Origin of the sequence: Rhizobium sp. RAF36, from assembly GCF_052114105.1 — a bacterium.
GTDB lineage: Bacteria > Pseudomonadota > Alphaproteobacteria > Rhizobiales > Rhizobiaceae > Rhizobium.
On record NZ_JBFREC010000002.1, the window covers coordinates 1,002,872 to 1,056,453 of the forward strand.

Sequence of the window (53,582 nt, forward strand, 5' to 3'; positions counted from 1 at the left end):
TCGGCAAGGAGCCGCAGAAGAGTTTCTCCGGCAAGATGATGTTCCGCGTCGATCCGGATGTGCACGCCCGCGCCGCAAGGGCGGCCGAATTGGCAGGAAAGAGCCTGAACCAGTGGGCGGAAGAAGTGCTGGCGAGCGCAGCGGATAAGTCTGCGGCGTAATTTTGTTATTGCACGTCAAGACGTGTCTCAACTTCCCTTGTTCTCGTGACGGGCACAGGAATTAGCGCAGTGAGATAGCACGAAGCCTACATCCCCAGCTGCCCCTCGATCGCCGCCTTGTCGATCACCGACCAGACTTCACGCACCTTTCCATCCTCGAACCGATAGAACACGTTCTCCGCAAAGGTGAGGCGCCGGCCGTTGACCGGCAATCCCATGAATATCCCAAAGGGCGTGCAATCGAAGGCAAGGCGGGCGGCGATGTAAGGCGGATCGGCGGCGAGCAGTTCGATGGTAAAGCGAAGGTCGGGGATTTCGCGATAGTCGTTCTCCAGCATGGCGCGATAGCCGGCCACGCCGAACGGCCGGCCATTGTGTTGGGCATCTGGATGGACGAAGGCGTCGAGCTTCGGCCAATCCTGTGCATTCAGGCAGTCGATGTATTGGCGGTAAATCTCTTCCAGCTTGTCTTTTGTCACAGCGGTACCATTCCTTGTCTGTCGCCAACCCTCTCCGATCGAGTTAATCCGAAAGGAGTATAGCGGTTCCATATCTTTCCCATGCGTGGTGCTGCCCGGAAGAGGTTGCAGATGAATATACAGTCGCGCCATGGTTATATTTAAGTTTAAAAAGTATTATTCCATCCAGCGAGAACAAATAAATGCCGTATTGCAGCACAATTGTTTTCGTGCTGCCCGATGCTTGCCGCCTTGGCGAGATCTCATCCGTGACTGACTGAAGAACGCTCTGGTCTTCTGTAAGAAAAGGATAGTTGAATGCACGGCATATCTGTCTCCCGGAATAATGATCTTGAAGCCGTCGCCCGCAAAGGCGGCAAGCTGCGCCGTATGGCGGTGCGCATCCCGACCTATCTTGCCGATGTCAGGGAGAACCCGGCCTGGCTGCCGATGTTCCTGCTGGCGCGCACCATTCCGGGCCGCCGCGCCCATTGGCTGACGGCAAGGCGCGTCAATGACGGGGAACAGGCGTTGCCGTCGATGTTTGAGGGAGCCGCAGTGGAAACTGTCGTTGCCAGCCTCAGGGGCGAGGGGCTGTTTTCGGGGCTCGTGCTGCCGGAGGGCATTCACCGGCAGATCGCGCGCTTTGCTGCGGAGACGCCGTGCTTCGGCAATTTCGATCGCCGCATGGAATTCCTGGCGCCTGAGCACCGCGATGCCGAGAAACGCTTCGGCCGCCCGCTGCTCAGCGGTCACCATTTCGAGCGGGCTCTCGATTGCGATGCCGTGCTTGCTGTCCAGCGCGATCCGCTGCTGTCTGCGGTCGCGAGGCAATATCTCGGCGCCCAGGCGCAGCTCATCACCACCCGCATCTGGTGGAGCTTCCCGACCGAAGCCAGCGAAGCCGATCGCAGCCTCGCCTCGCTCGACAAATATCACTTTGATCTCGACGACTGGCGGATGCTGAAGTTCTTCTTCTATCTCGTCGATGTCGACGAGGGCACCGGCCCGCATGTCTATGTCAGGGGCAGCCACAGAAGGCGTAGCGTCAGGCATCAGCTGACCCTGCTGGTCGGTCATCCTGCCGATGAAATCCTGGATTACTATGGCAGCGATAGCGCCGTGACGCTGACCGGCAAGGCCGGGCAGGGCTTCGTCGAGGATCCCTTCGGCTTCCACATGGGCACGGTGCCTGTCACCGCGCCCCGGCTGATGATGGAGGTCGGCTTTGGCGTCTCCAAGCCATCCCGGCGCCGCTTCCACGGCGAGCCGGTGATCCGCTGAAACGCCTGAAGGCGCTCAGGCGAGTGCCTGCATATAGCGCATGCCGGTCACCGGGCGCGCTGTGAAATCCATGTACTGGTAGAAGCGATGGGCCTGGATATTGCCGGTCGCGGCGCTGACCGAAAGGTAGTCGCAGCCGGCGCCCTTTGCCGTCTCGCGGGCGCGGTTGACGAGGTGCTGGCCGATACCGTGGCCGCGATGGCCGTCGCGCACGAAGAGATGGTGCAGATCCATGCCGCGCTTGCCTTCCTGGGCGCGGTAGAGCGGGCAGAGGATCGCGTAGCCGATCAGGCCTTCATCGGTTTCCGCCACCAGCGCGGTGATCCACGGCACGGTGCCGAACAGGTCACGCTCCAGCTGTTCCATCGTCGATGCCGAGGCATCGCCATGGTGGATGGCAAGCAGGTTGATCATGTCGTTGAGTTCGGGCAGATCGCGCGGCTTGGCCGTGCGGATGGTCACCACCGGCGGGCGGATCAGCGAAATTTCACTGTCTTCGATTTCAATCATGGCCTTCGCGTCCTTGTGTGTTTCTGCCGTCAGGACGCTGCTGATACAACAAAGCCGCCTGACGGCGGCTTGTTGACAATATGATCTGTCGGGCCGCCCTCTAGAGGTACAGCCAAAAGTACGAGCGGTTGATGTGCGCGTTCTGGATCATGGAATGATAGATTCTCCAGAACGGAAACTTTGTCAATGGCACTTCGGGCAGCCTTTGGAGGTATGCCTGCAATTAGCAGAAGGCATAGATCAGCCCGGCGATTGCCGCGATGCAGATCACCGTCAGCGCCCCGCGCTCGATCCGCCCGCTCATCGCGGCCACCATGCGGCAAGCGATGAAAGGCTGAAGATCAAGACGACAAGCGCCATGATCGCGCACCATCCAAGGATCCGGCGGACGGCCGGTGGAGTGCGCAGCAGATAGGTTTTCAATCCGGCCGGAGGCCGCGCCATGGTCTCAGCGGACGTCACATCCGGCCGTTCGTTTTCCGTATTCGCCATATGGACGACCTCGCGATGCCGCTCAATGTCAGCCGTTGCATCCCCATGAAAGTGCGCCCGAGTGGATGCTACACCAGCAACCCTGTTCTGGCTTTTGCATTTGACATGTCGGCGAAGATAACCGCGCACCAGACGCTTCGCGAATTGCAGGAGCGCGCGTGGGGATGGCCAAGGCAAGTTTGACAAAAGCTATGGATGCAAAGGTCCTCGCAACGATCCCGCGACGGATTCTCTCACCAAGTGGCCCTGATGAAAAACGAGAAGATTTTTGTTACCCGACCCAGCTTGCCGCCACTGGAAGAATTCATTCCATCGCTGGAGAAGATATGGGACAGCAAGATCCTGACGAATGGCGGGCCTTTCCACCAGGAGCTTGAAGAGCGCCTCGCGGAGCATCTTGGTGTCGGGTATGTGAGTCTGTTTGCCAATGGCACGATGGCCTTGCTGACCGCGCTTCAGGCATTGCGCATCACCGGCGAGGTGATCACCACTCCGTATTCGTTCGTCGCCACCTCGCACTCGCTTCTGTGGAACGGCATCCAGCCTGTCTTCGTCGATATCGACCCTGTCACGCTCAACATCGATCCGGCACGCATCGAAGGCGCCATCACCCAGCACACGACGGCGATCATGCCGGTTCATTGCTACGGCCATCCCTGCGATGTCGATGCGATCCAGCGCATCGCCGACAACTACAATCTCAAGGTCATCTATGATGCCGCCCATGCGTTCGGCGTCAAAGACCATCGCGGCAGCGTCCTGAACTATGGCGACCTTTCTGTCGTCAGCTTCCACGCGACCAAGGTCTTCAACACGTTCGAGGGCGGCGCCATCGTCTCTCCCGACGCCAAGACCAAGGCACGGATCGACAATCTGAAGAATTTCGGCCATGTCGGCGAAGTGACGGTCGTCGCACCCGGCACGAACGGAAAGATGAGCGAATTCAATGCAGCGCTCGGCGTTCTGCAGCTGAAATATGTCGATGTCGCAATCGAGGCCCGTTCCCGGATCGATGCCGCCTATCGCGAGCAGCTTGCAGGCATCAAGGGCATCCATTGCCTTGGCGCATCAACGGAAACGGTCGCCAACTATTCCTATTTCCCGGTCCTCATCCGTCCGGATTTCCCGATGTCGCGCGATGATGTCTACGACCGGCTCAAGGACCTCGGCATTCATGCGCGCCGCTATTTCTACCCGCTGATTTCAAGCTATCCGATGTATCGCAGCCTGCCATCCGCCGGCACCGGCAATCTTCCGGTTGCGACGGAAGCTGCGTCCCAGGTGCTTTGCCTGCCGATCTACCCGGATCTGGAAATGGCGACGGTGGAGAAGATCACCGATTTCCTGCGCTCGGCATAACCGCCCTTGCTTGATTAGCCTCTGTCCAGCATCGCCTTCTCATGGTCGAGAAAGGTGCGGCTGCGTGGCTTCAGGGGGCGGGCCGGATTGCCGGCATAGATCATGAATGGGTCGAGGCTCTTGTTGACGAGTGTCATCGCGCCGGCAGCAGCGCCTTCGCCGATCGTCACGCCGGGAAGAACGACTGCGCCGGTGCCGATGATCGCATGGCGGCCGATCGTCACCCCTTTGGAAATGACGTTGGTGAAATCGGCAGGAACCGTCGGGTTGGTCAGCCATTCGCCGCTATAGTCGTCGCTTCGAGCATATATCGAAACGCGTGCCGACAATCCACTGAAGCTCTGCATGGTGATCCGCGCGTCACCCTTGCCGCCATGCAGAGTGCAGTGGCTGGCGATGTGGATATAGTCCTGCAGCACGATCTCGCCGCTGAGAATGGTGAAGTCGTCGATCCGTACGTGATCCCCGAGGCTGATCGCCGGGGCGCCGTAGATGCGGGCAAACCTGCTGACCTTGCAGTTCTTGCCGAACGCTTTCAGGCCCAGCGCATGCAGCTCTTCATGTGACAAAAAGCTATCGGTCATCGCAAATATCCCCATCCCGATCGTCAGATCCAAATTGGCGTCATGTCTAACCGATTCGACGCGCGGCTGCGGCATACCCGTGGGATTTCACATTTTTGCATGACATTCGAATCGGCTAGTGTCGAAGCTGTAGGCCATGCAGCGCCGGGTTTTTGCGGTTCGCATGCAGGTTCAAAGTGAAATTCATCATGGCTGCCGAAATCCGGTTTCGGCCTTAATTTGAGAGCGAAGTCATTCATGAAATTTGTTGCGCTTATCGGACTGATAGACGAGGCCGACTGCATCGGCACTTGCATCGACTATCACCTTGCGATCGGCTTCGACCATATTGTCGTCACCGATATCGGATCGACGGACGGCAGTATCGAGATCGTCAAGGATCGCATCGCGGCCACCTCGCGCGTCTCCCTGTTGCACGCGGGCCTCGATCTCCGCAGCACCAACTGGCCCGGACGGATGCTGGAATTTGCCGTTACCGAGCTCAAGCCCGACTATGTGGCGCATATCGATCCCGATGAATTCTGGATTCCCTATGGTGGAACGCTGGCGTCGCTGCGCGATCCCGGCCAGGCCGATGTGATGAGTGTACGGCGTTACAATGCCGTCCAGAATGTCGACGAGGTCGTCAACGGCCGCCAGCTCGATCCGGCGCGGTTCCGCGAGCAGATCGTCTATGTCGAACGCGCGCCTGTCGATGCCAACAGCCCGATCGGCACGCCGATCTATTCCGGCGCTATCGGTCCCAAGGTCATGCACCGGGGTGTCGGCGCGCAGCTTTCACTCGGCCATCACTCCGTTGCCAGCCCGCAGCTGAAGACGCAGGTTGTTCCGGAAGATCTTCTGATCCTTCATTTTCCGATCTCGAGCTATGCCAAGTTCGAGCAGAAATACCGGAATGCGGCCGCGACGCTTGCGGCAAATCCGCAAATGCACCCGACCGCCGCCTGGCATTGGCGCCGCCTGGCCAAGGCGATCGAGCAAGGCACGCTCGACGAAGAATATCGCCACCAGCTCTTCAACACGGAGCAGATCGAACGCCTTTCGACTTTGGGCCGGGTCGGTCCTCTGGAAGGCGTGTTCGCCCGTCGCGCATAGCTGACGCTCTGCACTGGCGGCGGCCTGTCATCCGGGCCGCCACCTGTGATCATCACAGGTCAGGCAATGCACAACGCCCGCCCGCACAGCCGTCCTCTGCGTCTGCAGGCAACGTCGCCGTGACCGGAATGGGTGCCGCCAGCGCCATGGCGATCCGGGCGCCGACAGCCATGTCGTCTTCGACGCCGAAGGCGTGATGCAGGATGGTGCCGTCGCGGCTGATGAGCACGGAGGAGGGCGTGCCGCGCAATCCGTAGCGGCGCATCGTCACCGGAATGTCCGATTGGCCATCCGCCAGGTCGACGCCGATCGGCGAGGTCAGGCGGTACTCGTGGATGAAGGCCTTCAGCGTCACCGGGGTCATCGCCTCGTGATGCTCGAAGGCCGTGTGCAGGCCGATAACCTGCAGGTCGGTATGGCTGAAGAGCCGTTCGATCCGGCGCACCTGTGGCAGGCTTTCGGCAACGCAGCCCGGGCAGAGCAGCTGGAAGCTGTGGAGATAGATAACCCGTCCGCGCAAGCCCTCGAGGGTGAGCGGCGTTTCGGTGTTGAACCATTGGCTGACGGCGAGTTCTGGCGCCTTGATGGCGGTTTCGTTCGGCATTGCATTGATCCTTTCGTGAGCCGGCCGGCCCCGGCGCGGTTGCAAACGGCGCATGCAGGGGAGTAAGGCTGGGCGGCTTTCTCTTTTCCATTTGCCTGGAGAGAGGAACATGCCGGTCCGCCGATGGCAGTTGGCGGACCGGCGCCCCCGTTTATTTGGCGGGCATCACCTTGCCGGGAAGGCTGAGATTGCCCGAGGCGACCTTGAAGACATTGTCGACGCAGAGCAGCGGCGAATGCAGGTTGCCGTTGATCTTCAGTCCGGCCGTGACGCCGTCATAGGAGGCGCCCTTGATGCCGCCGATCAGCGGCAGCGGGATGGTGACGTCGACGGTATCGCCCTTGAGCGCAGTCGGGTAGTCCGGGCTGTCGATCAGAAGCGGCACGCCGGGCCAGGTGGCCGGCAGCTTCGGCTTGCTGCCTTCAGCAATGTCGCTGACCTTCAGCCCGCCGGCGCAGGCCTTGTCCTCGTTCAGCACCACCCAATGCGGATGCCAGACCGAGCGGTTCTGCTTGCCATAGGCGGCATCGTCGAAATCCGGATGGAAGGTGACGGCGAGCGCCACGATGCCCTTGTCCTTGTCGAAGCCGATATCGCCGCTGTTCAGCGATGTCGGCCAGACATAGGCATAGACGCCGGATCCTTCGAACTTGCCCGTTGCGGCGGGCTTTTCGCTGCCTGCCTCGCCGCGCACCCGGGTCGAGAACACGGCGCTATCGTTGGTGGTGGTGATCCGCGTCTCGATGATGTCGAACGCGGCCTTCACCTTGCCGTCGAGTTTTGCATCGACTGAGTGGGCGGTGGCGAAATTCGGCGCAAGCGCCAGCGCTCCGGCGATCAGCGCGCCGGTCAGTATAGGCCTGAACATGGTCGTTTCCTTTTCTGTTCCTGTTTGCCTGGAGAGGTCTGCCTATCCCTTTTGAAAGGCGTCCCAGGTGGCAGCCCGGGTTGCCGGATCGGCAGTTTCATGTTCGCGGCAATCGACGCGGAAATCGCGCTGACCGAAGGCCGCATTCACGAAGTCGCAATGATGCGGCTTGGCCGCGTCATCGTGCTGGTAGGGCCGGAAATAGCGGCAGGTGGCGCACATGCGCTGCACCGGTATCGCCTCGGCCTCCTGGAGATGCCGGATCATCTTGACGATCGACATCAGCAAATCTTCCTGTTCCTCAGCGGGCAGGGCGCGTGCCGCCGCCGTGGCCGATCCTTCGGCCGCACTCGCCTCGGCCAAGATCGCGCGTCCCGCGGCTGTCACCGCCACGGCGGCCGCGCGCTTGTCTCCGGCCGCTGCCGCCTTTTCGGCATAGCCCTTGCGCTCCAGCGCCGCGATCGAATCCGTCGCCGTCGGCTGCGAGACGCCGAGATGGACGGCGATCTCCTTGACCCGCACCGGCTGGTCGCGCCCGGCGAGGTAATCGAGGATCGCCAGCTGCGTCGGCTTCAGGCCGGTGGCTTCGGCGCGCGTCCAGTCGTCGCTGCGCATCGCCACGGCCAGGCGCGCAAGGCCTTCGCTGATGCGATGTGAGATCGGGGTCGGGTCCAGAGGCGTTTCCATGACGCTTATATATAGGAGTCCTATATAAATTCAAGATGCGCCTGCGTCAGCTTGGCTCTTTCGTGAAAGCTCACGTTATGATAGGGTACTCCCCTATATTAAATCGAGAATAGAGATGTCCCACACCCAGCACCAGAAAAAGAAGTTGATCGCCCGGATCAGCCGCCTGAAGGGCCAGCTCGATGCCGTCGAGCGGGCATTGGAGGCCGAGCGGCCCTGCGGCGATATCCTGCAGCTGCTGGCCTCGATCCGCGGCGCGCTGAACGGGCTGACCGGCGAGGTGCTGGACGATCACCTGCACGAACACGTCCTGCACGCCTCCGATGAAAAGGCGCGGGCGGAAGCTGTCGAAGAGATTTCGGAAGTGCTGCGGACCTATATCCGCTAGAGACCTGAGGACTGTGCAATGACTGCGAACACGCTTGAACATGATCACGTCTTTCTGGGCGCCGATCACGACCGCAACGAACGCCGAATCTGGCTGGTGATCGCGCTCACGGCCGTCATGATGGCCGTCGAGATCGGGGCGGGGACCTATTACGGCTCCATGGCGCTGGTCGCCGATGGCTGGCACATGTCCACCCATGCGAGCGCACTGCTGATCTCGGCCTGCGCCTATCTCTATGCCCGCAGGCAGGCCCATAATCCGCGCTTCACCTTCGGCACCGGCAAGCTCGGCGATCTCGCCGGTTTCGCCAGCGCCATCATCCTCGCCATCATTGCCCTGCTGATGGCCTGGGAAAGTTTTCTGCGTATCACCCATCCGGTGCCGATCAGCTTCTCGCAGGCGATCGGCGTTGCCGTTGCCGGTCTCGGCGTCAATCTCGTCAGCGCCTGGCTGCTGAGAGGCGAGGGGCATCATCATGGCGACGCGCACGACCACGGCCATCATCACGGCGATCACGCCCACCACGGTAACCACGGCGCCGACAACAACATGCGCGCCGCCTATATCCACGTCATCGCCGATGCGCTGACCTCGGTGCTTGCCATTGCCGCACTCGCGCTTGGCAGTGTCTATGGCTGGCTGTGGCTCGATCCGTTGATGGGCATCATCGGCGGCGTGATCATCGCGCAATGGTCCTTCGGCCTGATGAAATCCTCCGGCCGCGTGCTGCTCGATGCGATGGAGGAGAACGAGGATCTGCCCGGCGGCATTCGCCAGCTGATCGAAACCGGCGGCGACCGCATCACCGACCTGCATGTCTGGCAGGTCGGCCCCGGCCACCATGCGGCGATCGTCGCCCTCGTCAGCCCCGATCCGCAGTCGCCGGAAACCTACAAGGCGAAGCTTCAGGCGCTCGGCGAATTGTCGCATGTGACCGTCGAGGTCAGCCGAGCAAGGGTTGCCGCCTGATAACTTTATCGAGGCGGCGGGATCGCGCCACAATCGCTCCTTAATTCTGTCCTCCGGTGATTCTGCCGGAGGATTTCATGCCCATTACCCTGTCCCGCCGGAGCCTGCTCGTCAGCTCTGCGCTTCTCTATCCCTCGCTCATGCTGGCGCCGCCCGCGCTTGCCGATGACGATGATGTCGATCAGCAGCTGGCGGCATTGGAAAAGCGCACCGGCGGCCGTCTCGGCGTCTCGGTCATGGACACCGGCACCAATGTCAGCTTCTCCAATCGCGAGACGGAACGCTTCCCGCTGCTCAGCACCTTCAAGGTTCTGGCCGCGGGCATGGTGCTCGCCCGGGTTGACGGCGGCGACGAAAACCTGGAGCGCCGCGTCACCTACGATCAGGAAAAGATCGTCACCTATTCGCCCGAGACGGAAAAGCATGTCGGCGCCGAAGGCATGACGGTCGGCGAGCTCTGCAAGGCGGCGATCACGCTCAGCGACAACACCGCTGGCAACCTGCTGCTCGACAGTCTCGGCGGTCCCGAGGCGCTCACCAAATGGCTGCGCTCGATCGGCGACACGTCGAGCCGTCTGGACCGCATCGAGACCGAGCTCAACGAAGCGAAGAAGGATGATCCGCGCGACACGACGACGCCGGATGCGATGCTCGATACGCTGGGCAACCTGGCGCTTGGCACGGTTCTGTCGGAGCCCTCGCGCCAACAGCTGATCGACTGGATGACCGCCAATACCACCGGTGCTGCCCGCCTGCGCGCCGGCCTGCCGGAAGAGTGGAAAGTGGGCGACAAGACCGGCACAGGCAGCAACGGCTCCGCCGCCGATATTGCCATCATCTGGCCCGAGGAAAGCGCCTCGCCAATCCTCGTCGCTGTCTATGTCGCCGAGGCGAACGCTCCGGTCTCCGAACTCAACGATGTCTTTGCCGAGGTGGCCAAGCTCGCCGCCGGCATGCTGCAGTAGTAAAATAATCAAATCCCATCAAAGAGATCGGGTGAAGACGTGAATCGCCGCCCGATCTCTTTGAATCAGAATCTGAAGTCTGAAAGCGGCGCTTACTTGGTCTCGGAACCGCTCTCGGAGGCGCCCTGCGGCACGTCGGCCACCGCCGTCTTGCCATCGTCGTCGATGCCCGTCAGCTGCTGCTTGATCGCATCGGCGATCTGCTTTTCGATCGCCGCCCGCGCATCCGGATCCATCCCCTTGAGGCTGTCCTCGCTGAGGCCCATCTGGTCGAGAATGCTCTTGCGGATCTTCTCCGCCGGCGTCATGTCGGCGTAATCGTGAAATTCCTTAAGCAGCGCATCGTGTTTCTGCTTGGCCTCGATATCGGCCTGGCTCTCTTCCTTGATCGTCGTATCCGGCGCGCTTTGCATCGACCACATGACGCTGGAGATCGACGGCGCCGTATAACTCGGCGCCATCCCGCCACCGGTCTCCCGCCCGCTGCTTTCCACCTGCAGCGGCGCACCCTGCTGCTGCTGCTTGGCGCGCTGGTCGCTGGAAAGATTATAGGGATTGAAAAGGCTTAGAACACTGCCACCGATTTCCATGAAAAGGACTCCCTTGAATATTGCGGGAACCATCGATGCCGAAGCCTGCGCGAAGCTGGATCTGCTTATTTAAGGTTGTGCTGAAGGAGTAGGGATGCTGAAGAATATGTAACGAGGGGCACCAAAGAGTGCCCCCTCGTTCCGTCTGTTACGGCAACGTATACCCAATCACATAATCCCCGGGCTTTGTTCCCACCGAGCCATGCCCGCCGGCAACCATCACCACATACTGCTTGTTGTCAGACGTGGTGTAGGTCATCGGCGTTGCCTGGCCACCGGCGGGCAGGCGAGCCTGCCAGAGCTGCGCGCCGCTGGTGACGTCATAGGCGCGCAGATAGTTATCGACAGCGGCACCGAGGAACGCCACGCCGCCTTTCGTCATCATCGGCCCGCCGATACCGGGAACGCCGAGCTTGAAGGGCAGTGGCAGCGGCGTCATGTCGTGGACGGTGCCGTTCTTGTGCATGTAGGCGATCTTGCCGGTGCGCAGGTCGACGCCGGCGACATAGCCCCATGGCGGCGCTTGGCAGGGAATGCCGAGCGGTCCCAGGAACGGACCCATGAACACGCCGTAGGGCGCGCCGTCGTTGCGGTTCAGGCCCTGCTCGCTGCCCTTTTCGTCCTGCCCCTTCGGCGGGATGTCGGCAGCTGGGACGAGCCTGGAGGTGAAGGCCAGATAGGTCGGCATGCCGAACAGGATCTGCCGTTCCGGATCGACCGCGACCGAGCCCCAGTTGAACGTGCCGAAATTGCCGGGATAGACGATCGTGCCTTGCAGCGACGGTGGCGTGTAGCGGCCCTCGTATTTGTAGCGGTGGAACTCGATGCGGCAGGCGAGCTGATCGAACAGCGAGACGCCCCACATGTTCTTTTCCTGCAGCGGATCGGGCGAGAAGGTCAGGTCCGAGATCGGCTGCGTCGGCGCCGTCTTGTCCTCCGGGATCGCGCCGCCCGGTGCCGGAATCTCCTTGAAGGGGATGATCGCCTCGCCGGTGCGCCGGTCGAGCACGTAGAGATCGCCCTGCTTGGTCGGCGCCACCAGCGCCGGCACGACGGAGCCATCGGGCTTCGTCATGTCGAACAGCACCGGCTGGGCCGGGACGTCCATGTCCCAGAGGTCGTGATGGACGAACTGCTGCACCCATTTCAGCTGCCCGCTATTGATGTCGAGCGCCACCACCGAGGAGGAGAATTTCTCGACATTGGCACTTCTGCCCATACCGAGCTGGTCGGGCACCTGGTTGCCGAGCGGGATGTAGACCATGCCGAGGCCCTCATCGACCGAGAGCACCGACCAGCTGTTCGGCGAATTCGTCGTATAGGTCTGCCCCTCGGGCAGCGGCGTGGTGACGTCAGGATTGCCGGAATCCCAGTTCCAGAGCAGGGCGCCGGTATTGATGTCGAAGGCGCGGATGACGCCCGACTGTTCCTGCGTCGAGTAATTGTCGTTGACCGCCCCGCCGATGATCAGCTTGCTGCCGACCGCAACCGGCGGCGATGTCGAGTAGTAATAGCCGGCCGGATTGTACTTCATGCCGGTTTCCAGATGCAGCGTGCCCTTGTCGGCAAAGCTCTCGCAGACCTTGCCGTCGGCGGCATCGAGCGCGATCAGCCGGGCATCGGAGGTCGGCAGGTAGACGCGGTCGACGCAGGGCTGACCGGCAGCGACGGCCGTGTCGTGGTAATAGGTGACGCCGCGGCAGGTCTGGTGCTGGCGGTCGGGGTTCATGCCGGAATTGGCGTCGAACTTCCATTTCTCCTTGCCGGTCTTGGCATCGAGCGCGATCGCCCAGTTATGGGGCGTGCAGAGATAGAGCGTGTCGCCCACTTTCAGCGGCGTCACCTGATAGGTGGTCTCGCCGACATCGTCAGGCCGCTTCACGTCGCCGGTCTGGTAGCGCCAGACCTCCTTCAGGTCCTTGACGTTGGTGGCATTGATCTGGTCGAGCGGCGAATAGCGCTGGCCGAAGGGCGTGCGCCCATATTGATGCCACTCGCCATCAGGCACATCGCCGCCGAAGGGCGGAGCGGCTGCCACGACATCTTTCGGCAGGTCGCCCGAGAGATCGTGCGGATCGGTGGTCATCGAGTAACCGGCGACCAGGATAGCGATGATGACGGGCACGCCGAGCGGCCAGGGATTGGTGCTGTAGATGGCGCCGGTCGGGCTCTTGAAGCCGAGCGGACGGCGGATCCAGGGCGTCAGCAGCCAGAGACCGAGCAGAATGATCAGCCCGCCGCGCGGCCCGAGCTGCCACCAGTCGAAGCCGACCTCCCAGACCGCCCAGATCAGCGCCGCAACGACGAGCGCCGCATAGACCCAGAGGGCGACGGCCTTGCGCATCAGGAGCAGCACGGCGGTGATAATGAACATCAACCCGGCGAACAGATAGAAGATGCTGCCGCCGAGGATGACGAGCCAGAGCCCGCCGCCGCCGAGCGCGAGGCCAATGAGAAGAAAGAGGATGGAGGTTATGGCAATCGCCATGAAATAGTCTCCCGCTGAAAGCCGCGTCCGGGGGGGCGGAGCGCGGGCAGGTTCCCGAGGGGGCTCGGGTCGAATGAGAAAGCGCTTGCGGCCCGCTCCCAGGGGCGCCGCCACAAGCATTCTCAAGCACATAGAGCGAGGCGCCTGCCTTTCAACCGCCACAATTGCCGCAGTCTGCGCAGGGCAGCCATGCGCTGAGCGGGCTTCACCCCGCGACAATGTCGCATTGCGATTTCCAGCAAGCGCCGCTATCAGAACCGGGCCTGAGGGCAGGGGTCACATGAAATATCTTGGCAGCAGATTCGAGCAGTGGGCGGTGCGCATTCTATGCGCCATCGCGCTCGTGTCCGTCGGCTTTGCCCATCAGGTGCCCGCCGCCGCGCCTTCCGGCCCTGCCGACTATTCCGCCTATGCGCTGCCAGATGGGACGCTGCCGACGCTCTGCGTCACGGTTACCGATGAGACCGGCAAGAGCCAACATGGCGCCGATCACAATCACGGCTGCGACGCCTGCCGCATCAGCGCCACGGCGATGCTGTCGTCTCCGGCCGATCTGTCGGGTGCGCCGCTCGGCTATGCCGTTGCCGAAGCCACGCCGCTGCGCGCCGCCGTCTTCCACCGCGATCCGTTCCCGCCGAATACCGGGCCGAGAGCCCCGCCCGCAGATCCAGCGACTGCCTGAACCCGCGCCCGGTCACCCAGCCAGGCGTGCTTCGCTTTCGGCTGCGCCACTGACGCCAGCCTTGGATCTGGAACTGTCTCATGTCTTCAATCACCTCCACTGAGCCGGTGGAGAGCGCCGCATCAGGCGTCTCGCTCTATCGCGCCATCTGGCGCTGGCACTTCTTCGCCGGCCTGCTCGCCGTTCCCTTCATGCTCAATCTGGCGATCACCGGTTCGCTCTATCTGTTCAAGGACGAGATCAACGATACGGTCTTCGCCTATCGCTATGACGTGACGCCCGCGGGCCAGCCGCTTTCGCCGCAGGCGCTGAGCGATATTGCGGCCGCCTCCGTGCCCGGTTCGGTAGCAACCACTTATCGCGATCCGGCCACGCCCGAGCGTTCGGCCATCGTCACCGTCGCAGCAGACGATCAGTCGACACTGGTCTTCGTCAATCCCTATGACGGTAAGGTGCTGGACAAGGTCGGCACGACGGAAGAGTTCAACACCGTCGTCAAGCACATCCATAGCCTGGCCTATTTCGGCGGCGCCGCCAACCGGCTGGTCGAGATCGCCGGCGGCTTTGCCATGGTGCTCGTGCTGACCGGCATCTATCTCTGGTGGCCGCGCCGCCAGACGGGCGGGGTGGTCAGCGTCCGCGGCACGCCTTCGCGCCGGGTCTTCTGGCGCGACCTGCATGCGGTGACCGGCGCCTTCGCCGGGCTGTTGATCTTCTTTCTGGCGGCAACGGGCATGCCCTGGTCGGGCTATTGGGGCGCCAACGTCCAGTCCTTCCTCGGCAGCCACGGCATGGGCTATCCGGCCCAGCTCTGGGACGACGTCCCGAAATCGGCGAAAGTGACCGAGGATATCCTGCCGAAGGTCGGCTGGACGGTCGAGAAGGCGCCGGTGCCGCTGTCGGATATCGCTGCCGCCCAGTCAAAGCCGCCGATCGGTCTCGACCGCGCCGTCGAGATCGCCAGGGCCGCAGGCATGACGCCGGGCTTCGACATGGCGATCCCCTCGACCGAGGCAGGCGTCTATACCGCCGCGATCTTCCCCGACGATCTCTCCCGCGAGCGCACCCTCCATATCGACCAATATTCCGGCAAGCCGCTGGTCGATATCAGCTATGGCGCCTATCCCTTCCTCGGCAAGGCGATCGAATGGGGCATCAACGTCCATCAGGGGCAGGAGTGGGGCCGGTTCAACCAGTTTCTGATGCTCGCCACGTGTATCGCGATCATCCTCTCCTGCGTCACCGCCGTCATCATGTGGTGGAAGCGCCGCCCTGCCGGCCGCGTCGGCGTGCCGCCGCTGCCGCCGCAGCGCTCGGTCTATATCGGCCTTTGGGTCATCGCCGTGATCTTCGGCATCGCCTTCCCGCTGACCGGCCTCGCGATCCTTTCCATGATCGCCTTCGACCAGCTTGTCATCCGCTTCGTGCCGCCGCTCCGGCGCGCCTTTTCGTGAGGGAGATCATCATGAAGCCAGTCTTGATCCTGATCACCGCCGCTCTCTCCCTGTCCGCGCCGATGGCGTCTCACGCTGCGACGATGCAGATGCCCGACGGCACGACGATGGACATGCCGATGGATCAACCGCCATCCGGCGATCCGCAGCAGCTGATCTCCGATGTGCTCAGAACCATGTTCGAAACCCCCGACAAACCGCTCGCCATCGGCCCGGTTGCCGTCCATGGCACCTGGGCGATCGCCGGCTGGCAACAGGACGGCCGCGGCGGCCGCATCCTGCTGCAGAATGGCGAGCATGGCTGGCGTCCACTGCTGTGCAGCGGCGATGCGATTAAGGAGGCGGATGCGCTTGCGAAGGCCGGTGTTCCCGCCGATGTGGCAACGGCACTGGCGGCGGCTGTCAAGGATGCTGAGGCACATGCAGATCTGAAGACCCTGCAGGCCTTCGCCAGTTTCGAGGGCACGGTGACACTCGGTGCGGCCTCTGTGTCAGCCGCACATTCAGGTCACGAAGGTCACGGCAAGTAGCGTCGAAGGGTGCTCGACTTCCCTTCTCCCCTTGGGGAGAAGGTGCCCGAAGGGCGGATGAGGGGGCTCCAAGCCGCAGCCTTACCGGAAGACTACGTCCCGCAAAACGTCTGCAGCACCCGCTCTTCCAGCTTCGGCGGCGCCATATAGGCCGCAAATGCCGGCTGATCCTCATACGGCTTGGCCAGCACCTGAACCAGCGCCTCGAACAGCGAGAAATCCCCGTCATCCATCGCGGCATTGATCGCCTGCTCGATCCGGTGATTGCGCGGAATGAAGGCCGGGTTGACCGCAAGCATCGCAGCGCTGCGCTCCTCCGCCGTCTGCGGATCGCGTCTGAGCCGTTCGCGCCAGCTGACGAGCCAGCCCATCGCCTCACCGATGCCGTCGAATGTCGAGAGAAACTCGCCCTCGGCATCCTCGTCACCGGCAAGGTTCGAAAGCCGCCGGAAGGCCAGCGTGAAATCCGCCTGCCCGGCCTGCATCGCCGAAAGCAGAGCCTGGACCAGCGTCAGATCGCCGTCCTCCTCGGAAGCAAGCCCGATCTTCTTCCTCATACCATCAAGCCAATGCGCCTGGAACCGCGCGCCATAACCCTTGATCACGGTATTGGCGAGATTCACCGCCTTGTCCTGATCCTCGTCGAAAAGCGGGATCAACGTCTCGCCGAGCCGCGCCAGGTTCCACTGGCCGATGCCCGGCTGGTTGGCATAGGCATAGCGGCCCTGCTGGTCGATCGAGGAGAATACCGTGCCGGGATCATAGGCATCCATGAAGGCGCAGGGGCCGAAATCGATCGTCTCGCCCGAAACCGTCATGTTGTCGGTATTCATCACCCCATGAATGAAGGCGACATGCAGCCAGCGGGCAATCAGCGCCGCCTGCCGCTCGGCAATCGCTTCGAACAGCGCCAGATAGCGATTGTCCGCCCCGGTCACGTCGGGATAGTGCCGCTCGATCACATGGTCGGAAAGCGCCCTGACGCCATCGGTATCGCCGCGGGCGGCGAAGAACTGGAAGGTGCCGACGCGGATATGGCTCGCCGCCACGCGCGTAAACACGGCACCCGGCAGCACCCGCTCGCGATAGACGGGTTCCCCGGTCGAAACCGCCGCAAGCGCCCGCGTCGCCGGAATGCCGAGCGCATACATTGCCTCGCTGACGATATATTCGCGCAGCACCGGGCCGATCGCCGCCCGTCCATCGCCGCGGCGCGAAAACGGCGTCTGCCCCGCGCCCTTCAGCTGGATGTCGCGGCGCTTGCCGTCGCGGTCTACCACCTCGCCGAGCAGGATCGCCCGCCCATCGCCGAGCTGCGGGTTGAACTGGCCGAACTGATGCCCGGAATAGGCCATCGCCAGGGGATCGGCGCCATCAGGCACCAGATTGCCCGAAAAGATCGCCGCCCCATCCCGCCTCAAGACTTCGACATCAAGCCCGAGTTCCGCCGCCAGGGGCTCGTTGAGCTTGATCAGCCAGGGCTCGGCGGCCTGCGACGGCATCTGGCGCGCAAAGAAATGCGAAGGCAGCCGGGCATAGCTGTTGTCGAACGGAAACGCGGCGCCATCAGGCGCGGTCTTTGAAGGTGCGGAGCTCATGCTCAATAGGTAGGGCCGGGCCGGGGGAGGCGCAAGCTGCTTCTATTGTTGACGCTAGGCCGGAGTATATGTGAGCCGGACCACATCGCCCGCAATCCGCTCGTGGGCCACAAGCCTCAGCGGCGGCCGCGCCCCGGTAAAGAACGGCCGCCCATGCCCGAGCACGACCGGATGCACGTAGAGCCGGTATTCATCGATCAGCCCGCTTGCCGCAAGATTACCCGCCAGCACCGGCCCGGCGATCGTCATCTCCCCCTCACGCTCCGCCTTCAGCCCGGCAATGGTGGCCTCAACATTGCCGCTGACCAAAGTGGCATTCGGCCCGACCTCCGTCAGCGACCGCGACACCACCCATTTCGGCAAGCGCCGCCACGCCGCCGCAAACGCCCGGTGCGCATCGTCCCAGCCTTCCTGATCCTCGTCCCAGTAGCGCATCAGCCCATACATCGTCCGCCCATAGACGGTGGCGCTCAGCCCATCGGTCCTCTCCACCCAATGCTGAAACAACGGCTCCGGCGCCATCCGATCATGATCGACATAGCCATCCAGCGACTGGTTCATTTCAAAGACAAGCTTCGCCATGCTGAAAACCTCCACCTTGGGTGGAGTGTAGCGGGAAAGGGTGGCGGGTGGAATGCTGGGGGGACGAGACCTGTGAAACAGCTTGAGATCACGAATTGCTTTGGCCTATGACGCTGCTGCCATAACGATCTGTACGAAAGCTATCAATAAGCCTGCGATGCCCGTTATTCCCGCCAGCGTTGGAGAGCGCAAAAGACGCATGATCTCCGGCCACAAAGGGTCTGGAGTTTCAATTAGGAGTTCGGCTGACTCGATCAACGCCATTGCGTTTGCTGTGCGTGCGTTTGAGAGCCGCGCTGTTTCGATAACCGTCCTTATTTCTGATAAAATTCGGCGAAGTTCAGATCGCTGATGTTCAGAAAGTTCGAACCGCCCTGTCCAGGCGGCACTGTCTATACTAACGGGAATATCCCCGCTTTCGACAGCGTCATAACCCTTTGCTGTGATCTGAAACAGCCTGCCACCCGACATCTGATATGCTTGGCGAGTGATAATAAGGCCTGCAGATTCTAAATCGTCCGTTAAAGCCAGCATGTATTGGTTTGCATACTCAAGCCCTGTATTCTTTTTTATTGTAACGATAGTGCAATACCTCGTGTCCCCGCCGGCTAACCGCCGATAGAGATACTCGATGATTTCACGCTGATCGCTTTGGGCACTCATGCCGCTCTCCTGAAATGGCTGCAAGCATTGGTAGCACTTCTTCAGGTTGGCGGAATCGGTGATCTGCTTATCAGGCGTGAATGTCCACATCGTTTAGCGCTCGGAAATCCGCCCTCCCAAGTAGCCATTCGGTTACTTCATGCCAGCATTGTCTAAAATGCATGCCTTTGCCACATTTGCGGGCGTATACACGGTGTTATCTCCCTTGTGGCATCATGCCATTTCACATCTGCGGCCCTGTCGTCCTTTCATGGCTTCGCCGCGCCATCGCGAGTGATCCCTGCTGATGCCGGATCAGATATTCCACCCCGTTCGCGCCGAGCGGGCTGCCCCGAATTTTCGCACGATCGCGCTGATCGTCGCGAGCGCCATGCTGATGGAAAACGTCGATGCCACGGTGCTGGCAACGGCGCTGCCGACCATGGCGCGCGATTTCGGGGTCGATGCGCCGTCGATGAGTATCGCGCTCACCTCCTATCTGCTCAGTCTGGCGATCTTCATTCCGGCCAGCGGCCGCATGGCCGATCGTTTCGGCTCGCGCACCGTCTTCCGCTCGGCGATCGCCGTCTTCGTTGCCGGGTCGATCGCCTGCGCGCTGGCGCCGAACCTCTTCCTGCTGGTCGTTGCCCGCCTTATTCAGGGCGCCGGCGGCGCCATGATGATGCCGGTCGGCCGTCTGGTGCTGATGCGTAGCGTCGCCCGCAAGGACATGGTCAATGCCATGTCGTGGCTGTTGATCCCGGCGCTGATCGGCCCGATCGTCGGTCCGCCGCTCGGCGGTTTCATCGTTACCTATCTCGACTGGCGCTGGATCTTCTACATCAACGTGCCGATCGGCATCGTCGGCTTCATCCTCGTGTCGATCTTCATCGACGAGGTGAAGGGCAAGGCGATCGGCCCCTTCGATACGATCGGCTTCCTGCTATCAGGGATCTCGCTCGGCTCGCTGCTCTTCGGTTTCGAAATGTCGAGCCGCGAGGGCGAGGCGTCGATGGCGGTATTCCTGATTGCCGTCGGCCTGCTGTTCGGCATCGGCTATCTGCGCCATGCCCGCAAGCATCCGTCGCCGATCATGGATTTCTCGTTGATGAAGGTGCCGACCTTCGGCACCTCCGTCATCGCCGGTTCGCTGACGCGCATCACGCAAGGGGCGCAGCCCTTCCTGCTGCCGCTGCTCTTCCAGGTCGGTTTCGGCATGTCGGCGGCCACAGCCGGGCAGATCGTCATCGCCACCGCGATCGGTTCGATGGCGATGAAGCCGCTGTCGGGCCCGGTCTTCCGCCGCCTCGGCTTCCGCAACAGCCTGATCATCAACGGCCTGCTCGGCACTTTGGGCTACGGCCTCTGTGCCGCCTTCAGCCCGGCCTGGCCCGTCGGCGTCATGTTCGCGGTGCTGACGCTCAGCGCCTTCTTCCTGTCGTTCCAGTTCATGGCCTACAATACGATCGCCTATGACGAGATCAGCCATGAGCGCATGAGCTCGGCCACCAGCTTCTACACCACCTTCCAGCAGCTGATGCTGTCGCTCGGCATCTGCATCGGCGCGCTGGCGCTGCATGCCTCGATGACCACGACGGGCAGCGAGCAGCCGAAACTGCACGATTTCTCTGCCGCCTTCATCGTCGTCACCATCATCTCGCTGGCCGCCACAGTCTGGAACCTGCGCTTCACGCCAAATGCCGGTTCGGAGATCAGCGGTCACCGCCGCAAGGATGCGGTGGCGGCTGCCGAGCACTAGGCAATTCCGGGTGCCGTCCGCACCCGGAGTCTCGTTCCTCTTAATCGCAGCCCGAGCGCCGCGCATGCGGGCCGATGCCGATATCGCGGAGCAGGTGGCTGTCGAGGGCCTCGAAGGGCGTCAGCCCGGCATCGGCGAATTGCCGTGCCTTGCTCCTGGTCTTCGGCCAGACGGGGTGGTGCAGGATCATCCGCAGCAGCCGCTTCGGCCGCAGCTTCTTGCGCAGCGTCGTCATCGCGTTACCCTCCTTACGCACTCATTGCCTGCGGCAGGCAGGCCTCGCAGATCGCCGCCACATGCCGGTGGTCGGTGCCGCAACAGCCACCGAGCACCTTCAGCTGCGGCATGGCAGACAGGAGCAGCCGGTAGCGCCGCCCCAGATCGGCGGGGTCGCCGGCATCCAGCGTCTCGCTGCCATCGAGTTCCGCGTGGCTCATGGTGGAGGCATTGGCGCGGATGCCGCCGATCCGCTTTGCCCAGACGCTGCCGGGATCGAGCGCCGCCTCGAAATGCAGGGGATGGGCGCAGTTGATCATGTAATAGGCCGGTGCCCCATCGGTTGCCGCATCGGCCGTTTCGATCGCCTCCTGAATGCTCTTTCCGGTCACCAGCCGCCCATCGGTCTCGACGGTGAAGGAGATCGCCGACGGCATCCCGTGTGCCTTGGCGGCCCGGATGATGCCGATCGCCTCGTCGATATTGGTCAGCGTGAAGGCGCTCACCATGTCGGCCTCGGTTCCGGCGAAGGCCGAGATCTGCTCGCTGTGATAATCCTCCGCTTCGGCGGCGCTCATTGCGCCGGCCTTGTAGCCGTCACCGCGCGGGCCGATCGAGCCGCTGAGCACGACTGGCAGGTTCGGCCGCTGGTAATCCTTGCGCAATGCAACGATCAGCGTCATCGCCGCCTCGTTGGCGGCTTTCAGGCTGGCGCTGGAATAGCCGAGCTTCCCGCCCCAGTCGCGATTGGCACGCCATGTCGCGCTGTCGAGCACGAACCCGGTGCCATGGCGCCGGGCAAGATCGAGATAGCGCCTGTAATAGTGGCGCAGCTTGCTGCGGCCGGCCTCTGTCTCCAGGAGCACGAAGGCTGCGAAATGCGGCAGCTCCACGCCCTCGTGGAAGATCAGCGTCGTCTCCAGCCCGCCATCGGTAATGTAGGCACCGCCGCCAAGCTGCGGCAATTTCCGTCTGTACTGTGCCATTGAAAAACCCACCCCTACACAGCCCGGCGCCACCTTATCGGGTGTCCGGCAGATAGATTTCTCGCGCTTAATCGCATGCGAAACTAGACGACTTGCGGTATACTTCCCGCGGGCCGGGAATATTGCCTATTGAAATCATGATCTTGCTTGCGCTTTTGAAGGCGCGGCCGCAGCCGCGAGATGGCTTCGGCAACTGAAAACTGTACCGGCGGTACAGGAGGGAGCATGAAAAAGGGCGCCGAAACACGCACGCGCATTCTCGATGTCGCTGAAGCCGCCGTGCTGCAGAAGGGTTTCGGCGGCACCTCGATCGAGGAGCTGATCGCCGAGACCGGCATCACCAAGAGCGGTTTCTTCTACCATTTCCGCGACAAGAACGAGCTCGCGAAGGCGCTGCTCAACCGCTACATCGAAAACGACGAGCGCATCTATGACGAGATCTTCAGCCGCGCCCGCGAGCTGACGGACGATCCGCTGCAGGCCTTCCTGCTCGGCCTGAAGCTGCTCTCCGAACTGCTGGCCGACATGCCGAACGGTCACCCAGGCTGCCTGGTCGCCACCGTCTGCTATTACGAGCGCATCTTCGACCGCGAGATCCAGGAAACCAACCGCAACGCCGTGCTCGCCTGGCGCCGCCGCTTCGGCCGGATGTTTGCAGAGATCATGGCGGTCTATACGCCCCGCGAACCGCTGGAGGTGGATCAGCTGGCCGATATGGTCTCCACCGTGCTCGAAGGCGGCATCGTGCTATCCAAGGCGCTCAAGGAGCCGAACAGCCTCGCCGAACAGATCCTCGTGCTGCGCTCCTTCGTCAAGCTGCTGTTCCAGCCGCAGGCAGGCGCTATCTACCGGCAGTGATGCTGTAGGCAAGCCGTCTCCCGGTCCATTGACAGCGCACCGCCCGCCAGCCAAGGATGCGCTCTCTCCCGGAGCTGTTGATGCTGATTTCCGAAGCCCTTGCCCTTGGTTCCGCGACGTGTATCGCGCTGAGCTCGATGTTCATCAACGAGCTGAACGGCCGGGTGCCGCTGATGCAGCTCGCCCGCTGGCAGCTGACCGCAGCGTTCCTGATGACGGCAACAGCAGCCACGGTCGCCGGTGGCTGGGCGACGCTGGGCGGCTGGCAGTTCATGGCGCTTACCGCATCCGGCGTTTTCGGCATCGCGATTGCCAGCACCACCTATTTCGCGGCCATCTATACCGCCGGTCCACGGGTGACGGCGCTGCTGTTTTCGCTGACCTCGCCCTTTGCGCTCGCCATGGGATATGTCGCGCTCGGCGAAACGATCAGCCTGCTGCAGGCAACTGGCGTCGTGCTGATCCTGACCGGCATCTTGATCGCCATCGCCGCGCGCCGCCGGCGGCCGCCGCCGATGATTCCGCTGGCCGATGGTGAGCCGATCGAGGCGCCAGCACCGCAGGAGCGCACGTCACTGACAGGCATCGTGCTTGGTGTCGTCACTGCCTTCGGCCAGGCGCTCGGCAGTCTTTTCGCTCGTCCGGCCATGGCAGCCGGCGTCGAGCCCTTTGCGGCCATGGCCGTGCGCGCAGGCATCGCCGTCATCTTCTTCTGGGCGTTGTTGTCGTTGCCGGCCATCCGCCGCCAGTCCGGCGCGCTGCGCAAGAAGGATGTGTCTCTCGCTGTTGTTTCCGCCTTCTTCGGCACCGCGCTCGGCATGTCGCTGCTGCTCGCGGCCCTGAAGACCGGCAGCGTCGGTATCGTCTCGACGCTGTCGTCGATGACGCCGATCGTCATCCTGCCGATGGTGTGGCTCCGAAGCGGAAAGATGCCGCATGCCTATGCCTGGGCGGGGGCCGCCATGGCGATCGCCGGGACGGCGCTTGTCAGCCTCGGATAGTCACGAATCCGGTATCAGCGGATCCTCCACCAGATAGAATTCCGCCACCGGCGTCACGTCGGTGACGAAGAAGCCGAAGCTGGTCGTCATGCCGGGGTCGGAATGGCCGTCATCGAAGCGCAGCCGGTCGAAGCTTTCAAACTGGTTCTGGAAATGCGCGTAGCGGTCGGAGGAGAAGAAATCCGGATTGGGATTGGTCTGGCCGAAGGACAGGCCGTCATAGAAGTCGCTTGGCTTGCCACGGATCTCCTCCAGCTCGAATTCGAAGCCGATCCAGGCAAGCTTGCTCTGGTTCACCGCCGAGATCTTCATGTGGAACGAGTTCTGCCGCAGCGTATCGAGACTGGCGGCATTGGCGGCGCGGATCACCAGCGTCACCGGCTCGGTCGACGTGAGCGCCTCGGTGATCTCGATCGGATCGGCGCGTGTGCCCTTTCCCTTGATCGACAGGATCCGGAAGCCGCCGAGCTCGTCTGAAAAGGAGAAATCGCCGGCATACCAGCGGCCGTCGTCGGCCGGACCGGCGCTGACGAGCGCCAGTGAAAGCAGCGCAGCCAGGATCCGCCAGTGACGCCCCATCGCTCTCTCCTGCGCTGAGTATCGCATTGACGCGGCAAATCTCAAAATCATCGTCGGGGCGAACCGCCTGGCGTCAAGGACGGCTTGGCGCCGGAGCCGGAGGCGGCTAGCAAGGGCAGGGGGATGGGGGAGACGCCGATGAGCCTGGAAATCGCAATTCTGTTGTTTGCCGCAGGCATTGCCGGCGGCGTCATCAATGCGCTGGCGGGTGGCGCCACACTCTTGACCTTTCCGGCAATGCTGGCCTCGGGCCTGCCGCCGGTCACCGCCAACGCCTCGAATGCGGTGGCCATCGTCCCCGGCCATCTGCTTGCGGTGCTTGCCGATCACCGGAAGCTGCAGCCGCTCGATCTCAAGCTCGGCCTCTCGGTTCTGGTCTGCCTCATCGGCGGCATCCTTGGCGCGCTGCTGCTGCTGGCGCTGCCGGAGCGGCTCTTCGTGCTGCCGGTGCCCGCGCTGATCGGCGCCGCCACGCTGCTTTTCCTGTTTTCGCCGCGCATCGCAGCCTGGGCCGAAAGGCGCCGCGGCGGCAGCAAGCCATCACAACTCGCAAGCTCCACGGTGCTGGCATTCGCGTCGATCTATGGCGGCTTCTTCGGCGCCGGTCTCGGCGTCATCTTGACGGCGGTGCTGGCGATCGGCGACCTCAACGATATTCGCCGCGTCAAGGCGCTGAAGAACCTGCTCGCCACGGCCGTCAGCATCGCCGCCGTGACGATCTTCATATTGCAAGGCGCCGTCCGCTGGCCGCAGACACTAACGATGCTCTTTGGCGCATTGTTCGGCGGCTATCTCGGCGGCTACCTGGTCCGCATCTTGCCGGGATCCGTTGTCCGCTGGTTTGTGATCGTCACCGGCGCCGTCATGACGGTGGTCTACGCCGTGAAATACTGGATGTAAGCGGCTGGCTCATCGGCGTAAATACCGCTCCATTTACGCCCGTGTTACTGTAACGTACTTACCGCCGCGCGGGCTTTGCGGAAGGGTGCATTTCCACCATTCAGGAGATGCGCGATGCCTGGACAAACCTTCCTGCAATTGAGACCGTTGGTGTCTGCCGCCGCCGTGGCACTGGCCGTCGTGACCGCACCGCATCCGGCCTTTGCCGCCGAAGCTGTCACGGTGGACAATTTCGTCAGGGCCGAGAGCGACCTCTATTTCAATAACATCGTCAAGGATGGCGGTTTCGACAAGCTGATCCACCGCCGCGAACCGGCCGATATCGACAAGCAGACGGTGATCCGTCTGAACCGCGATACGCTCTATACCTCGGCGGTCTTCGATCTCGACGCCGGGCCGGTGACCATCACCCTGCCGGATGCCGGTGGGCGCTTCATGTCGCTCTTTGCCGTCAGCGAGGACCACTATATTCCGGTCGTCTCCTACCAGGGCGCCAGCACCTTCACCAAGGAGCAGGTCGGCACCCGCTATGTGATCGCCGGCATCCGGACCTTCGTCAATCCGGCCGACCCCAAGGACGTCGAAGCGGTCCACGCGCTACAGGATGCGATCAAGGCCGAGCAGCCGGGCGGCCCCGGCAAGTTCGCGATCCCGCAATGGGATCCGGTGAGCCAGAAGAAGGTGCGCGACGCGCTGCTGGTGCTGGCATCGACAATGCCCAATTTCAACAAGGCGTTCGGCGCCAAGGACGCGGTCGATCCCATCCGCCATCTGGTGGCCAGCGCCGCTGCCTGGGGCGGCAATCCCGACAAGGACGCCACCTATCTCAACATCACGCCGCCGAAGAATGACGGCAAGACCGTCTACAAACTCACCGTCAAGGACGTTCCCGTCGACGGCTTCTGGTCGGTCAGCCTCTATGACGCCAAGGGCTACTACAAGAAGAACAAATACGGCGCCTATGCGCTGAACGACGTCACCGCGAAGAAGAGTGCCGATGGTTCGATCGCCATCCAGTTCGGCGGCTGCGACGGCAAGATCGAAAACTGCCTGCCGACGACGCCAGGCTGGAACTACACCGTCCGGCTCTACCGCCCGCAACAGGCGATCCTTGAGGGATCATGGACATTTCCCGAGCCGCAGCCGGTGAAGTGACTGTTCCGCAAAAAAAGGGGGAGGGTGTCATGCATCTGACAAAACGTGAATTCACCAAGGGCATGGTTGCGGCCGCAGGGCTCGCGGGTCTCGGACCGGCCACTGCATTGGCCGCCGAAGTCAGCGCCGCTGAAGCCCGCGCCATCGCCAAGGAGGCCTATATCTACGGCTTCCCGATGGTCGACAGCTACCGCATCCAACATGCCTATTTCGTCGATACCAAAAATCCGGAATACAAGGGGCCGTGGAACCAGCTGGTCAATATTCCGCGGGTCTACACCCCTGCCGACACCGCGGTGCAGACGCCGAATTCCGATACGCCCTATTCGATGCTTGGCCTGGACCTTCGCGCCGAGCCGATGGTGCTGACCGTGCCGCCGATCGAAAAGGACCGCTATTTCAGCATCCAGCTGATCGATGCCTATACCTTTAATTTCGACTATATCGGCAGCCGCGCCACCGGAAACGGCGGCGGCAGCTTCCTGATCGCCGGGCCGGACTGGAAGGGCGAGACGCCGAAGGGCATCGACAAGGTGATGCGCTCGGAAACCCAGCTGCTGCTGGCCGTCTACCGCACGCAGCTTTTCAATCCCGGCGATCTCGACAACGTCAAGAAGATCCAGGCGGCCTACAAGGCGGAGCCGCTGTCGAAATTCCTCGGCAAACCGGCACCCGCCGCAGCACCGGCCATCGACTTTGCCAAGCCGCTCACCCCCGATGGCGAGAAGACCTCGCTCGAGTTCTTCGCCATCCTCAATTTCATCCTGCAGTTCTGCCCCGCTGATCCGTCCGAAACGGCGCTGATGAAACGCTTTGCAAGCATCGGCATCGGTGGCGGCAAGCCGTTCGACCCGGCAAAGCTGACGCCGGACATGAAAACGGCCTTCGAGCAGGGCAGGGCCGATGCCTGGGCTGATATCGAGGGCTTGCGCAAACGCTTCGATACCGGCGAAGTCACCTCGGGTGATGTGTTCGGCACTCGCGCCTATCTGAAGAACAACTATCTCTACCGGATGACGGCAGCTGTTCTCGGCATCTACGGCAACTCCAAACAGGAAGCCATCTACCCGGCCTATGCCGTCGATGCCGAAGGCAACAAGCTCGACGGCGCCAACAAATACACCGTGCGTTTCGCCAAAGGCGAGCTGCCGCCGGTCAACGCCTTCTGGTCGCTGACCATGTACAAGCTGCCCGAAAGCCTGCTCGTCGCCAATCCGATCGACCGCTACCTGTTGAATTCGCCGATGCTGCCGGATTTCGTCAAGGATGCCGATGGCGGGCTGACCTTCTACGTCCAGACCGACTCCCCCGGCAAGGACAAGGAACCGAACTGGCTGCCGGCACCCAAGGGCCCCTTCGTGATCGCGACGCGGCTCTACTGGCCGAAGCCGGAGGCGCTGGACGGAAAGTGGAAACAGCCGCCGATGACCAAGGTGAGCTAAGCGCGAGTGGTGGGTTCAGGCATTCGAGCTTAGCCCTGATCGTCCATCTCGGCCGCCATCTCCACGAGCTTGCGCACGGTATTGATATTGCGCGAGGTTCCGGCCTTCAGTGCCGGAAGCTTGAGCTTGGATTTCCCTGATCCGATGGGGTAGTGGATATAGATCTCGTGGCCGGAGATCACCGCCTCCTCGCCGTCGGGCGCCACCATCGCATCGAGCGCGTTTTTGGGTGCTGCTTCGGCCAGGAAATGCACCAGCACGAAGCTCGGCTTGCAATCCGGGAAGGGCGCGTTCCCGGCGATCGCTGCCATTTCCTTGCGGCTGCGGATCATTACGCCGGGTTTCTTGCCGAGCCGCTTGCCCAGTGCCTCGTCGAGTTTCTCGCCCGCGGCCTTTTCGCTGTCAGCGGAGCGGAAGACGACATTGCCGCTCTGGATATAGGTTTTCACATCCTCGAAACCCAGCCCCTCGCAGATCGCCTTCAGCTCCGCCATCGGCAAGGTGCCGGTGCCGCCGACATTGATGGCGCGGAGGAGGGCGATGTGGACGGGCATGGGTTTTCTCCCTCGTGAATGCTGCGGCCCGGCCAGCCCCCTCTGCCCTGCCGGGCATCTCCCCCACAGGTGGGGAGATGGCTGGGGGCGGCCGCTCGCTCGACTTATAGGCCTACAGCGAGTCGCAACGTTGATCGTGACGCGGGGAGCGAGCCGCTAGCCGATCTCCCCCTTGAGGAGGAGATGCCCGGCAGGGCAGAGGGGGGTAACCCACCCTCCGAAGCCTACATCTTCCCCGCAACCTTGATCGCAAACGCATACTCGAACGCGATCTCTTCCAAGCGCTGGAAGCGTCCGGACGCACCGCCGTGGCCGGCATCCATATTGGTCTTCATCAGGATCGGCGCGTCGCCCGTCGTCTTCTCACGCAGCTTCGCCACCCATTTCGCCGGTTCCCAATAGGTCACCCGCGGGTCCGTCAGCCCGCCGAGTGCCAGGATCGGCGGGTAGGCTTTTTCGCCGACATTGTCGTAGGGCGAATAGGCGGCGATCTGCTCGTATTCTTCCTGGCTGTCGATCGGGTTGCCCCATTCCGGCCATTCCGGCGGCGTCAGCGGCAGGGTGTCGTCGAGCATGGTGTTCAGCACATCGACAAAGGGAACGGCGGCGATGATGCCGGCGAATTTTTCCGGCGCCATGTTGGCGATCGCCCCCATCAGCATGCCGCCGGCCGATCCACCCTCGGCGATGATGTTCGCGTAAGATGTGAACTTCTGTTGATTCAGATAGTCGGCGGCTGCGATGAAGTCCTTGAACGTATTGGTCTTCTTTTCCATCTTGCCGTCTTCATACCAGGCAAAGCCCTTGTCCTTGCCGCCGCGGATATGGGCGATGGCATAGACGAAGCCGCGGTCGGCGAGCGACAGGCAATTGGTGTTGAACCCGGCCGGAATGGTGATGCCATAGGCGCCGTAGCCATAGAGCAGACAGGGCGCCGAGCCGTCGAGCGCGGTGTCCTTGCGGTAGAGCAGGGTGACCGGCACGCTCTCGCCGTCCCAGGCAGGCGCAAAGACGCGGCGGGTGATGTAGTCATCAGGGTTATGGCCCGACGGCACTTCCTGGGTTTTGAGCAGCGTGCGCTCGCGCGTCACCATGTTGTAGTCGTAGAGCTGGGAGGGCGTCGTCATCGACGAATAGGAGAAGCGGATGACATCGGTGTCATATTCGGCAGCCCCTGAAAGACCCAGCGAATAGGCCTCCTCGGCAAAGGCGATCGCATGTTCCTCGCCGGTCGCCCGATCACGGATCATGATCTGCGGCAGGCCGTCCTTGCGCTCCAGCCAGAGCAGGTGGCGGGCATAGGCCATGTGATTGATGATGAGCGTGCCCGGCTTGTGCGGCACCACTTCGCGCCAGTTGTCCTTGCCCGGCGCATTCACCGGCGCCTCGACGATCTTGAAATCCTTGGCATCGCCGTCATTGGTCAGGATGTAGAAGACGTCGCCGCCCTCGGTCAGCGTGTATTCGATGCCTTCCTCGCGCTCGGCAACGATGACAGGCTCGGCCGTCAGGTCCTTGGTCGAGAGCAGCCGGTACTCGGAGGTCTCGTGATCGTGGATGTCGATGTAGATGAAATCGTCGAGCAGCGAGCCGCCGACGCCCATGAAGAAGCCGGCATCCGGCTCTTCGTAAACCAGCCGGTCGTCGCTCTGCGGCGTGCCGACGATGTGATGGAAAACCTTCGAGGGGCGATGGTTTTCGTCCAGCGCCGAATAGAAGAAGCTCTTGCCATCCGGCGACCAGACGCCGCCGCCGCCGGTATTCTCGATCACATCGGCGAGGTCTTCGCCGGTCGCGAGATCGCGCACCTTCAGCGTGAAGAATTCCGAACCCTTGTCGTCATAGCCCCAGATGCCGCGATTGTGATCGGTGGAGTGATCGAGGCCGCCGAGGCGGAAATAGCTCTTGCCCGCCGCTTCCTTGTCGCCGTCCAGCAGCACGGTGCGGATCGTCTCGTCCTTGGTGTCGCCGTCGCGCGGAATGCGGAAATAGCGCGGCTGCTCGCCGCCGGTCACGAAGAACGTGCCATAGGCATAGGCGCCATCCTTCATCGGCACCGACGAGTCGTCTTCCTTGATGCGGCCGCGCATCTCGGCAAACAGCACCTTCTGCAACGGCTTGGTGTCTTCCATTGCCGCGTTCATATAGGCGTTTTCGGCTTCCAGATGCTTGCGGATCTCGGGGTCGAGGATACTGGGATCCTTGAACATCGCCTGCCAGTTATCGGCGCGCAGCCAGGCGTAATCGTCTGTCCGAGTAATGCCGTGGCGCGTATCGGAAAGCGGCTTCTTGGCAGCAGCGGGCGGGGTCGGCAGGTTCTTGAAAACGGACAAATGAAAAGCTCCGGATGGGTATTGCGGTGGGGAAGAGATAGAGGTGCTGCGGGACGCAATCAAGCGCCGCGCAAGCCGTCGTGGATAAGCTGCGGCTAAATCGAAGTGTTCCTCACGTTGCCTTGATGTCACCACATTGTTTAAGAAAGTCCGCTAGCATCGCGCGGAACCTTAGCCTTGCCAGATGGAGATGACGGGGGCGTCTGGCTGAGGCTTGTTCCGGATTGAGCAGATAGAGGGATAATTCCTACATGCCGAAATGCCTGGTCCTGTCCGTATCGCTTCTCAGCCTTGCCTCCTCCGCCTATGCCGTCGATCCCGCCATCAAGAAGCAGCTTGAGAAGCTCGATCCGGCGACCCGCCTCGAGCAGAGCTGCGATACCGAGGCGATGAGCCGCATCAACAAGGACAAGACCGGCTTCAACCCGGACAAGGTGATCGCCTACACCTTCAAGGATCCGGTTCCGAGCGACGATCGCCTGGTGGCACCTGGCGCCGTCTTCCGCAGCAAGGGCGTCTGGTACCATCTCTCCTATACCTGCATCACCGGCCCGCAGCACATCAACGTCCGCGAACTCCAGTACGAGATCGGCGAAAAGGTCCCGAAAGAGAGCTGGACGAAGTATTACCTCTACGATTGAGGCCTTTCGGCTTCATTGGTTGATCAGGCGAGCTTCGGCGGTACCTTGCCCTGATCGATGATCGCCATTTCGGCGATCTGCCGCAGCGTCGTCGCCGCATATCTCTCCAGAAGCTCTTTCTCGGCCGCTGCATGCGCCATCTGCAGCACGGAATTCGAGGCGCGCTCGACAGGGCAGGAGGGGTGATCGCGCGAGAGCGGCGCAGGCAGGATCGCGCCCTCGTTCAGCGCCCGCTGGATATCCAGCACCGTCACCTCGTCGAGTGACCTGACCAGCTTCCAGCCGCCGCCGCGCCCGCCTTCCGATTCCACGATCCCATGGTCGCGCAGCGCCCCCAGCGTCCGGCGCACGACGACCGGATTGGTGTTCAGCATCTGGCTGATCCGTTCCGACGTCTCCCGGCCGCCAAGCAGGCCCATATGCACCAGCACATGCAGCATCCGGGCAAGCCGGCCATCGGTCTTCATCGCGAGCCTTTCCGCAACAATTATTGTTACGCTATCTTGACGGTGCCGGTTATCTGTAACAGATATTGTTACGGATAAAAGGAGCACGCATGCTGCGCCGCCAGTTTCTACTCGCCGCACCGGCCTTGGTTATCTCAGTTTCCGGCGCCAAGGCAACAAATCAGGAGCCCATCATGAATGACACAGTCATCGACACCAGGACGATCAGCATGGGTATCCTCGAAGCGGGCTCCGGACCGCTCGTGCTGCTATGCCACGGATTTCCGGAAACCAAGCATGCCTGGCGCCATCAGGTCGCAGATCTGGCAAAGGCCGGATATCGCGCCGTGGCGCCAGATATACGCGGCTACGGCAAGACCGCGGCACCCGGCCACGCCGATCAGTATACCGTCTTCCACGCAGTCGGCGATCTGATCGCGCTGATGGATGCGCTCGGCGAAGAGACGGCGCTGATCGCCGGTCACGATCGGGGCGCGACGATTGCCTGGCAGGCGGCGCTGCTCCGCCCCGACAGGTTCAGGGCCGTCGTTGCCCTCAGCGTGCCGATGATGGGCCTGCCGCCGGTGCCGCCCTCGAAGATTTTTCCGGAGAATGACGAGGCGCTGTTTTACACGCTCTATTTCCAGCAGCCGGGTGTGGCGGATGCCGAATTCGACCGCGATCCCGCGCTGACACTGCGCAAGATCATCCATGCGGCAAGCGGCGAGGCGGGTCCGCGAAAGCCCGGCGACGGCACGCCCAATCCTTTTTCGATGGTCAGCCGCAAAACCGGCCTGCTCGCCGATCTGCGCGATCCCGCGGAACTTCCCGCCTGGCTGCCGCCCACAGACTTCGAAAGACTGGTCGCGGACTTCAAGGCATCAGGCTTTACCGGTGGCCTCAACTACTACCGCAATCTCGACCGCAATTGGGAACTGCAGCAGGCGAACGCCGGCCAGACCGTCACCATCCCCGCACTGTTCATGACCGGCGAACGCGACCCCGGCCTCGCCATTCCCGGCATGGACAAGATCATATCCGCCATGCCGGCGCTGGTGCCGCAACTGCGCGGCTCGCATATTATTCCCGGCGCCGGTCATTGGCTTCAGCAGGAGCGCCCGGCCGAAGTCTCGGAACGGATGATCGCCTTCCTGAAACAGCTCTGAACGCCCCTAGCGATCCACCAGCACCGAGCATTTTGCATGCCGCACCACGCGGTCTGCCGTCGCGCCGATGAAATAGTTGGAGAAATCGGGGATGTGCGAGGCGACGATGATCAGGTCGGCGCTGTGGGTTTCTGCCGCGGCGAGAATGCCGTTGGCGGGCGGCCCGCGGCCGATCTCGACGCTGGCCGGAATGCCGGTCTTCAGCCGCAGCGCTTCCAGCCGCGCCTTGCCGTCTTTGATGGCGTTCTCGACCAGCTCGACCGGTAGATCGATCGCCACATAGGTCGGGATGTCCTCGACGACATTGAGCAGGATGATCTCGCCGCCCTCGTCGAGCAACGTCGCAGCCTTGCGAAACGACTTCTCGCCGCGGTCGATGGCGCCGATTTCGATGGGAACCAGGATTTTCTTGTACATGTCTTTCGTCCTTATGAGATGCATCCAACCTATCGGAGGAAACATAAGGCGCTTTGACGCGGATCAAGCACCGCATCTCCAGCGTCAACAGATGCTGAACGATTTATCCGCAAGAACGCATCTTCTGCGAACAATCGGAATGCGCCATATAGAATGCAAGTACGGTGGCCGAGGGGACCATGAGATCATGAACCGGCGAACATTCCTCGAGCTTGCCACAGGCGGCGTTTTCGCCGCCACCGCCGGTGCAACTTCGCAACTGATGGCAGGAGACAGATCGATGACAACAGAGACTTCCTACGCGCTGACGCGCCCTGCCCATGTCGGCCATTCGCATCTGGTCGTGAAGGACCTAGCCGCCGTTTCCGGCTTCTACCAGTCGATGCTCGGCCTCAAGGTCATCGAAAAGACCGCCAGCGGCGAAGTGCTCGGCGTATCGGGCCTGCCGCTCCTGACACTGACGATGGACGGCAACGCGCAAACGGCGCCCCGCAACGCCGCCGGCCTGTTCCACACCGCTTTCCTGATGCCTGACCGCACCGAGCTTGCCCGCTGGCTGCGCCATGCCGCGCATAACAATGTCGTCCTCGAAGGCGCGTCCGACCACCTCGTCAGCGAGGCGATCTATCTTTCCGACCCCGAAGGCAACGGCATCGAAATCTATGCCGATCGCCCGCATGACGTCTGGAAATTCCACCAAGACGGCCAGGTGGAAATGGCGACCAACCGCCTCGACCTCCAGGCGCTCTATGAGAGCGCCCCTCAGGACACCTGGAACGGCATGGCAGACGGCACCGCGATCGGCCACATCCATCTGCAGGTCGGCAATATCCCGGAAGCCGACACATTCTACCGCGACGTTCTCGGCCTGAAGATCATGGCCCGCTATCCCGGCGCCAGCTTCTTCGCCACCGGCGGCTACCACCACCATGTTGCCGCCAACATCTGGAACAGCCGCGGCGCCGGCACCCGCAGCGCCAGCATGACCGGCCTGTCCGACTATTCGCTACATTTCAACGACAAGGCCGCGCTGGAAACAGCCAAGACCGCGCTGGAAAAGCTCGAGATCAAGACCGAAGCCCGCGACGGCGGCGTCTTCCTCAGGGATCCCTGGGGGATTGGTCTGACGCTGACGGCGTAAAGGCAGCACTTTCCAGTTTTAGAACTGAATGGCCTGACGCAGCATCGAAATCGATTCCGTAACAGACGGACCCTTGACGGGCGGTGGATCCGGCCGCTCGCAAAACTCTCGCCAGACAAAGAGCGTCAACTCTGCGCCGTCGGTCGGTGTCTCTCCCGGTCCATGGGAAAACCGCTCGAGCATGCGGTAGCGATCGTCCTTCCAGAACAGCTCCTCGACCCAGCGATAGATCGGGATTGCATGAAAATGGATCGGATAGCCGGGCGAATGCCCATAGCGGCCGATATAGACCCGCTCTGCGCCGAGAACATCGCTCAGAGCGTGCTGGACCTTCGCGAACACTGTGCCCATCGAAGCGAGCGCTTCGGCTGGTAAATCGGCCAGGCTGTTGGTGTCGGCGATCGAACTGATTATGACATAACCAGGCAGTGCCGAATTGATCCGATGGTTTACACGCCAGCCCGGCGTCTGGCCGATGAGATACTGCGGAGGTATGGAGTGCTCGCTCGTCATGCCTCAGCTTAGCAGTCGGTTTGACCACACCGAAAGCCCCAAGCTGTCCCGGCCCCGCGCCTGTTGCAATTGGCGCCCATGCGACTAGCTTTCCCAAAGCGCGTACACCTCTTTTCGTGGAGGCGAGCCAGAAAGGGAAGCAGTCCATGTGCCGGAACATCAAACCCCTGTTCAACTTCGACCCGCCGGCAACGGAGGCGGAAATCCATGATGCGGCGCTGCAGTTCGTGCGCAAGCTGAGCGGCACCAACAAGCCCTCGAAGCGCAACGAGGCCGCCTTCGATCACGCGGTCCTAGCGATCGCCAAATGTGCGGCGGAATTGCTGACGTCGCTTGAGACCTCGCAGCCGCCCCGTGACCGCGAGGAAGAGGCCGCCAAGGCAAAGGCGCGCTCGGCGCTACGGTTTGCCTGAGGAACTGCTGCTCTGGAAAGATCGTTCCAGGCGCTGCCTTGCTGCAGCATAACCATGCTTGAACACCTGCTAACGCAGCGCTAGGGATCGGTTGACATCCCTCATGCAGCAAGACCCTCCTTCATGTTTCCCTTTTCAGAAGCCGACCCGATCCGCCATGCGAGCCCCGTGCCTGAAAGCTCGGAGGTGGTGATCGTCGGCGGCGGGGTGATCGGCGTTTCGACGGCGCTTTTCCTCGCCGCGCGCAATATCCAGGTGACGCTTCTGGAAAAGGGGCGCATCGCCGGAGAGCAATCGTCGCGCAACTGGGGCTGGATCCGCAAGCAGGGGCGCGATGCCGACGAATTGCCCATCGTCATGGAAGCCTGCCGTCTCTGGCAGCAGCTGGCGGAAGAATGCGGCGAGGATATCGGCCTGAGGCAGGCGGGCGTCACCTATCTGGCCCGCACCGACAAGGACATGGCGAAGTTTGCGAAATTCACGCAGCTCGCCGCCACCCATGATCTCGATACCCGCCTTCTGGACGGCGCCGAGGTCGCGGCCAGGATCGGCGGCATGGCGCGCTCCTATGCCGGAGCGATGACGACGCCGTCGGACATGCGCGCCGAGCCCTGGCTTGCGGTGCCTGCGCTGGCGCGGCTCGCCGCCCGCAAGGGTGTCAGGATCATCGAGAATTGCGCGGTTCGGGCGCTCGATATCACTGCCGGCCGGGTCGCGGGCGTCTGGACCGAAGGCGGCAGGATCGCGACCACCAATGTGCTTGTGGCGGGCGGTGCCTGGTCGTCGCTGTTTCTTCGCAAGCACGGCGTCTCCATCCCCCAGCTCAGCGTCCGCGCCACGGTCGCCGCCACCGAACCCTTGCCGGAATTCCACGCTGGTGCCGCCATCGAAAAGGACATCGCCTTCCGCCGCAGGCAGGATGGCGGCTATACGCTGGCACCGGGCGGCAGCAATCTGCTGTTTGTCGGTCCCGACGCCTTCCGCAACGCCACCAAATATCTTCCGGCGCTGATCGATCATCCCTTCGGTACTCGCTATCTCCCGGCAGCACCCTCCGGTTTCCCCGACAGCTGGTCGACGCCGCGCGACTGGACGCCCGAGACCACCAGCCCGTTCGAGCGCATGCGCGTCCTCAACCCGGCGCCTGGCCAATCCGATCTCGCCTCGATCAAGCGCGGCTTCGAAAACCTGTTTCCGCAGCTTGGAGAATTGCGCCTGAAAACCACATGGGCAGGCATGATCGACGCCATGCCCGACGTCGTCCCGATCGTGGACCGCGTCGGCGCCATCGCCGGTCTCTTCGTCGCCACCGGCATGAGCGGCCACGGCTTCGGCATCGGCCCGGGCATTGGCCGCGTCATGTCGGATCTGATCCAGGGCAACGCGACGGGCCACAATCTCGACCGCTTCCGCCTGTCACGCTTCTCCGACGGCAGCCCGATAAGGCTTGGTCCGGCGATCTGAGGCGCCGTCAGCTACTCCGCCGCCACGGCCATCGCCCGCGTATCGTTCCGGTAAAACTTCGGCGCCCGGCCGGTCACCCGCTTGAAGGCGTTGGAGAAGGCGCTTTCGGAGGTGTAGCCGAGCGAGCGGGCAAGTGTTGCCACCTGCACGTCGTCTTCCCTGAGTGAGCGTTCGGCAAGGCGCATGCGCCATTCGGTGAGATAGGCAAGCGGGGCGATGCCGGCCACCTGTTTGAAATAGACGGCGAAGGTGGTGCGCGACATGGCTGCGGCTGCGGCAAGCTCTTCCAGCTGCCAGGCGCGGCCGGGCTCGGCATGCATCAGCCGCACCGCCGGGGCGATGCGGCGGTCGCTGACGGCGCGCAGCAGGCCCGAGGCCAGCGGGCCGCCGTCATCCAGATGAGCGCGGAGCAGCTGCACGAACATCAGCTGTGCCAGCTGCGCCGAGGCGACCGAGCCGCCCGGCAGATCGGCGGTCTGCTCCGAGACGATCTGCGCCACCACCCATTGCAGAACGGCTGCCTGCGGCGATCCGGCTTTGGCATGGATGAAGGGCGGCATGACATCGGTCAAAAGCGCGCCGCGTTCCGGATCGAGACCGGCATGGCCGCCGACGATCTCCACTTCCTTGACGTCGCCGATATGCTTGACCCGGCCGATATAGGTGGCAAACAGCGGCTTGGCCTCCACAGGCGTCAGCGAAAGATCGGTGCAGAGCACGAAGTCGCGGGTGGTGACAAGGAACGTGTCACCCGCTTCCAGCCGTACCGGCCCGGCGCCGCCTTCGACATCAAGCCAGCAGCTGCCCTTCAGCACCGCATAGAACTTGATCTGCTGCGGCCGGAACTGCAGCGACCACTCGCCGCCGATGGTGAAGCCGCCTGATATCACGGACTGGGCATTGGTGAGGGTGAGGAGGTCGGAAAAGGGATCGTGCGACATTTCCGAATTTTGGCGCATGTAATCGGAATTTACAAGTATTTGAAATTCGGCGCTCCGGGCGCAGTCTCCGGATGCAATCACGAATGGAGAATGCATCATGAGCCTCAAGACACGTAAACTCGGCACTCAGGGCCTCGAAGTCTCGGCGATCGGCCTCGGCTGCATGCCGATGAGCCAGTCCTATGGACCGGCCGATCAGGACGAGGCGATCCGCACGCTGCACCGCTCGATCGATCTCGGCTGCACCTTCTTCGACACCGCCGAAGTCTATGGTCCGCACACCAATGAAGACCTGCTCGGCCGCGCCTTCAAGGGCCGCCGCAGCGAGGTGACGATCGGCACCAAGTTCGGCTTCAAGATCGTCGAGGGCAAGCAGCGGGGCGCGGAAACCACCAGCCGTCCCGAAGACATCCGCAAGGCGGTCGAGGGATCGCTGAAGCGGCTGCAGACTGACTATATCGATCTCCTCTACCAGCACCGCGTCGACCGCAACGTGCCGATGGAAGATGTGGCAGGCACGGTCGGCGAGTTGGTGAAGGAAGGCAAGGTCAAGTATTTCGGCCTGTCGGAAGCCGGCATCGCCAATATCCGCAAGGCGCATGCGGTGTTCCCGGTTTCGGCGCTGCAGAGCGAATATTCGCTGTGGGAGCGCAATCTGGAGCCGGAGATCATTCCGGTTCTGCGCGAACTCGGCATCGGCCTCGTGCCCTTCTCGCCGCTTGGCCGCGGCTTCCTCACCGGCAAGGTGATGCGCGCCGAGGAATATCCGGAGAATGACCACCGCCGCAACGACCCGCGCTATCAGGGCGCCAACTTCGACGAGAACGTCAAGGCGGCCGAGATCGTCCATGCCGTCGCCCGCGATCACAATGCAACGCCCGGCCAGATCGCGCTTGCCTGGCTGCTGCATCAGGGCGACGACGTCGTGCCGATCCCCGGCACCAAGCGCCAGAGCTACCTGGAGGAAAATGTCGGCGCCGCCGCCATTGCCCTCAGCGCCGCCGACCTTGCAAGCCTCGACGCTGCTCTCGCACCGGAAAAGGTCTCCGGCGAGCGCTACGCCTCGTGGATCATGGCGACGGTCGATCGGTAAGCGCGCTTACGCGGCCTGAACCTTTCTGAGGCCGATGCTTGCTGCGATCGCCAGTTCGGCGATCGCAGCGGCGAGCAGGATGCCGAGGAAGACGTCGCGGCCGAGATGGACGAGCACCCAGCCGCCGATGACAGGGAAGCCGAAGATGCCGGTGAAATAGGACATGACGAACCAGGTGAGTGCCGCATGGCGGTAGCGCGGCTCGGTGTTGTTCACCGCCCAGGTCTGGATCACCGAATAGACAAGGCCATAGCCTATGCCGGTGAGGATGGCTGAAAGAATCTGGAAGGCTGGGTGGATGCCGGTGCCGAACATGGCGGCGACGCCGAGGCACATCGAGGTCAGCAGCGCCGTTGCAAGCTGCGCCTGTGGCAGCGCCGCCAGCAAGCGGGCAAGCAGCAGCCGGGCGGCAACGACGGTCACCGCATAGACGGCGAAGAAGGTTGCCGCATCGGCGGAGGTTCCTTCCACCAGCGACGACTGGAAGGTCAGCAGGCCGGAGAAGACGCATGCGCCGAGCGCCACCATCAGGATCGGCCGGACGGAAGCGCTGCGGCCGATCACGCCGATATTGCGCACCCAGGGGCGAAGTCCCGCCGTTCGCGGCCCGCCGGGCGCCATCGAGCCGAAGACCCAGAGCAGCATAGAAGCCGCAAGGCAGGCGGCACCCACCAGCATGAAGGTCGCCTCGACCGAGAGCCCCACCTGCCGCAGCATGAGATTGAGAATGACCGGGCCGCCACCGATGCCCGCCATCTGGAAGGCGCCGAAGCGGGTAAACCAGAAGCCGCGATCGGCATCGGTAACCCGCTCGGACAGCGCCATCGGCGCGCCGATATAAAACATTCCCCAGCCAAGCCCGATGAAGAAACCTGAGACCAGCGGCAGACCAAGGCCGCCGCCCGCCGCAAAGGCGAGCAGCAGGAAGCCGAAGGCGACGGAGCAGGTGGCGATAGCGCTCATCCGCGCGGCATCGATCCGCCCCGACAGCCAGCCGACCAGCGGCACGCCGGTAAAAGTGCCGGCCATCGCCGCACCCAGCGTCAGCCCGGTATCGACATCGCTGCCGCCATGGGCGCGGTAATAGGCCGAAAACAGGAAGGTGGCGCCATAGCCTGCCGCAGCAAGCATGGTGCCGGTGAAGAGAAAAGGGGCGGCGGAAGGGCGCATCGGCATGTCCGGACAGTTATTGAAAGTGGTCCGATAAAAAGGAATAATGGCAAACATATCCAGAGCCACTTCGAGTCCGCCATGCAAGCCACTTTGCCCCGCCAGACCAGCGCCCGCACACTCCGCCGCGAAAGTGCTGCGGCCGGTTTCTTGCCTGATATCGATACGTCCTCGCCGGTTCCGGCAGTCCGCCAGCTTTACCTGCAGCTGCGCGATGCCATCGTCGCGGGAACGCTGCAGCCGGACCACCGGCTGCCCTCGACGCGGACCGCATCCTTGGAATGGTCGCTGTCGCGCGGGCTGATCGCCGAGGCCTATGAGCTGCTGATCGCCGAAGGCTATGCGGAGGGACGGCATGGCTCGGGCACCTACGTCGCCTCCGGCCTGCCGCCGATGCCCTCAGGCAGCCGCAGCGCCCGCGAGATGGCCGACAACAGCGCCAGGCGCGGCATCTCCACCGCCGCGCGGCTGGCGATGCGCACCGATCTGGCACCGCCCGCCCAGGTCGCCTTCGCCACCGGCCGGGTGATCCACGACGCGCGCACCGCCGGTCTGCTGAAGCGGCTTGCCCATCGCCATATCGATTATGCCAGCGACCGCTACCGAGATCCGCAGGGCGAGCTCTCGCTGAGACAGGCAGTGTCGGCCCATCTCGCCGCCTCGCGCGGCGTGCGCTGCCATCCCGGCCAGATCTTCATCACATCAGGCACCCAGCAGGCGCTGGATTTCGCCATCCGCGTTCTCGTTTCCCCCGGCGAAACCGTGATGATCGAAGATCCCTGCTATCCGCCGGCACGGCTCGCTTTTCTGTTGAACGGTGCTGCGATATCCGGCCTGCCGGTCGATGGCGAAGGGCTGATCACCGAGAAACTGTCTCTCTACGATGGCCAGCCGCCGGCGGCGATCTACGTCACGCCGTCGCATCAATATCCCTCAGGCTCGGCCCTGCCGCTGGCGAGGCGTCTGGAATTGTTGGCCTTCGCCCAGGCCCGCGGCAGCTGGATCATCGAAGACGATTACGACAGCGAGTTCCGCTATGACGGCCACCCGATCGCCTCGCTGCAAGGGCTCGATGCGACGCGCCGGGTGATCTATGCCGGCACGTTCAGCAAGGCGCTGCTGCCGGGCTTCCGCGTCGGCTATCTGATCGTGCCGGACGATCTCGTCCCCGCCTTCCGGGCCGTCCGCCCGATCATCGACCGCTTCCCGGCGCCGCTCCACCAGCTGGTCGTCGCCGATTTCCTCAACGAGGGCTATTTTCCCGCCCATCTGCGCCGCCTGCGCGAAAGCCACCGCGCCGCCCGCGACAATCTCGCGTTCCTGCTGAAGGCGCGGCTCTCCGATCACCTGATCGCCCCGGTCCCCGAACAGGGCATCCACTTCACCGTCTCCAGCACCGGCACATGGCGCGATGACCGCGCGCTGGCCGAGGCCGCGCTCAAGGGTGGCGTGGTCGTCATCCCCGTTTCGCCGATGCACATCTCCGCCTCGCCGGAACCGCGGCTGCTGCTGGGCTTTTCGGGGCTGACGGCGGAGGAGGCGGATGTGGCAGTGGGGAGGCTGGGGAGGGTGTTGGAGACGGTGGCGGGGTAAAATTAGCAGCATTTCGCGGTGGCGGCCGGGCTCGACAGCGAGGCGTCAACTCTCTTTCGCGTTGACAAGGCACAGCGCTCCGGGCGACTGAAGAGCACCTCAAAGTTCAACCGGTGTTTTCATGCTGCCCTCGCATTCTCTTGGCGAGCGCATCGTTGTGCTCGGCCCCTCCAATGCGGGAAAGTCAACTCTGGCGGTTGCCCTGTCAGCAAAACTCGGCATCCCCGCCATTCACCTCGACCAGCTTCATCATCTACCGAACACCGATTGGCAGCCGCGCCCGGAGCCGGAATTCGCCGCGCTGCATGATGCGGCAATTCTTGGGGAGCGCTGGATCATGGAGGGCAATTATACGCGCCTCATGCCGCAGCGCTTTGCACGCGCCACCGGGGCCATCTTGATCACCTCGAACCACTGGCGCCGCTTCGCCCGCTACCTCAGGCGCACGCTTGTCAATCGCGCCGGGCGCGCTGGCCATCTTGAAGGCGCGAAGGACAGCCTCAAATGGGAAATGGTTCATTGGATTCTGGTCAAGACCCGCGATAGCGGCGCGCGATATTCAAGAATGCTCGAGACATCGAGCCTGCCGGTGATCGAATGCCGCACCGCCGGAGCGCTTAATGATCTTTACCGCCAGTGGGATCTGCCCCCGCGCCGCTAGGCCGCTCAGTGGTATGTCGCAGTGGCAGGGGCAAGTACGCTCGTCAGAAAATCCCGGAGAACGGGGGTCAGCTGTTCGAGGGGGATCTGATGCCCGCATTCGAACCGGTGCAGCGCCGCGGGCACCCGCGCCTGCGAAAGCGCGGCCGCGAACGTCTCGGCCTGCTCGATCGGCGCCCGGTCGTCGTATTGGCCATGCAGAAGCAATGTTTCAGCGCGAATCTCGTGTGCGTAATAAAGCGCGGAGCGCTCCAGGAACGCCTCGTCCGAAGTGCCAGCTTCCCGGATGATCGCCTGCTGCAGGCCCGGAGCGCTGTTTTGGTAGGCTTCTTTGAGATCGTAGACGCCGCCCGACAGGATGAGCGCCCTCAGGTCGGCCACCTGCGCTGCGACCATCGCAGACGCAACAGCGCCGCGGCTGTTGCCATAGAGGACGATGCGGGCCGGATCGACGGCCGGTTGCGCCTTGAGGAAGTCGAGGGCGGCGATAATCGCCCGCTGGGTCGCCGGTCCGCAGAAATCCGCCGGTCCTTCCGATGCGCCGAAGCCCGGCTGCGATACGGACGCCGCCGTCACGTTCAGGCGTGAGGAGAATCGCAGCAGCGTTCCGTTGTCGGCTGCCTCCTTGGCCCCCAGCAGCATTCCGCCCTGATTGCCGTGGACGAAAAGGATGGCTCCCATCGGCGCGCCACCCGTTCTTTCCGCCTGGAAAAGCTCGACGGAGGCGCCGTCGCCACGATCGATCACATGCCGCTCTACCGCCGCCATCCCTTCACCTGTCCCGCCAGATACGTTCAAAATTTCTTCTTCAGGAAATATCGCGCGATTGCGTTGCCGTCGCCTTCGAGTTCGCCGAATAGCGTATAGCCGAGCTTCTCGTAAAATGGCCGTGCCTGGAATTCGAACGTATCAAGCCACACACCGGCGTATCCGCGCGCCTTGGCGATGGCCTCGGCTTCGGCAAGAAGCTTGGTGCCGAGACCTCTGCCGCGATATTCTGCCGGGACCACAACCAGCTTGATGAACGCCCAACCGTAGTCTCCGACGCCGTAGAGACCGCCGCACACACCATTCGTCTCCGGGTCTCGCAATGCGACGGCAAAATCCGGATCTGCGTCGGCGATACCCGCCGCATCGATGTTGAAAGCATCCAGGGCAGCTTCGATAGCTTGCCGAATTTCGATCGGCGGGCTTGCGGCGATAATCTCGAGAATGGGCTCCATACGCGGTCCGTGGTGTCCATGGTTGATAGGCTGAGGCGTATTGGTCAGTTTCCGCACACAATGCCCTCGGCTCCCAGAAAATCAACCAGAAGTTTCCAAACGTGTCCGCTCAGCCACACCCGCGCACCCACCCTTCTCCCCCAAGGAACCGAATCCCCCAATCCGCGTTGTCGTCGCGAAGCGCTGGGCTTTCGGGGAACATGGGATATGGGCATCGCCAACGGCATCAAGAAGCATGCGAAGAAGATCGCCATCGGCGAGCGGCGCACCAGCGCCTGGGCCGAAAAACTTTCGGCCGCCACCGAAGAGATGCAGCAGGCGCCGGTGCGCCGCGTCGAGAAGGATGGTCTCGATGTCAGCATGGCCTGGGCGATCATCGGCATCTTCGGCATTCTCGGGCTTGCCGCCGTCTACCAGATGTCACTGATCCTGATCCCGCTGACGCTCGCCATCGTCGTCGGCATGATCTTGGGCATGCTCGCCGAAAAGCTGAGCAAGCTCGGCGTGCCCCGCATCACCAATGCGGTAATCCTGTCGAGCGCGGTGGCGCTTGTCATCTTCCTGGTTGCCAATGCACTGGCCGGGCCGGTCGGCACCCTGATGAACGAGGGGCCCGCCTTCGTCGAGAAGACGATCGACAGGCTGATGCCCTATCTCGAGAAAGTCCGCTGGCTGCATATCACGCCCGAGACCTTCCAGAGCGGCCCGATGTCGGCAGACAAGCTGCTCGAAAACACAGGAAACGTCCTGCATGTCGTCACCGCGAACCTGACGCCGGCGCTGGTGCAGGGGCTGATCTTCTTTGCCGCGCTACTGCTCTTCCTCGTCGGCCGCGTCAACCTGCGCAAGACGATCATCATGACCTTTCGCAGCCGGCCGCAGCGCCTTGCCGCCATCCGCGTCATCAGCTCGGTCGAGCAGGTGCTCGGCTTCTATTTCGCCACCGCCGCCATCATCTATGCCGGCCTCGGGGTGATCATGACGGTGATCGCCTGGGCGGGCGGGCTGTCGGTCCCCATCCTCTGGGGCTTCTTCGCCTTCCTCTCCAGCTTCATTCCCTATCTCGGCATCACCATGATGACCTTCGCCATCGCCGTTGCTGGTATCCTGACCCATGACAGCATGCTGTTCGCGCTGCTGCCGGCGGCCGCCTTCTTCATCGTCCACCTGTTGATGGAAAATCTGATCTTCCCTGCGGTGATGGGCCGCCGCCTCGAGATCAATCCCTTCGTCGTCTTCCTCGCCATCATCTTCTGGACCTGGATGTGGGGAGCTGTCGGCGCCATGCTGGCGCTGCCGCTGTCGCTGATCGTCATGACCATCGTCGATGAGCTGTTCATCGAAGAGCGCGTCACGCCGCAGCTGCCGAAGTGAAGGGGAGACGATGATGGCAAACGGCATCGAATTCGACCCTGCAAGCCAGGACGATCTGCGCAGCGGCCGCAGCCCGTGGGGCAGGGGCGGGCGCCGCCCGGCCTTTGAGCCGCTGACACAGAGTTTCAAAGCCGATGCGCTGGTCATCGGCGGCGGCATCACCGGCGCGCTGGCGGCCGAGCATCTGACGGCCCGCGGCCTGTCGGTCGTCGTCATCGACAAGGAAGAGCCTGGACTAGGCTCCACGGCGGCAAGTACCGCCATGCTGCAATGGGAAATCGACAGCACGCTTTCGGAACTCGAGCACTATTACGGTTTCGAGCGGGCGGCCCGCATGTATCGCCGCAGCGCGGCTGCCGTCTCCGGCCTTGCCAAGCTCGTCGCCACCCATGCGCTGCCCTGCCAGTTCCAGCCGCGGCAGACGCTGTTTCTGGCACAGAACCACGAGAGCGCCCGCGATCTTTACGAGGAGCGCCAGCTACGCCGCCGCGCCGGTCTTCCGGGCGTCTATCTGGAACATTGCGATCTCCTGACCCAGTTCGAACTCGACCGCGATGGGGCGATCCTGTCGCCGGGCTCCGCCGAGGCCGACCCGCTGCTGCTGGCCTGGAGCCTCCTCGATATCGCCATCGCCCGCGGCGCCATGCTGGTGAAGGGCACCGTGGAGCGGCTGCATAGCGAAGGCGGCAAGGTGACGGCCGAGCTCGACGGCCCCTTCGTCATCGAGGCCGATACCGCGGTGCTGGCGACGGGTTATACGATGCCTGGCATCGACATGCCGAAGCTGCATCGCAGCACCTCAAGCTTCGCGATCGCCACCGTGCCGCAGGATCCGGCAACCCTCTGGCGTGGAGAAACGCTGATCTGGGAGGATGCCGACCCCTATCTCTACATGCGCACCACGGCGGACCACCGCATCGTTGCCGGCGGCGAGGACGACGCCACCACCGATCCCGACCGGCGCGATGCCAAGCTCGCTGCAAAGGCGCAGGCGATCCGCGAGAAGATGAAGCGGCTCTGGCCGCAGGCCAATGCGGAAATCGCCACCGCCTGGTGCGGCACCTTCGGTGAGACCGCCGATGGCCTGCCGCTGATCGGCCCGGTGCCCCGCATGCCGAATGTCTACGCCGCCTACGGCTACGGCGGCAACGGCATCACCTTCTCCTTCCTCGCCGCCCAGATGGTCGGCGCCATGGTGGCGGGTATCCACCGCGACTGGTTCGACGACTACGCGCTCGACCGCGACGGGCCCGGATTCCGGGATGTCAGGGCTGGGGAGCGTGGGGTGGAGACGGTGCTGCGGTAGGAGCGGGCGTTGTGCTCGGGGCTTGCAGGTCTCAACGCCGTTGGAAGACCTCAACGACTAATTCGTCGTCTTGTCATCCCCAAGCCCCTCGGCATCCTCCAGCCGCACGAACTCCACGCCCTTCGCCTTCAAATCGACGATCGCCTTGGCGACCCCGGCACCGGCGGCATGCGTCGGCTGGTTGATATGCGAGATCACCACGTCGCCGTCCTTGGCGGAGCTGATCCGCTTTTCGGTAATCGCCGTTCCCAGTAGCGAGCCGCCGTCGCCATTTACCGAGTAGCCAGCGATCTTGTAGCCCATGGCGCGGATCTGGGCGATTGCGGAGAGATCGTATTTCGCCGTGGAGCCGCGGAACCAATGCGGCGCGGCAATGCCTGCTGCCAGCATCGCGTCGGCGCCACCCTGCACCTCCTGATGCACCGCTTCGGGAGATCCGGCCGCGGCAATGCCATAGATCAGCGCCGGTTTGTCGACGGCCGGAATATGATTCTGGCCGTGGTTCTCGAGTTCGAAGAGATCGGGGTTTTGCAGGAAGATCGAAAGCGCCTGCGGATTGTGCTTCAGCCAGCGTGCGGTGACGAAGATCGTCGCCGGAATGCGTTCGGAAACCAGCGTCGAGATGATCCGGTCATCCGCCTTGCCCATGCAGGCATCGAAGGTCAGCGCGATCCGCGGACGCCCGGGAACCCCTGAGCGCACCACATGCAGCTGCGGCTCGACAAGCTTCGGCCCCTTGGGTTTCGCCACCGGCGCGGCGGCGGCAGGTGCGGCGGGCAGAGCCGGAAGCTCGGCCGCAGAGGCAACGGAAAGGCAGGCTGCAAGCAGCGGAGCGGCGAGAAGAATGCGGATCATGGGAACTGTTTTCAACGATATCGATGAAGGAATTCTAAGCCTTTGGGCAGAAGGCGGCGATGCGGCCTCTTGCCGCTCGTCTCTTCCGGCCGTGCCTATAGCCGGAAATCCGCGCCCTGCCATCCCCGGCTTCACGAAGTTTTACCGCCTACTGCCTTAGTGTCGGTTGCGCCGCTCTCTGTTCGATGCGAGCATTGCTGCCGATGAAAAACGGGTGTGCATGATGGCCGAGTTCAACGGGATCCGCTGGGCTTACGACAAATACGAACTAATCGCCGACGGCATCGTCCACGGTGTCGGGCTGGCGCTGGCGCTGGTCGGCGCCACCGTGTTGATTTTCTATGCGACGCTGTGGAGCAGCCATGGCGAGCTGGCCGCCGCCTGGGTCTATGGCGTCGGTCTGGTCATGACCATCGGCATCTCCTTCACCTACAATGCCTGGCCGGTGTCGCGCACCAAATGGTTCCTGCGCCGCTTCGATCATTCGTCGATCTTCGTGCTGATCGCCGCCACCTACACGCCGTTCCTCGAAAAGGGCTCCGACGATCCGCTGCTCTTTGCCATGCTGATCGGCATCTGGGTGGTCGCCATCGCCGGGATCGTGCTGAAATGCGTCTTTCCCGGGCGCTATGACCGGCTGGCGATCCTGCTCTATCTGGCGATGGGCTGGAGCGGCGTGCTGGTTGCCGAACCTGTCGCCTCGCGCATTCCCTTCGCCTCGATGCTCCTGATCGTCATCGGCGGCCTGATCTATTCGGCGGGCGTCATCTTCCATGTCTGGGAAAAGCTGCGCTTCCAGAACGCCATCTGGCACGGCTTCGTCGTTGCCGCGGCCGCCGTACACTACTCGGCCGTGCTCACCTGCTTCAGCATGAGCGCTTCCAATCTCTGATCAGCGGCAGTGCGGCGGGCCCGAAAGCGTCTTGACCAGATGGGCAACCTTAGGGTCGTAGAGCTTCGCCTGCGCCTTCGGATATTCGAGCGTGAAATAGCCGCCGGCGCCCTGGCAGAGCGAGACCGCCCGCACATAGAGGATGCGGTCCTTGCGGGTGCCTGAATAGCTCATCCAGTCCTTGGCCGATTTCTCGTAGGTGATCGTCCAGCCCTCGTCCTTTTCCGATTGCTTCCGGTTGGCGACATCTTCGCCGAGCGTACCCTCGGTCACGGTGGAGCCGAACACCAGCAAGGTCGCCTTGCCATCCTTCGATTGCAGCGTGATGCCATCGCCATTGTCAGCCTCGCTGACGGTGCGGAAATCGCCGGGCAGATCGATGACATAGCCAAAGCGCGGATTGGCATAGGGCTTCCAGCCGTCGGCAAGGGCGGGCGCCGCTGCAAGGAGCAGCGGAAGAAGGAAGAATAGACGCATGAAGGCTCCCTCAGAGATCGCCGCAGACTAGCGCAAACCGCAATCCCGGTCGCGGCAAATCTCCGGGTTTACATCCCCGGAATGCCAGCGTATCGGTCCTGCAATATCCGCCGGAATGGAACATGATATGACCGACGCCGTCACCCTTCGCGACGCCACCGAAGCCGACCTTGCTGCGATCCGCGACATCTACAACCACGCGGTCGAGCACACGACGGCGATCTGGAACGAGACGGTCGTCGATCTCGAAAACCGCGTCGAATGGTTCAATGCCCGCAAGGCGAGAGGTTTTCCGGTGCTGGTCGCGGAACGCAACGGCGAGATCGCCGGCTACGCCTCCTATGGCGACTGGCGCGCCTTCGACGGTTTCCGCCACACGGTCGAGCATTCCGTCTATGTCGAGAAAGACAATCAGGGCGCGGGCATCGGCAAGCTGTTGATGCAGGCGCTGATCAAGCGCGCCTCCGAAAACGGCATCCACGTGATGATTGCCGGGATCGAGGCCAACAACACCGCCTCGATCGCCCTCCACGAAAAGCTCGGCTTCCGCAACGGCGGCACCTTCAGGGAAGTCGGCAAGAAGTTCGGCCGCTGGCTGGATTTGACGTTTATGGAGTTGCGGGTGCCGGAGTGAGTCCGAAAAAGACCGATTAGACGGTTTTTCTAACCTTGCCGCGTCATCCACGTCAGTAGAACAGCCGCAGCGCTCGTCGTCGAGCGCCTGCGCCGCTGATCACTCCGGCTCGAACACCATCGCATGCCCATTGATGCAATACCGCAGCCCTGTCGGTGGCGGGCCGTCGGGGAAGACGTGGCCGAGATGGGCATCGCAATTGGCGCAACGGATTTCGGTGCGCACCATGCCATAGGACGTATCGCGATACTCGGTCACCGCTTCAGGCGAAACCGCCTCGAAATAGCTCGGCCAGCCGCATCCGGCGTCGAATTTGGTATCGGAGCGGAACAGCGGCTCATTACAGCAGATGCAGCGGTAGAGGCCGGTCTCGAAACGATCCCAATAGGGGCCGGTAAAGGCGCGTTCGGTGCCGTGCTGCCGCGTGATGCGGTATTGCTCCGGCGTCAGCTGCGCTTTCCATTCGTCGTCGGTCTTGTCGATCTTCAAACTGTCGGTGTCGGACATGGGGGCTTGCTCCTTCGGCGCCGGAGAAGACAAATTTCGACCTGCGGAATGTGGATCGGAAATCGGGCCGGATCAAGAGTAGCCTGAAAAGCTTAGTCCCTATTGCAGGTTTGCGGCTGGCCGCTCCAGCGCCTATTCTACCGGGTAACGGCGCAACAGGGGGATCTGGAGGTGCTGACCGTTATCTTCGTCATTGCCTATGCTGGCGCCGCTGCGCTCTGCATGGCCGCCACCTCGCTGGAGGGCTGGGTGAACCATGACGGCTTTGGCCCCTGGCGGATCGCCGGGCTGGCCGCCTGCCTGTTCTGGCCGCTGGTTCTTCTGTTGCCGCTGATCCATACCGCTGCCGGGCCGCGCTTTGCCTGTGCACCCATCCCGAAAAGGCTTGAGACCCGCCGCCGATTGACCTAAATCTTGGCGACGCACCCGGTTTTTCCGGAATTTTCTAGGTTCTGGCAAGGGGAGGGCGCATGGGCGATGTCACGGCTTTGACATTCCTTGCCTTGTGCCTGCCGCTCATCGGCGCTGCCGCCGCACCGCTTGCCGTCCGCATCTTCGGCGCCAAAGCCGCCTGGCCGCTGGCGCTCTTTCCGCTGCTCGCCTTCCTGCATTTCACCCGCTTTCTGCCCGAAATCGCCGCCGGCGAAGTCGCGACCGGCGGCTATGTCTGGGTGCCGAGCTACAATCTCAGCTTCTCCTGGTTCCTGGATGGCCTGTCGCTCACCTTCGCCCTCCTGATCACAGGCATCGGCACGCTGATCGTGCTTTATGCCGGGGGATACCTGAAGGGCCATAGAGATCAGGGCCGATTCTTTTCCTTCATCTTCCTGTTCATGGGCTCGATGCTGGGTCTCGTCGTGTCCGACAGCTTCCTGATGCTCTTCATCTTCTGGGAGCTGACCTCGATCACCTCTTTCCTGTTGATCGGCTTCGACCACGAGCGCGAGGCAGCCCGGCGCGCGGCGCTTCAGGCGCTCGTCGTCACCGGCGGCGGCGGGCTCTGCCTGCTGGCGGGGCTGCTGTTCATCTGGAACATCACCGGCGTCACCCAGCTGTCGCTGATCATGGAAGCCGGCGATCTGATGCGCCAGAGCCCGTTCTATCTGGCAACGCTGCTCCTCGTGCTTGGCGGCGCCTTCACCAAGTCGGCGCAGTTTCCGTTTCACTTCTGGCTGCCGAATGCCATGGAGGCGCCGACCCCGGTTTCGGCCTACCTGCACTCGGCAACCATGGTGAAGGCAGGCGTCTATCTGCTGCTCCGCCTCCATCCGCTGCTGGGTGAAACGCCCGCCTGGGAAATCCTGCTGCCGTTCTTCGGCGGCATGACGCTGGTCACCGGATCGGCGCTCGCCATACGCCAGACCGATCTGAAGCTGAAGCTCGCCTATACGACGGTCGCCTCGCTCGGCCTCCTGGTGCTGCTCACCGGTTTTGGTTCGGAATATGCGATCGAGGCGGCGGTGCTCTATCTGGTCGCCCATTCGCTGTTCAAGGGCGCGCTGTTCATGGTCGCCGGCATTCTCGATCACGAGACCGGCACCCGCGATGTCACCCGCCTCAGCGGTCTCGGACCGGCCATGCCGCTCACCTGCGCCGCAGCCCTTGCCGCCGCGATTTCGATGGCCGGTCTGCCGCCCTTCTTCGGCTTCCTCGCCAAGGAGGAGATCTATGCCGCCCTGGCGCTCGGCGATCTGCGCTCCATCGTCTTCACCTCGGTTGCGATCTTCGGCAATGTGCTGATGTTTGCGATTGCCTTCGCCGTCGGCCTCAAGCCGTTCATCGGCACGCCCGTTACCACGCCGAAGATCGCCCACGAGGCGCCGTTGCTGCTCTGGCTCGGCCCGGCGCTTCTGGCGCTGCTCGGCCTTGCCGCGGCCATCTTCGCGCCCGCCGTTCATCGCTACATCTCCATCCCCATGGCCTCCGCGATCGAGCACCGGCCGGTGGAGGTCACCATCTCGCTGCTGCCGCATATCGGCGTGCCGCTGCTTTTGTCGGTGGTCACCATCGCGCTCGGCATCGTTATCTATTGGCAGCTCGACCGCTGCCGCCGATGGACGGATGCCTTCTTCCGCGCTGCCGGGCCGGGGCCGGACTGGTATTTCGATCTCTTCATCTCGGGCCTTGTGCGCCTCTCGCATCGCGTCACCCGGCTGCTGCAGCCGGGAAAGCTCGAAATCTACGTCACCACCACCTTCGTGCTGCTGGCGGCGATCTTGCTGGTGCCGCTCTATGTCTATGGCGAGTGGCCACAGGCGATCGTCTGGCCGCGCGATGTGCGCCTTTATGAATGGGCGGTGTTCTTTCTTGCTGCAGCGGGGCTCGGCGCCGTGCTGGTGGCGCGCGACCGGCTGACGGCGATTGCCGCGCTCGGCATCCAGGGCCTCTCCGTGGCGCTGATCTTCCTGCTGTTCGGCGCCCCTGACCTTGCCTTCACACAGTTCATGGTCGAGACATTGAGTGTCGTCATCCTGGCGCTGGTGATGACCCGGCTCAGGCTCTCACCCGCCGACCGGCGCCCGCCCGGCCAGCGTTTTGCCGATGCGGCGATCGCGCTTGCCTGCGGTGCGGGGCTGACGCTGCTGCTTATCCGCGCCACGTCTGGGCCGTTCGATGCAACGCTTTCCGATTTCTTCAACACCTATTCGAAGACCATCGCCCACGGCGCCAATGTCGTGAACGTCATCATCGTCGATTTCCGCGGCACCGACACGCTGGGCGAAATCGCCGTCGTCGCCGTCGCCGCCCTGGCGATCATCGCCCTGATCGGCATGCGGGCAGGCGGCGTCCGGCCACTGCCGAAGCGGCCGGGGAGGGAGACGTGATGGTGACCCAGGCTCTTCCCTTCTCCCCTCGGGGAGAAGGTGGCCCGAAGGGCCGGATGAGGGGGCTACACGGTAAGGCCGTGCCCAGCTTCATTAATCGCTTCGAGCCCGCGGCCCCCTCATCCCCGGCGCAACAAGTTGCGCCTGACCTGCCGGGCACCTTCTCCCCGCGGGGGAGAAGGGAAGGCGAGGCCGCCCACCCATGAACACCCTGATCTTCCGCGCCATCGCCCCCTTCCTCACGGCCCTGATGCTGCTCTTTTCCGTCTTCATCCTACTGCGCGGCCACAACGAGCCCGGCGGCGGTTTCATCGGCGGGTTGATCGCGGCTTCCGCGCTGGCGATCTATGGCATCGCCAATGGCGTGCCGGCCGTGCGCCGCGCCATCCGTATCCACCCGCTGGCAATCGCCGGTGCCGGACTGCTGATGTCCACGGCCGCCGGATTGCTGTCGATCATATCAGGCGTCCCCTTCATGACCGGGCTCTGGATCTATCCAACCATCCTCGGTCTGGAAGTGCCGCTCTCCTCGGTCATGCTCTTCGATATCGGCGTCTATTTCGTCGTGCTCGGCGCCATCACCGCCATTGCTTTGGCGCTGGAAGAAAGGGAGGACGACTGATGGAGCCGCTTGTCGCCATTCTTTCGGGCCTGTTCTTCTCGGCCGCGATCTATCTGATGCTGTCGAAATTCTCGATCCGCATCATGCTCGGCATCGCCATCCTCGGAAACGGCGTCAACCTATTGCTCTTCACCGCCGGCCGCCTGACCCGCGAGGTGCCGCCGATCATCGCCGCCGGTCTCGACACGCTGCCCGCGGGTGCCGCCAACCCGCTGCCGCAGGCCCTCATCCTGACGGCGATCGTCATCTCCTTCTCCTTCCTCGCCTTCCTGCTGGTGCTGACCTACCGCGCCTACCAGGACACCGGCACCGACAATACCGACGAGATGCGGATGGCCGAGCCGCGCGACGAGCCGGTTCCGCCGGTGGGGTATTGAGGATGGGTGTTGTGCGCGTGGCTACCCCCCTCTGCCCTGCCGGGCATCTCCCCCTCAAG

At 62.9% G+C, this 53,582-nt stretch carries 59 protein-coding genes (1 of these 59 cut by a window edge); 32 read left to right on the top strand and 27 right to left on the bottom strand.

Annotated features, from left to right (window positions below; translation table 11 throughout):
* Positions 1-161: the 3' end of a type II toxin-antitoxin system HicB family antitoxin gene (locus AB4Z25_RS10860; RefSeq protein WP_112389826.1), read on the top strand. Its footprint begins 181 nt before the window's first position; only the last 161 of its 342 coding nucleotides appear in the window; the start codon falls outside the window, past its left edge; the stop codon is at positions 159-161.
* An 86-nt stretch (positions 162-247) separates the two neighbouring features.
* On the opposite strand, the gene AB4Z25_RS10865 is transcribed toward AB4Z25_RS10860, so the two are convergent.
* Positions 248-640, bottom strand: a complete 393-nt coding sequence (locus AB4Z25_RS10865) for an ester cyclase (RefSeq protein WP_442207981.1) — start codon at positions 638-640, stop codon at positions 248-250.
* Positions 641-937: 297 nt separating this feature from the next.
* On the opposite strand from AB4Z25_RS10865, the gene AB4Z25_RS10870 reads away from it, so the two are divergent.
* Entirely contained in the window at positions 938-1,903 is a 966-nt protein-coding gene (locus AB4Z25_RS10870) for a phytanoyl-CoA dioxygenase family protein (protein WP_112537292.1), read from the top strand.
* 15 nt (positions 1,904-1,918) lie between these two features.
* Here AB4Z25_RS10870 and AB4Z25_RS10875 read toward each other — a convergent pair whose 3' ends face one another.
* Positions 1,919-2,413: a GNAT family N-acetyltransferase gene (locus AB4Z25_RS10875; protein ID WP_112389829.1), complete on the bottom strand. Its 495-nt coding sequence runs from the start codon at positions 2,411-2,413 to the stop codon at positions 1,919-1,921.
* Between the two features lie 223 nt (positions 2,414-2,636).
* Positions 2,637-2,786: a hypothetical protein gene (locus AB4Z25_RS10880; RefSeq protein ID WP_162698658.1), complete on the bottom strand. Its 150-nt coding sequence runs from the start codon at positions 2,784-2,786 to the stop codon at positions 2,637-2,639.
* A gap of 368 nt (positions 2,787-3,154) precedes the next feature.
* Between AB4Z25_RS10880 and AB4Z25_RS10885 the strand changes: the two genes are divergently transcribed.
* Entirely contained in the window at positions 3,155-4,264 is a 1,110-nt protein-coding gene (locus tag AB4Z25_RS10885) for a DegT/DnrJ/EryC1/StrS family aminotransferase (protein WP_112389830.1), read from the top strand.
* 14 nt (positions 4,265-4,278) lie between these two features.
* Here AB4Z25_RS10885 and AB4Z25_RS10890 read toward each other — a convergent pair whose 3' ends face one another.
* Complete coding sequence (locus AB4Z25_RS10890) at positions 4,279-4,848, bottom strand: acyltransferase (RefSeq protein WP_112537364.1); 570 nt, start codon at positions 4,846-4,848, stop codon at positions 4,279-4,281.
* 237 nt (positions 4,849-5,085) lie between these two features.
* On the opposite strand from AB4Z25_RS10890, the gene AB4Z25_RS10895 reads away from it, so the two are divergent.
* Positions 5,086-5,943 carry a glycosyltransferase family 2 protein gene (locus AB4Z25_RS10895; RefSeq protein WP_112537293.1) on the top strand — a complete coding sequence of 286 codons (858 nt, stop codon included), beginning with the start codon at positions 5,086-5,088 and terminating at the stop codon, positions 5,941-5,943.
* Positions 5,944-5,995: 52 nt separating this feature from the next.
* On the opposite strand, the gene AB4Z25_RS10900 is transcribed toward AB4Z25_RS10895, so the two are convergent.
* From AB4Z25_RS10900 to AB4Z25_RS10910, 3 genes are all read right to left on the bottom strand, one after another.
* On the bottom strand, positions 5,996-6,547 hold the full coding sequence (locus tag AB4Z25_RS10900; protein WP_112537365.1) for a redoxin family protein: 552 nt from the start codon (positions 6,545-6,547) through the stop codon (positions 5,996-5,998).
* Positions 6,548-6,698: 151 nt separating this feature from the next.
* Positions 6,699-7,415, bottom strand: coding sequence for a hypothetical protein (locus AB4Z25_RS10905; protein ID WP_112537294.1), 717 nt, complete (start codon positions 7,413-7,415; stop codon positions 6,699-6,701).
* A gap of 42 nt (positions 7,416-7,457) precedes the next feature.
* Complete coding sequence (locus tag AB4Z25_RS10910) at positions 7,458-8,102, bottom strand: MarR family transcriptional regulator (RefSeq protein ID WP_112537295.1); 645 nt, start codon at positions 8,100-8,102, stop codon at positions 7,458-7,460.
* Between the two features lie 115 nt (positions 8,103-8,217).
* On the opposite strand from AB4Z25_RS10910, the gene dmeR reads away from it, so the two are divergent.
* The 3 genes from dmeR to bla all read left to right on the top strand — a co-directional run bounded on the left by dmeR (position 8,218) and on the right by bla (position 10,424).
* On the top strand, positions 8,218-8,490 hold the full coding sequence (gene dmeR, locus AB4Z25_RS10915; protein ID WP_112537296.1) for a Ni(II)/Co(II)-sensing transcriptional repressor DmeR: 273 nt from the start codon (positions 8,218-8,220) through the stop codon (positions 8,488-8,490).
* A gap of 18 nt (positions 8,491-8,508) precedes the next feature.
* Complete coding sequence (dmeF, locus tag AB4Z25_RS10920; protein ID WP_112537297.1) at positions 8,509-9,459, top strand: CDF family Co(II)/Ni(II) efflux transporter DmeF; 951 nt, start codon at positions 8,509-8,511, stop codon at positions 9,457-9,459.
* A 77-nt stretch (positions 9,460-9,536) separates the two neighbouring features.
* Positions 9,537-10,424: a class A beta-lactamase gene (gene bla / locus AB4Z25_RS10925; RefSeq protein WP_442207982.1), complete on the top strand. Its 888-nt coding sequence runs from the start codon at positions 9,537-9,539 to the stop codon at positions 10,422-10,424.
* A 92-nt stretch (positions 10,425-10,516) separates the two neighbouring features.
* On the opposite strand, the gene AB4Z25_RS10930 is transcribed toward bla, so the two are convergent.
* A complete protein-coding gene (locus AB4Z25_RS10930; protein WP_112537299.1) occupies positions 10,517-11,014 on the bottom strand; it encodes a hypothetical protein in 498 nt (165 codons plus the stop codon).
* A 148-nt stretch (positions 11,015-11,162) separates the two neighbouring features.
* On the bottom strand, positions 11,163-13,502 hold the full coding sequence (locus AB4Z25_RS10935; protein WP_112537300.1) for a glucose/quinate/shikimate family membrane-bound PQQ-dependent dehydrogenase: 2,340 nt from the start codon (positions 13,500-13,502) through the stop codon (positions 11,163-11,165).
* Between the two features lie 280 nt (positions 13,503-13,782).
* On the opposite strand from AB4Z25_RS10935, the gene AB4Z25_RS10940 reads away from it, so the two are divergent.
* The 3 genes from AB4Z25_RS10940 to AB4Z25_RS10950 all read left to right on the top strand — a co-directional run bounded on the left by AB4Z25_RS10940 (position 13,783) and on the right by AB4Z25_RS10950 (position 16,168).
* Positions 13,783-14,184 (top strand): hypothetical protein, encoded by a 402-nt coding sequence (locus AB4Z25_RS10940; RefSeq protein ID WP_112537301.1) that lies wholly within the window; start codon positions 13,783-13,785, stop codon positions 14,182-14,184.
* Positions 14,185-14,264: 80 nt separating this feature from the next.
* Positions 14,265-15,638 (top strand): PepSY-associated TM helix domain-containing protein, encoded by a 1,374-nt coding sequence (locus AB4Z25_RS10945; protein WP_112537302.1) that lies wholly within the window; start codon positions 14,265-14,267, stop codon positions 15,636-15,638.
* Between the two features lie 11 nt (positions 15,639-15,649).
* On the top strand, positions 15,650-16,168 hold the full coding sequence (locus AB4Z25_RS10950; protein ID WP_442207983.1) for a copper uptake system-associated protein: 519 nt from the start codon (positions 15,650-15,652) through the stop codon (positions 16,166-16,168).
* Between the two features lie 92 nt (positions 16,169-16,260).
* Here the strand turns inward: AB4Z25_RS10950 and AB4Z25_RS10955 are convergent, their stop codons facing one another.
* The 3 genes from AB4Z25_RS10955 to AB4Z25_RS10965 form a co-directional block, all read right to left on the bottom strand.
* Positions 16,261-17,766, bottom strand: a complete 1,506-nt coding sequence (locus tag AB4Z25_RS10955; RefSeq protein WP_112537303.1) for a protein adenylyltransferase SelO — start codon at positions 17,764-17,766, stop codon at positions 16,261-16,263.
* 54 nt (positions 17,767-17,820) lie between these two features.
* Positions 17,821-18,348: a dihydrofolate reductase family protein gene (locus AB4Z25_RS10960; protein ID WP_112537304.1), complete on the bottom strand. Its 528-nt coding sequence runs from the start codon at positions 18,346-18,348 to the stop codon at positions 17,821-17,823.
* A 105-nt stretch (positions 18,349-18,453) separates the two neighbouring features.
* The gene (locus AB4Z25_RS10965; protein WP_442207984.1) at positions 18,454-19,011 is read right to left on the bottom strand and encodes a hypothetical protein; all 558 of its coding nucleotides are present in this window, start codon (positions 19,009-19,011) and stop codon (positions 18,454-18,456) included.
* Positions 19,012-19,297: 286 nt separating this feature from the next.
* Here AB4Z25_RS10965 and AB4Z25_RS10970 point away from each other — a divergent pair, with 286 nt between their 5' ends.
* Positions 19,298-20,749 carry an MDR family MFS transporter gene (locus AB4Z25_RS10970; RefSeq protein ID WP_112537307.1) on the top strand — a complete coding sequence of 484 codons (1,452 nt, stop codon included), beginning with the start codon at positions 19,298-19,300 and terminating at the stop codon, positions 20,747-20,749.
* A 40-nt stretch (positions 20,750-20,789) separates the two neighbouring features.
* Here the strand turns inward: AB4Z25_RS10970 and AB4Z25_RS10975 are convergent, their stop codons facing one another.
* Together AB4Z25_RS10975 and AB4Z25_RS10980 are read right to left on the bottom strand one after the other, a co-directional pair.
* The gene (locus AB4Z25_RS10975; protein WP_112537308.1) at positions 20,790-20,984 is read right to left on the bottom strand and encodes a hypothetical protein; all 195 of its coding nucleotides are present in this window, start codon (positions 20,982-20,984) and stop codon (positions 20,790-20,792) included.
* A gap of 13 nt (positions 20,985-20,997) precedes the next feature.
* Positions 20,998-21,951 carry a homocysteine S-methyltransferase family protein gene (locus tag AB4Z25_RS10980; protein ID WP_112537309.1) on the bottom strand — a complete coding sequence of 318 codons (954 nt, stop codon included), beginning with the start codon at positions 21,949-21,951 and terminating at the stop codon, positions 20,998-21,000.
* A 225-nt stretch (positions 21,952-22,176) separates the two neighbouring features.
* Between AB4Z25_RS10980 and AB4Z25_RS10985 the strand changes: the two genes are divergently transcribed.
* Entirely contained in the window at positions 22,177-22,809 is a 633-nt protein-coding gene (locus tag AB4Z25_RS10985) for a TetR/AcrR family transcriptional regulator (RefSeq protein WP_112537310.1), read from the top strand.
* Positions 22,810-22,889: 80 nt separating this feature from the next.
* Positions 22,890-23,810 carry a DMT family transporter gene (locus AB4Z25_RS10990; RefSeq protein ID WP_162698660.1) on the top strand — a complete coding sequence of 307 codons (921 nt, stop codon included), beginning with the start codon at positions 22,890-22,892 and terminating at the stop codon, positions 23,808-23,810.
* Here AB4Z25_RS10990 and AB4Z25_RS10995 read toward each other — a convergent pair whose 3' ends face one another.
* The gene (locus tag AB4Z25_RS10995; RefSeq protein ID WP_442207985.1) at positions 23,811-24,389 is read right to left on the bottom strand and encodes a hypothetical protein; all 579 of its coding nucleotides are present in this window, start codon (positions 24,387-24,389) and stop codon (positions 23,811-23,813) included.
* 138 nt (positions 24,390-24,527) lie between these two features.
* Between AB4Z25_RS10995 and AB4Z25_RS11000 the strand changes: the two genes are divergently transcribed.
* From AB4Z25_RS11000 to AB4Z25_RS11010, 3 genes are all read left to right on the top strand, one after another.
* Positions 24,528-25,289, top strand: coding sequence for a sulfite exporter TauE/SafE family protein (locus AB4Z25_RS11000; RefSeq protein WP_112537314.1), 762 nt, complete (start codon positions 24,528-24,530; stop codon positions 25,287-25,289).
* Positions 25,290-25,403: 114 nt separating this feature from the next.
* Positions 25,404-26,444: a DUF1254 domain-containing protein gene (locus tag AB4Z25_RS11005; RefSeq protein ID WP_112537315.1), complete on the top strand. Its 1,041-nt coding sequence runs from the start codon at positions 25,404-25,406 to the stop codon at positions 26,442-26,444.
* Between the two features lie 29 nt (positions 26,445-26,473).
* Complete coding sequence (locus AB4Z25_RS11010; RefSeq protein WP_112537316.1) at positions 26,474-27,886, top strand: DUF1254 domain-containing protein; 1,413 nt, start codon at positions 26,474-26,476, stop codon at positions 27,884-27,886.
* A gap of 29 nt (positions 27,887-27,915) precedes the next feature.
* Here the strand turns inward: AB4Z25_RS11010 and AB4Z25_RS11015 are convergent, their stop codons facing one another.
* Both AB4Z25_RS11015 and AB4Z25_RS11020 read right to left on the bottom strand, forming a co-directional pair.
* The gene (locus tag AB4Z25_RS11015; RefSeq protein ID WP_112537318.1) at positions 27,916-28,440 is read right to left on the bottom strand and encodes a DUF1697 domain-containing protein; all 525 of its coding nucleotides are present in this window, start codon (positions 28,438-28,440) and stop codon (positions 27,916-27,918) included.
* Positions 28,441-28,664: 224 nt separating this feature from the next.
* On the bottom strand, positions 28,665-30,773 hold the full coding sequence (locus tag AB4Z25_RS11020; RefSeq protein ID WP_112537320.1) for a S9 family peptidase: 2,109 nt from the start codon (positions 30,771-30,773) through the stop codon (positions 28,665-28,667).
* Positions 30,774-31,024: 251 nt separating this feature from the next.
* Between AB4Z25_RS11020 and AB4Z25_RS11025 the strand changes: the two genes are divergently transcribed.
* Positions 31,025-31,414 carry a DUF930 domain-containing protein gene (locus AB4Z25_RS11025; protein WP_112517227.1) on the top strand — a complete coding sequence of 130 codons (390 nt, stop codon included), beginning with the start codon at positions 31,025-31,027 and terminating at the stop codon, positions 31,412-31,414.
* A gap of 23 nt (positions 31,415-31,437) precedes the next feature.
* Here AB4Z25_RS11025 and AB4Z25_RS11030 read toward each other — a convergent pair whose 3' ends face one another.
* Positions 31,438-31,881, bottom strand: coding sequence for an RrF2 family transcriptional regulator (locus AB4Z25_RS11030; RefSeq protein ID WP_112389858.1), 444 nt, complete (start codon positions 31,879-31,881; stop codon positions 31,438-31,440).
* Positions 31,882-32,054: 173 nt separating this feature from the next.
* On the opposite strand from AB4Z25_RS11030, the gene AB4Z25_RS11035 reads away from it, so the two are divergent.
* On the top strand, positions 32,055-33,026 hold the full coding sequence (locus tag AB4Z25_RS11035; RefSeq protein WP_442207986.1) for an alpha/beta fold hydrolase: 972 nt from the start codon (positions 32,055-32,057) through the stop codon (positions 33,024-33,026).
* Positions 33,027-33,032: 6 nt separating this feature from the next.
* Here the strand turns inward: AB4Z25_RS11035 and AB4Z25_RS11040 are convergent, their stop codons facing one another.
* Positions 33,033-33,443 carry a universal stress protein gene (locus AB4Z25_RS11040; RefSeq protein ID WP_112389859.1) on the bottom strand — a complete coding sequence of 137 codons (411 nt, stop codon included), beginning with the start codon at positions 33,441-33,443 and terminating at the stop codon, positions 33,033-33,035.
* A 280-nt stretch (positions 33,444-33,723) separates the two neighbouring features.
* On the opposite strand from AB4Z25_RS11040, the gene AB4Z25_RS11045 reads away from it, so the two are divergent.
* Positions 33,724-34,584, top strand: a complete 861-nt coding sequence (locus tag AB4Z25_RS11045; RefSeq protein ID WP_112517369.1) for a VOC family protein — start codon at positions 33,724-33,726, stop codon at positions 34,582-34,584.
* An 18-nt stretch (positions 34,585-34,602) separates the two neighbouring features.
* Here AB4Z25_RS11045 and AB4Z25_RS11050 read toward each other — a convergent pair whose 3' ends face one another.
* A complete protein-coding gene (locus tag AB4Z25_RS11050) occupies positions 34,603-35,097 on the bottom strand; it encodes an HIT family protein (protein ID WP_112517226.1) in 495 nt (164 codons plus the stop codon).
* Between the two features lie 146 nt (positions 35,098-35,243).
* Here AB4Z25_RS11050 and AB4Z25_RS11055 point away from each other — a divergent pair, with 146 nt between their 5' ends.
* Positions 35,244-35,510: a DUF2277 domain-containing protein gene (locus tag AB4Z25_RS11055; RefSeq protein WP_112389860.1), complete on the top strand. Its 267-nt coding sequence runs from the start codon at positions 35,244-35,246 to the stop codon at positions 35,508-35,510.
* 123 nt (positions 35,511-35,633) lie between these two features.
* Positions 35,634-36,974 carry an NAD(P)/FAD-dependent oxidoreductase gene (locus AB4Z25_RS11060; protein ID WP_112537321.1) on the top strand — a complete coding sequence of 447 codons (1,341 nt, stop codon included), beginning with the start codon at positions 35,634-35,636 and terminating at the stop codon, positions 36,972-36,974.
* Positions 36,975-36,985: 11 nt separating this feature from the next.
* Here AB4Z25_RS11060 and AB4Z25_RS11065 read toward each other — a convergent pair whose 3' ends face one another.
* The gene (locus AB4Z25_RS11065; RefSeq protein WP_112537368.1) at positions 36,986-37,915 is read right to left on the bottom strand and encodes an AraC family transcriptional regulator; all 930 of its coding nucleotides are present in this window, start codon (positions 37,913-37,915) and stop codon (positions 36,986-36,988) included.
* A 97-nt stretch (positions 37,916-38,012) separates the two neighbouring features.
* Between AB4Z25_RS11065 and AB4Z25_RS11070 the strand changes: the two genes are divergently transcribed.
* Positions 38,013-39,008, top strand: coding sequence for an aldo/keto reductase (locus AB4Z25_RS11070; protein WP_112537323.1), 996 nt, complete (start codon positions 38,013-38,015; stop codon positions 39,006-39,008).
* Between the two features lie 6 nt (positions 39,009-39,014).
* On the opposite strand, the gene AB4Z25_RS11075 is transcribed toward AB4Z25_RS11070, so the two are convergent.
* Entirely contained in the window at positions 39,015-40,178 is a 1,164-nt protein-coding gene (locus AB4Z25_RS11075) for an MFS transporter (protein ID WP_112537369.1), read from the bottom strand.
* Positions 40,179-40,259: 81 nt separating this feature from the next.
* On the opposite strand from AB4Z25_RS11075, the gene pdxR reads away from it, so the two are divergent.
* Both pdxR and AB4Z25_RS11085 read left to right on the top strand, forming a co-directional pair.
* Complete coding sequence (pdxR, locus tag AB4Z25_RS11080; RefSeq protein ID WP_162698662.1) at positions 40,260-41,771, top strand: MocR-like pyridoxine biosynthesis transcription factor PdxR; 1,512 nt, start codon at positions 40,260-40,262, stop codon at positions 41,769-41,771.
* Between the two features lie 121 nt (positions 41,772-41,892).
* Positions 41,893-42,432 (top strand): AAA family ATPase, encoded by a 540-nt coding sequence (locus tag AB4Z25_RS11085; protein ID WP_112537324.1) that lies wholly within the window; start codon positions 41,893-41,895, stop codon positions 42,430-42,432.
* Between the two features lie 5 nt (positions 42,433-42,437).
* On the opposite strand, the gene AB4Z25_RS11090 is transcribed toward AB4Z25_RS11085, so the two are convergent.
* The gene (locus AB4Z25_RS11090) at positions 42,438-43,199 is read right to left on the bottom strand and encodes an alpha/beta hydrolase family protein (RefSeq protein WP_112537325.1); all 762 of its coding nucleotides are present in this window, start codon (positions 43,197-43,199) and stop codon (positions 42,438-42,440) included.
* Positions 43,200-43,225: 26 nt separating this feature from the next.
* Positions 43,226-43,654: a GNAT family N-acetyltransferase gene (locus tag AB4Z25_RS11095; protein WP_112537326.1), complete on the bottom strand. Its 429-nt coding sequence runs from the start codon at positions 43,652-43,654 to the stop codon at positions 43,226-43,228.
* Between the two features lie 207 nt (positions 43,655-43,861).
* Between AB4Z25_RS11095 and AB4Z25_RS11100 the strand changes: the two genes are divergently transcribed.
* Together AB4Z25_RS11100 and AB4Z25_RS11105 are read left to right on the top strand one after the other, a co-directional pair.
* Positions 43,862-45,028, top strand: a complete 1,167-nt coding sequence (locus AB4Z25_RS11100; protein ID WP_112389869.1) for an AI-2E family transporter — start codon at positions 43,862-43,864, stop codon at positions 45,026-45,028.
* A 13-nt stretch (positions 45,029-45,041) separates the two neighbouring features.
* Positions 45,042-46,334 carry an FAD-dependent oxidoreductase gene (locus tag AB4Z25_RS11105; RefSeq protein ID WP_112537328.1) on the top strand — a complete coding sequence of 431 codons (1,293 nt, stop codon included), beginning with the start codon at positions 45,042-45,044 and terminating at the stop codon, positions 46,332-46,334.
* 57 nt (positions 46,335-46,391) lie between these two features.
* Here AB4Z25_RS11105 and AB4Z25_RS11110 read toward each other — a convergent pair whose 3' ends face one another.
* Positions 46,392-47,189, bottom strand: a complete 798-nt coding sequence (locus AB4Z25_RS11110; protein WP_112537330.1) for a polysaccharide deacetylase family protein — start codon at positions 47,187-47,189, stop codon at positions 46,392-46,394.
* 223 nt (positions 47,190-47,412) lie between these two features.
* Between AB4Z25_RS11110 and trhA the strand changes: the two genes are divergently transcribed.
* Positions 47,413-48,081: a PAQR family membrane homeostasis protein TrhA gene (trhA, locus tag AB4Z25_RS11115; RefSeq protein ID WP_112537371.1), complete on the top strand. Its 669-nt coding sequence runs from the start codon at positions 47,413-47,415 to the stop codon at positions 48,079-48,081.
* On the opposite strand, the gene AB4Z25_RS11120 is transcribed toward trhA, so the two are convergent.
* Positions 48,082-48,558, bottom strand: coding sequence for a hypothetical protein (locus tag AB4Z25_RS11120; RefSeq protein WP_112537331.1), 477 nt, complete (start codon positions 48,556-48,558; stop codon positions 48,082-48,084).
* 127 nt (positions 48,559-48,685) lie between these two features.
* Here AB4Z25_RS11120 and AB4Z25_RS11125 point away from each other — a divergent pair, with 127 nt between their 5' ends.
* The gene (locus AB4Z25_RS11125) at positions 48,686-49,192 is read left to right on the top strand and encodes a GNAT family N-acetyltransferase (RefSeq protein WP_112537332.1); all 507 of its coding nucleotides are present in this window, start codon (positions 48,686-48,688) and stop codon (positions 49,190-49,192) included.
* A gap of 99 nt (positions 49,193-49,291) precedes the next feature.
* On the opposite strand, the gene msrB is transcribed toward AB4Z25_RS11125, so the two are convergent.
* Entirely contained in the window at positions 49,292-49,699 is a 408-nt protein-coding gene (gene msrB, locus AB4Z25_RS11130) for a peptide-methionine (R)-S-oxide reductase MsrB (protein ID WP_112537334.1), read from the bottom strand.
* Positions 49,700-49,870: 171 nt separating this feature from the next.
* Here msrB and AB4Z25_RS11135 point away from each other — a divergent pair, with 171 nt between their 5' ends.
* From AB4Z25_RS11135 to AB4Z25_RS11150, 4 genes are all read left to right on the top strand, one after another.
* A complete protein-coding gene (locus tag AB4Z25_RS11135) occupies positions 49,871-50,110 on the top strand; it encodes a hypothetical protein (protein ID WP_162698649.1) in 240 nt (79 codons plus the stop codon).
* A 59-nt stretch (positions 50,111-50,169) separates the two neighbouring features.
* Entirely contained in the window at positions 50,170-52,524 is a 2,355-nt protein-coding gene (locus AB4Z25_RS11140; RefSeq protein WP_112537338.1) for a putative monovalent cation/H+ antiporter subunit A, read from the top strand.
* Positions 52,525-52,726: 202 nt separating this feature from the next.
* Positions 52,727-53,146, top strand: coding sequence for a Na+/H+ antiporter subunit B (locus tag AB4Z25_RS11145; protein WP_442207988.1), 420 nt, complete (start codon positions 52,727-52,729; stop codon positions 53,144-53,146).
* Entirely contained in the window at positions 53,146-53,523 is a 378-nt protein-coding gene (locus AB4Z25_RS11150; protein ID WP_112537343.1) for a Na+/H+ antiporter subunit C, read from the top strand. The genes AB4Z25_RS11145 and AB4Z25_RS11150 overlap by 1 nt, the downstream gene beginning before the upstream one ends.
* Positions 53,524-53,582: the final 59 nt, after the last annotated feature.

Coding starts and splice junctions, on each gene's coding strand:
- AB4Z25_RS11085 (WP_112537324.1), top strand. CDS start 41,893: ATGCTGCCCTCGCATTCTCTTGGCGAGCGCATCGTTGTGCTCGGCCCC.
- AB4Z25_RS11050 (WP_112517226.1), bottom strand. CDS start 35,097: ATGACGAGCGAGCACTCCATACCTCCGCAGTATCTCATCGGCCAGACG.
- AB4Z25_RS11075 (WP_112537369.1), bottom strand. CDS start 40,178: ATGCGCCCTTCCGCCGCCCCTTTTCTCTTCACCGGCACCATGCTTGCT.
- AB4Z25_RS10895 (WP_112537293.1), top strand. CDS start 5,086: ATGAAATTTGTTGCGCTTATCGGACTGATAGACGAGGCCGACTGCATC.
- dmeR (WP_112537296.1), top strand. CDS start 8,218: ATGTCCCACACCCAGCACCAGAAAAAGAAGTTGATCGCCCGGATCAGC.
- AB4Z25_RS10945 (WP_112537302.1), top strand. CDS start 14,265: ATGTCTTCAATCACCTCCACTGAGCCGGTGGAGAGCGCCGCATCAGGC.
- pdxR (WP_162698662.1), top strand. CDS start 40,260: ATGCAAGCCACTTTGCCCCGCCAGACCAGCGCCCGCACACTCCGCCGC.
- AB4Z25_RS11045 (WP_112517369.1), top strand. CDS start 33,724: ATGACAACAGAGACTTCCTACGCGCTGACGCGCCCTGCCCATGTCGGC.
- AB4Z25_RS11025 (WP_112517227.1), top strand. CDS start 31,025: ATGCCGAAATGCCTGGTCCTGTCCGTATCGCTTCTCAGCCTTGCCTCC.
- AB4Z25_RS10970 (WP_112537307.1), top strand. CDS start 19,298: ATGCCGGATCAGATATTCCACCCCGTTCGCGCCGAGCGGGCTGCCCCG.
- dmeF (WP_112537297.1), top strand. CDS start 8,509: ATGACTGCGAACACGCTTGAACATGATCACGTCTTTCTGGGCGCCGAT.
- AB4Z25_RS10980 (WP_112537309.1), bottom strand. CDS start 21,951: ATGGCACAGTACAGACGGAAATTGCCGCAGCTTGGCGGCGGTGCCTAC.
- bla (WP_442207982.1), top strand. CDS start 9,537: ATGCCCATTACCCTGTCCCGCCGGAGCCTGCTCGTCAGCTCTGCGCTT.
- AB4Z25_RS11100 (WP_112389869.1), top strand. CDS start 43,862: ATGGGCATCGCCAACGGCATCAAGAAGCATGCGAAGAAGATCGCCATC.
- AB4Z25_RS11015 (WP_112537318.1), bottom strand. CDS start 28,440: ATGCCCGTCCACATCGCCCTCCTCCGCGCCATCAATGTCGGCGGCACC.
- AB4Z25_RS11150 (WP_112537343.1), top strand. CDS start 53,146: ATGGAGCCGCTTGTCGCCATTCTTTCGGGCCTGTTCTTCTCGGCCGCG.
- AB4Z25_RS11140 (WP_112537338.1), top strand. CDS start 50,170: ATGGGCGATGTCACGGCTTTGACATTCCTTGCCTTGTGCCTGCCGCTC.
- AB4Z25_RS11105 (WP_112537328.1), top strand. CDS start 45,042: ATGGCAAACGGCATCGAATTCGACCCTGCAAGCCAGGACGATCTGCGC.
- AB4Z25_RS11145 (WP_442207988.1), top strand. CDS start 52,727: ATGAACACCCTGATCTTCCGCGCCATCGCCCCCTTCCTCACGGCCCTG.
- AB4Z25_RS10900 (WP_112537365.1), bottom strand. CDS start 6,547: ATGCCGAACGAAACCGCCATCAAGGCGCCAGAACTCGCCGTCAGCCAA.
- AB4Z25_RS10870 (WP_112537292.1), top strand. CDS start 938: ATGCACGGCATATCTGTCTCCCGGAATAATGATCTTGAAGCCGTCGCC.
- AB4Z25_RS10955 (WP_112537303.1), bottom strand. CDS start 17,766: ATGAGCTCCGCACCTTCAAAGACCGCGCCTGATGGCGCCGCGTTTCCG.
- AB4Z25_RS11005 (WP_112537315.1), top strand. CDS start 25,404: ATGCCTGGACAAACCTTCCTGCAATTGAGACCGTTGGTGTCTGCCGCC.
- msrB (WP_112537334.1), bottom strand. CDS start 49,699: ATGTCCGACACCGACAGTTTGAAGATCGACAAGACCGACGACGAATGG.
- AB4Z25_RS11000 (WP_112537314.1), top strand. CDS start 24,528: ATGAGCCTGGAAATCGCAATTCTGTTGTTTGCCGCAGGCATTGCCGGC.
- AB4Z25_RS10885 (WP_112389830.1), top strand. CDS start 3,155: ATGAAAAACGAGAAGATTTTTGTTACCCGACCCAGCTTGCCGCCACTG.
- AB4Z25_RS11120 (WP_112537331.1), bottom strand. CDS start 48,558: ATGCGTCTATTCTTCCTTCTTCCGCTGCTCCTTGCAGCGGCGCCCGCC.
- AB4Z25_RS11070 (WP_112537323.1), top strand. CDS start 38,013: ATGAGCCTCAAGACACGTAAACTCGGCACTCAGGGCCTCGAAGTCTCG.
- AB4Z25_RS10935 (WP_112537300.1), bottom strand. CDS start 13,502: ATGGCGATTGCCATAACCTCCATCCTCTTTCTTCTCATTGGCCTCGCG.
- AB4Z25_RS10990 (WP_162698660.1), top strand. CDS start 22,890: ATGCTGATTTCCGAAGCCCTTGCCCTTGGTTCCGCGACGTGTATCGCG.
- AB4Z25_RS11065 (WP_112537368.1), bottom strand. CDS start 37,915: ATGTCGCACGATCCCTTTTCCGACCTCCTCACCCTCACCAATGCCCAG.
- AB4Z25_RS11095 (WP_112537326.1), bottom strand. CDS start 43,654: ATGGAGCCCATTCTCGAGATTATCGCCGCAAGCCCGCCGATCGAAATT.
- AB4Z25_RS10975 (WP_112537308.1), bottom strand. CDS start 20,984: ATGACGACGCTGCGCAAGAAGCTGCGGCCGAAGCGGCTGCTGCGGATG.
- AB4Z25_RS10880 (WP_162698658.1), bottom strand. CDS start 2,786: ATGGTGCGCGATCATGGCGCTTGTCGTCTTGATCTTCAGCCTTTCATC.
- AB4Z25_RS10875 (WP_112389829.1), bottom strand. CDS start 2,413: ATGATTGAAATCGAAGACAGTGAAATTTCGCTGATCCGCCCGCCGGTG.
- AB4Z25_RS10910 (WP_112537295.1), bottom strand. CDS start 8,102: ATGGAAACGCCTCTGGACCCGACCCCGATCTCACATCGCATCAGCGAA.
- AB4Z25_RS10995 (WP_442207985.1), bottom strand. CDS start 24,389: ATGGGGCGTCACTGGCGGATCCTGGCTGCGCTGCTTTCACTGGCGCTC.
- AB4Z25_RS11040 (WP_112389859.1), bottom strand. CDS start 33,443: ATGTACAAGAAAATCCTGGTTCCCATCGAAATCGGCGCCATCGACCGC.
- AB4Z25_RS11125 (WP_112537332.1), top strand. CDS start 48,686: ATGACCGACGCCGTCACCCTTCGCGACGCCACCGAAGCCGACCTTGCT.
- AB4Z25_RS11060 (WP_112537321.1), top strand. CDS start 35,634: ATGTTTCCCTTTTCAGAAGCCGACCCGATCCGCCATGCGAGCCCCGTG.
- AB4Z25_RS11090 (WP_112537325.1), bottom strand. CDS start 43,199: ATGGCGGCGGTAGAGCGGCATGTGATCGATCGTGGCGACGGCGCCTCC.
- AB4Z25_RS11035 (WP_442207986.1), top strand. CDS start 32,055: ATGAATGACACAGTCATCGACACCAGGACGATCAGCATGGGTATCCTC.
- AB4Z25_RS11055 (WP_112389860.1), top strand. CDS start 35,244: ATGTGCCGGAACATCAAACCCCTGTTCAACTTCGACCCGCCGGCAACG.
- trhA (WP_112537371.1), top strand. CDS start 47,413: ATGGCCGAGTTCAACGGGATCCGCTGGGCTTACGACAAATACGAACTA.
- AB4Z25_RS10960 (WP_112537304.1), bottom strand. CDS start 18,348: ATGGCGAAGCTTGTCTTTGAAATGAACCAGTCGCTGGATGGCTATGTC.
- AB4Z25_RS11110 (WP_112537330.1), bottom strand. CDS start 47,189: ATGATCCGCATTCTTCTCGCCGCTCCGCTGCTTGCAGCCTGCCTTTCC.
- AB4Z25_RS11010 (WP_112537316.1), top strand. CDS start 26,474: ATGCATCTGACAAAACGTGAATTCACCAAGGGCATGGTTGCGGCCGCA.
- AB4Z25_RS10940 (WP_112537301.1), top strand. CDS start 13,783: ATGAAATATCTTGGCAGCAGATTCGAGCAGTGGGCGGTGCGCATTCTA.
- AB4Z25_RS10930 (WP_112537299.1), bottom strand. CDS start 11,014: ATGGAAATCGGTGGCAGTGTTCTAAGCCTTTTCAATCCCTATAATCTT.
- AB4Z25_RS10890 (WP_112537364.1), bottom strand. CDS start 4,848: ATGACCGATAGCTTTTTGTCACATGAAGAGCTGCATGCGCTGGGCCTG.
- AB4Z25_RS10950 (WP_442207983.1), top strand. CDS start 15,650: ATGAAGCCAGTCTTGATCCTGATCACCGCCGCTCTCTCCCTGTCCGCG.
- AB4Z25_RS10965 (WP_442207984.1), bottom strand. CDS start 19,011: ATGAGTGCCCAAAGCGATCAGCGTGAAATCATCGAGTATCTCTATCGG.
- AB4Z25_RS10905 (WP_112537294.1), bottom strand. CDS start 7,415: ATGTTCAGGCCTATACTGACCGGCGCGCTGATCGCCGGAGCGCTGGCG.
- AB4Z25_RS11030 (WP_112389858.1), bottom strand. CDS start 31,881: ATGAAGACCGATGGCCGGCTTGCCCGGATGCTGCATGTGCTGGTGCAT.
- AB4Z25_RS10985 (WP_112537310.1), top strand. CDS start 22,177: ATGAAAAAGGGCGCCGAAACACGCACGCGCATTCTCGATGTCGCTGAA.